This window comes from Acidovorax sp. LjRoot117 (genome assembly GCF_964252695.1).
Taxonomy (GTDB): Bacteria; Pseudomonadota; Gammaproteobacteria; order Burkholderiales; family Burkholderiaceae_C; genus Acidovorax.
Window position 1 is genome coordinate 785982 of the sequence record NZ_CAXUPO020000001.1, and the last position, 57387, is coordinate 843368.

Annotated in this window: 48 protein-coding genes (2 of these 48 running past the window's edge); 18 read left to right on the top strand and 30 right to left on the bottom strand. The window is 67.7% G+C overall.

Going from position 1 to position 57387, the window contains the following annotated elements:
• Window positions 1-240: the 3' end of a MurR/RpiR family transcriptional regulator gene (locus ACSQ3D_RS03740; protein ID WP_056415159.1), read on the top strand. The gene continues 606 nt to the left of window position 1, outside the view; 240 of the gene's 846 nt are visible here — the last part of the coding sequence; its start codon lies off the left edge, out of view; its stop codon occupies window positions 238-240.
• 50 nt (window positions 241-290) lie between these two features.
• On the opposite strand, the gene ACSQ3D_RS03745 is transcribed toward ACSQ3D_RS03740, so the two are convergent.
• The 10 genes from ACSQ3D_RS03745 to ACSQ3D_RS03790 all read right to left on the bottom strand — a co-directional run bounded on the left by ACSQ3D_RS03745 (window position 291) and on the right by ACSQ3D_RS03790 (window position 14074).
• Complete coding sequence (locus tag ACSQ3D_RS03745) at window positions 291-779, bottom strand: type III secretion system chaperone (RefSeq protein WP_436125963.1); 489 nt, start codon at window positions 777-779, stop codon at window positions 291-293.
• Window positions 780-833: 54 nt separating this feature from the next.
• Window positions 834-3296 (bottom strand): hypothetical protein, encoded by a 2463-nt coding sequence (locus ACSQ3D_RS03750; protein WP_436125964.1) that lies wholly within the window; start codon window positions 3294-3296, stop codon window positions 834-836.
• 210 nt (window positions 3297-3506) lie between these two features.
• Window positions 3507-4553, bottom strand: coding sequence for an ABC transporter ATP-binding protein (locus ACSQ3D_RS03755; protein ID WP_436125965.1), 1047 nt, complete (start codon window positions 4551-4553; stop codon window positions 3507-3509).
• Window positions 4550-5551, bottom strand: a complete 1002-nt coding sequence (locus tag ACSQ3D_RS03760) for an ABC transporter ATP-binding protein (protein ID WP_056415147.1) — start codon at window positions 5549-5551, stop codon at window positions 4550-4552. The genes ACSQ3D_RS03755 and ACSQ3D_RS03760 overlap by 4 nt, the downstream gene beginning before the upstream one ends.
• A 125-nt stretch (window positions 5552-5676) precedes the next feature.
• Window positions 5677-6588 carry an ABC transporter permease gene (locus tag ACSQ3D_RS03765; RefSeq protein ID WP_056415145.1) on the bottom strand — a complete coding sequence of 304 codons (912 nt, stop codon included), beginning with the start codon at window positions 6586-6588 and terminating at the stop codon, window positions 5677-5679.
• Between the two features lie 129 nt (window positions 6589-6717).
• Complete coding sequence (locus tag ACSQ3D_RS03770) at window positions 6718-8301, bottom strand: ABC transporter substrate-binding protein (RefSeq protein WP_436125966.1); 1584 nt, start codon at window positions 8299-8301, stop codon at window positions 6718-6720.
• A gap of 84 nt (window positions 8302-8385) precedes the next feature.
• Window positions 8386-9603, bottom strand: a complete 1218-nt coding sequence (locus ACSQ3D_RS03775; protein WP_056415138.1) for a M20 aminoacylase family protein — start codon at window positions 9601-9603, stop codon at window positions 8386-8388.
• 171 nt (window positions 9604-9774) lie between these two features.
• Window positions 9775-10755 (bottom strand): ABC transporter permease, encoded by a 981-nt coding sequence (locus tag ACSQ3D_RS03780; protein ID WP_056415135.1) that lies wholly within the window; start codon window positions 10753-10755, stop codon window positions 9775-9777.
• A 138-nt stretch (window positions 10756-10893) separates the two neighbouring features.
• Window positions 10894-12474: an ABC transporter substrate-binding protein gene (locus ACSQ3D_RS03785; protein WP_056415132.1), complete on the bottom strand. Its 1581-nt coding sequence runs from the start codon at window positions 12472-12474 to the stop codon at window positions 10894-10896.
• Between the two features lie 553 nt (window positions 12475-13027).
• On the bottom strand, window positions 13028-14074 hold the full coding sequence (locus ACSQ3D_RS03790; protein WP_056415129.1) for a porin: 1047 nt from the start codon (window positions 14072-14074) through the stop codon (window positions 13028-13030).
• Between the two features lie 317 nt (window positions 14075-14391).
• On the opposite strand from ACSQ3D_RS03790, the gene coq7 reads away from it, so the two are divergent.
• Window positions 14392-15009 carry a 2-polyprenyl-3-methyl-6-methoxy-1,4-benzoquinone monooxygenase gene (gene coq7 / locus ACSQ3D_RS03795; protein ID WP_056415127.1) on the top strand — a complete coding sequence of 206 codons (618 nt, stop codon included), beginning with the start codon at window positions 14392-14394 and terminating at the stop codon, window positions 15007-15009.
• 141 nt (window positions 15010-15150) lie between these two features.
• Here coq7 and ACSQ3D_RS03800 read toward each other — a convergent pair whose 3' ends face one another.
• On the bottom strand, window positions 15151-15600 hold the full coding sequence (locus ACSQ3D_RS03800; protein ID WP_056415123.1) for an OsmC family protein: 450 nt from the start codon (window positions 15598-15600) through the stop codon (window positions 15151-15153).
• Between the two features lie 371 nt (window positions 15601-15971).
• Here ACSQ3D_RS03800 and ilvA point away from each other — a divergent pair, with 371 nt between their 5' ends.
• The 3 genes from ilvA (at window position 15972) to ACSQ3D_RS03815 (ending at window position 19061) form a co-directional block, all read left to right on the top strand.
• Window positions 15972-17531: a threonine ammonia-lyase, biosynthetic gene (gene ilvA / locus ACSQ3D_RS03805; RefSeq protein ID WP_056416255.1), complete on the top strand. Its 1560-nt coding sequence runs from the start codon at window positions 15972-15974 to the stop codon at window positions 17529-17531.
• A 91-nt stretch (window positions 17532-17622) separates the two neighbouring features.
• Window positions 17623-18429 carry an adenosylcobinamide-GDP ribazoletransferase gene (cobS, locus tag ACSQ3D_RS03810; protein WP_436125967.1) on the top strand — a complete coding sequence of 269 codons (807 nt, stop codon included), beginning with the start codon at window positions 17623-17625 and terminating at the stop codon, window positions 18427-18429.
• On the top strand, window positions 18426-19061 hold the full coding sequence (locus ACSQ3D_RS03815) for a histidine phosphatase family protein (protein WP_436125968.1): 636 nt from the start codon (window positions 18426-18428) through the stop codon (window positions 19059-19061). Before cobS ends, ACSQ3D_RS03815 begins: the two co-directional genes overlap by 4 nt.
• A 68-nt stretch (window positions 19062-19129) precedes the next feature.
• Here ACSQ3D_RS03815 and ACSQ3D_RS03820 read toward each other — a convergent pair whose 3' ends face one another.
• Window positions 19130-19585, bottom strand: coding sequence for a type II secretion system protein N (locus tag ACSQ3D_RS03820; RefSeq protein ID WP_436125969.1), 456 nt, complete (start codon window positions 19583-19585; stop codon window positions 19130-19132).
• Between the two features lie 9 nt (window positions 19586-19594).
• Between ACSQ3D_RS03820 and gspG the strand changes: the two genes are divergently transcribed.
• The 13 genes from gspG to ACSQ3D_RS03885 all read left to right on the top strand — a co-directional run bounded on the left by gspG (window position 19595) and on the right by ACSQ3D_RS03885 (window position 34483).
• Window positions 19595-20086: a type II secretion system major pseudopilin GspG gene (gene gspG, locus ACSQ3D_RS03825; protein ID WP_056415109.1), complete on the top strand. Its 492-nt coding sequence runs from the start codon at window positions 19595-19597 to the stop codon at window positions 20084-20086.
• Between the two features lie 493 nt (window positions 20087-20579).
• Window positions 20580-21014, top strand: coding sequence for a prepilin-type N-terminal cleavage/methylation domain-containing protein (locus ACSQ3D_RS03830; protein WP_436125970.1), 435 nt, complete (start codon window positions 20580-20582; stop codon window positions 21012-21014).
• Complete coding sequence (gene gspI, locus ACSQ3D_RS03835) at window positions 21011-21409, top strand: type II secretion system minor pseudopilin GspI (RefSeq protein WP_436125971.1); 399 nt, start codon at window positions 21011-21013, stop codon at window positions 21407-21409. Before ACSQ3D_RS03830 ends, gspI begins: the two co-directional genes overlap by 4 nt.
• Window positions 21410-21729: 320 nt before the next feature.
• Window positions 21730-22407 carry a type II secretion system protein J gene (locus tag ACSQ3D_RS03840; protein WP_396503596.1) on the top strand — a complete coding sequence of 226 codons (678 nt, stop codon included), beginning with the start codon at window positions 21730-21732 and terminating at the stop codon, window positions 22405-22407.
• Window positions 22404-23480, top strand: coding sequence for a type II secretion system minor pseudopilin GspK (gene gspK / locus ACSQ3D_RS03845; protein ID WP_396503434.1), 1077 nt, complete (start codon window positions 22404-22406; stop codon window positions 23478-23480). The genes ACSQ3D_RS03840 and gspK overlap by 4 nt, the downstream gene beginning before the upstream one ends.
• Before the next feature lie 95 nt (window positions 23481-23575).
• Window positions 23576-24877, top strand: a complete 1302-nt coding sequence (gene gspL / locus ACSQ3D_RS03850; protein ID WP_436125972.1) for a type II secretion system protein GspL — start codon at window positions 23576-23578, stop codon at window positions 24875-24877.
• A complete protein-coding gene (gspM, locus tag ACSQ3D_RS03855; protein WP_056415100.1) occupies window positions 24874-25437 on the top strand; it encodes a type II secretion system protein GspM in 564 nt (187 codons plus the stop codon). The genes gspL and gspM overlap by 4 nt, the downstream gene beginning before the upstream one ends.
• Before the next feature lie 14 nt (window positions 25438-25451).
• Complete coding sequence (gene gspN / locus ACSQ3D_RS03860) at window positions 25452-26261, top strand: type II secretion system protein N (protein WP_056415097.1); 810 nt, start codon at window positions 25452-25454, stop codon at window positions 26259-26261.
• Between the two features lie 4 nt (window positions 26262-26265).
• Complete coding sequence (gene gspD / locus ACSQ3D_RS03865) at window positions 26266-28893, top strand: type II secretion system secretin GspD (RefSeq protein ID WP_436125973.1); 2628 nt, start codon at window positions 26266-26268, stop codon at window positions 28891-28893.
• Window positions 28894-29068: 175 nt separating this feature from the next.
• Entirely contained in the window at window positions 29069-29734 is a 666-nt protein-coding gene (locus tag ACSQ3D_RS03870) for a hypothetical protein (protein WP_436125974.1), read from the top strand.
• Window positions 29707-30246: a hypothetical protein gene (locus tag ACSQ3D_RS03875; protein WP_436125975.1), complete on the top strand. Its 540-nt coding sequence runs from the start codon at window positions 29707-29709 to the stop codon at window positions 30244-30246. The genes ACSQ3D_RS03870 and ACSQ3D_RS03875 overlap by 28 nt, the downstream gene beginning before the upstream one ends.
• Window positions 30247-30403: 157 nt before the next feature.
• Window positions 30404-31792: a GspE/PulE family protein gene (locus ACSQ3D_RS03880; RefSeq protein ID WP_436125976.1), complete on the top strand. Its 1389-nt coding sequence runs from the start codon at window positions 30404-30406 to the stop codon at window positions 31790-31792.
• Between the two features lie 366 nt (window positions 31793-32158).
• Complete coding sequence (locus ACSQ3D_RS03885; RefSeq protein WP_396503430.1) at window positions 32159-34483, top strand: hypothetical protein; 2325 nt, start codon at window positions 32159-32161, stop codon at window positions 34481-34483.
• Window positions 34484-34565: 82 nt separating this feature from the next.
• On the opposite strand, the gene ACSQ3D_RS03890 is transcribed toward ACSQ3D_RS03885, so the two are convergent.
• The 18 genes from ACSQ3D_RS03890 to rsmH all read right to left on the bottom strand — a co-directional run.
• Window positions 34566-36221: a methyl-accepting chemotaxis protein gene (locus ACSQ3D_RS03890; RefSeq protein ID WP_436125977.1), complete on the bottom strand. Its 1656-nt coding sequence runs from the start codon at window positions 36219-36221 to the stop codon at window positions 34566-34568.
• A gap of 288 nt (window positions 36222-36509) precedes the next feature.
• The gene (gene thiC / locus ACSQ3D_RS03895; protein ID WP_436125978.1) at window positions 36510-38411 is read right to left on the bottom strand and encodes a phosphomethylpyrimidine synthase ThiC; all 1902 of its coding nucleotides are present in this window, start codon (window positions 38409-38411) and stop codon (window positions 36510-36512) included.
• Window positions 38412-38783: 372 nt separating this feature from the next.
• Complete coding sequence (locus ACSQ3D_RS03900) at window positions 38784-38960, bottom strand: hypothetical protein (RefSeq protein ID WP_200912413.1); 177 nt, start codon at window positions 38958-38960, stop codon at window positions 38784-38786.
• Between the two features lie 62 nt (window positions 38961-39022).
• The gene (gene lpxC, locus ACSQ3D_RS03905) at window positions 39023-39946 is read right to left on the bottom strand and encodes a UDP-3-O-acyl-N-acetylglucosamine deacetylase (protein ID WP_056415081.1); all 924 of its coding nucleotides are present in this window, start codon (window positions 39944-39946) and stop codon (window positions 39023-39025) included.
• Window positions 39947-40267: 321 nt separating this feature from the next.
• A complete protein-coding gene (gene ftsZ / locus ACSQ3D_RS03910) occupies window positions 40268-41509 on the bottom strand; it encodes a cell division protein FtsZ (RefSeq protein WP_056415078.1) in 1242 nt (413 codons plus the stop codon).
• 175 nt (window positions 41510-41684) lie between these two features.
• A complete protein-coding gene (ftsA, locus tag ACSQ3D_RS03915; protein ID WP_008903721.1) occupies window positions 41685-42914 on the bottom strand; it encodes a cell division protein FtsA in 1230 nt (409 codons plus the stop codon).
• A 98-nt stretch (window positions 42915-43012) separates the two neighbouring features.
• Window positions 43013-43819, bottom strand: a complete 807-nt coding sequence (locus ACSQ3D_RS03920) for a cell division protein FtsQ/DivIB (RefSeq protein WP_056415075.1) — start codon at window positions 43817-43819, stop codon at window positions 43013-43015.
• Complete coding sequence (locus tag ACSQ3D_RS03925) at window positions 43816-44817, bottom strand: D-alanine--D-alanine ligase (protein ID WP_396503425.1); 1002 nt, start codon at window positions 44815-44817, stop codon at window positions 43816-43818. The genes ACSQ3D_RS03920 and ACSQ3D_RS03925 overlap by 4 nt, the downstream gene beginning before the upstream one ends.
• Window positions 44814-46247 carry a UDP-N-acetylmuramate--L-alanine ligase gene (gene murC, locus ACSQ3D_RS03930; RefSeq protein WP_436125979.1) on the bottom strand — a complete coding sequence of 478 codons (1434 nt, stop codon included), beginning with the start codon at window positions 46245-46247 and terminating at the stop codon, window positions 44814-44816. Before murC ends, ACSQ3D_RS03925 begins: the two co-directional genes overlap by 4 nt.
• Window positions 46244-47305: an undecaprenyldiphospho-muramoylpentapeptide beta-N-acetylglucosaminyltransferase gene (murG, locus tag ACSQ3D_RS03935; RefSeq protein WP_436125980.1), complete on the bottom strand. Its 1062-nt coding sequence runs from the start codon at window positions 47303-47305 to the stop codon at window positions 46244-46246. The genes murC and murG overlap by 4 nt, the downstream gene beginning before the upstream one ends.
• Window positions 47302-48573: a putative lipid II flippase FtsW gene (ftsW, locus tag ACSQ3D_RS03940; protein WP_056173133.1), complete on the bottom strand. Its 1272-nt coding sequence runs from the start codon at window positions 48571-48573 to the stop codon at window positions 47302-47304. Before ftsW ends, murG begins: the two co-directional genes overlap by 4 nt.
• The gene (murD, locus tag ACSQ3D_RS03945) at window positions 48570-50549 is read right to left on the bottom strand and encodes a UDP-N-acetylmuramoyl-L-alanine--D-glutamate ligase (protein ID WP_436125981.1); all 1980 of its coding nucleotides are present in this window, start codon (window positions 50547-50549) and stop codon (window positions 48570-48572) included. The genes ftsW and murD overlap by 4 nt, the downstream gene beginning before the upstream one ends.
• Window positions 50546-51724, bottom strand: coding sequence for a phospho-N-acetylmuramoyl-pentapeptide-transferase (mraY, locus tag ACSQ3D_RS03950; protein ID WP_056173130.1), 1179 nt, complete (start codon window positions 51722-51724; stop codon window positions 50546-50548). Before mraY ends, murD begins: the two co-directional genes overlap by 4 nt.
• A 66-nt stretch (window positions 51725-51790) precedes the next feature.
• Window positions 51791-53272 (bottom strand): UDP-N-acetylmuramoyl-tripeptide--D-alanyl-D-alanine ligase, encoded by a 1482-nt coding sequence (locus ACSQ3D_RS03955; protein ID WP_436125982.1) that lies wholly within the window; start codon window positions 53270-53272, stop codon window positions 51791-51793.
• A complete protein-coding gene (locus ACSQ3D_RS03960) occupies window positions 53269-54780 on the bottom strand; it encodes a UDP-N-acetylmuramoyl-L-alanyl-D-glutamate--2,6-diaminopimelate ligase (protein WP_436125983.1) in 1512 nt (503 codons plus the stop codon). The genes ACSQ3D_RS03955 and ACSQ3D_RS03960 overlap by 4 nt, the downstream gene beginning before the upstream one ends.
• Window positions 54777-56522 carry a peptidoglycan D,D-transpeptidase FtsI family protein gene (locus ACSQ3D_RS03965; RefSeq protein WP_056173122.1) on the bottom strand — a complete coding sequence of 582 codons (1746 nt, stop codon included), beginning with the start codon at window positions 56520-56522 and terminating at the stop codon, window positions 54777-54779. Before ACSQ3D_RS03965 ends, ACSQ3D_RS03960 begins: the two co-directional genes overlap by 4 nt.
• The gene (gene ftsL, locus ACSQ3D_RS03970; protein WP_056415053.1) at window positions 56519-56863 is read right to left on the bottom strand and encodes a cell division protein FtsL; all 345 of its coding nucleotides are present in this window, start codon (window positions 56861-56863) and stop codon (window positions 56519-56521) included. Before ftsL ends, ACSQ3D_RS03965 begins: the two co-directional genes overlap by 4 nt.
• Before the next feature lie 122 nt (window positions 56864-56985).
• Window positions 56986-57387, bottom strand: partial view of a 16S rRNA (cytosine(1402)-N(4))-methyltransferase RsmH gene (gene rsmH / locus ACSQ3D_RS03975; RefSeq protein WP_436125984.1) — the final stretch only. 531 nt of this gene lie beyond the right edge of the window; 402 of the gene's 933 nt are visible here — the last part of the coding sequence; its start codon lies off the right edge, out of view; it ends in the stop codon at window positions 56986-56988.

Genomic DNA, 57387 nt, shown 5'->3' on the forward strand with positions numbered 1-57387 from the left:
AACGGCGCCACCACCATCGTCATCACCGCCAGCGGCTCTCCGCTGGCCAGCACCTGCCAGATCCACCTGGCGGCCGACCACCCCGAGGGCTACGACCGCTACAGCCCCATGGTGTCGCGGCTCATGCACCTGCTCATCATCGACGTGCTGGCCACCTGCGTGGCCCTGCGCATCGGCAGCCCGCTGCAGCCCATCCTGCAGCAGATGAAAGACAACCTGCGAGCCAAGCGGTACGCCTGATCCCTGATCCGCGCGCGGCGCAGGCCGTGCCCGGACCCGGGGCCCCTGCCTCAGGCGCGCAGGAAGCCGCCCATCGGCACGCCCATCATCGCGCCGGGGGCCGGGCCTGCGCCCGCCGGCGACGCCGAGGGTCCGGCGCTGGCACCCGACAGCAGCAGCTTCTTCCAGTCCTCGGCCGCCGCCACGAAGCGCTCCACCAGCCGCACGAATGCGGGGCCGCCGGTCTCCTGAACATCGACGGTACGGCACAGCACGACCTCCCGTGTCTGGCAGTCCACGGCCAGCGTGGCGCCGGCGGTTGCGGAGCCAAACAGGTTGGCCTCCAGCAATCGCTGGTACAGCGCCTCGCGCCCCTCGGCCGGCAGCGGCCCGAGCACGCTGTAGACCTGCAGCACGCCGGCGTCATCGTCGCGCTCGAAGTCGATGGCCAGGCGGGTGTCGAACACCAGGCGGGCGCAGCCCTGCGCATCGAAACGCAGGGGTTGCGACAGACCTGCGGTCTGGCCCAGGTCGAGAAGAAGTTGGTCGGCGGTGGACATGGAGGGATCGATTCAACAAAAGGATGGGGGAAACAGCCGGGGGAGCGGCGCCGGTCACACCGCCGCGGGGGCTGCGGTGTCGTAGGTGAAACGCACCGGCTCCTGCACTCTCACGGCCAGGTCGGCGCCGACGTGCAGCGCAAACAGGAACTGCCCGCCGCTGCGCGCAGCATCGAGCTGCACCGGGATGCCCACACCTTCGTGGGCGTTGCGCGGCGCAGGCAGGAACACGTCAGCGCCTTCGACCGCGTAGTTCACCTGCAGCACGATGCCGCCTTCGCCGTCGCTCGACAGCGCGTATTCGATGCGCTCCGGCCCCATCAGCCGGCCGGGGGTGCCGTCGGGCAGGCGCAGCGGGCTCTGCTGCGACATGAGCACCTGCTGCACCCCGGCCAGCACGTTCTGGTTGGCCAGGCGCGACACCTTGAGCCCCAGCGCCTCGTTGCCCCCCGCCAGCTCGCGCAGCTGCGCGGCCGCGGAGCGCACGCTGGCGGCCTTGTCGGGATGGTCCTTGTCGATCATGGGGCGCACGGCGCCGCTCGCATCGGCCACGGTGTAGCTCGCGCGCGTCAGGTCCTTGACGAAACCCTCGCTCACGCCACCCGCCTCATGCTCCCGGTCGTTGCCGGGCGCAGCCAGCATGGCGTCCAGGTTGTCCTGCACGGCTCCTTGCACCGCCGGGCCGCCAGTGCCCGAGCGCACGACCACCGCGTTGTCCCCCACACGCACGGCGCTGAACACGTCGCGCACCACGCCCGCCGGGGCCGGTGCTCCGTCCCAGGCGGGCGCGGGCACCGCGGCCCCCAGCTCGCCCAGCCGCTGGTCGACGCAGTGCTTGAGCATGCCCAGGTCGGTGGCCCGGTCGAACATCTGCCGGCCCAGGCCGCTGTCGTAGCCCTCCATGGCATCCGAGCCGCCCAGCAGCGGCATGGCCGCCGACGCGAGTTCGTCGGACAGCGCTTCGGCGGCCGGGCTGCCCAGCCGGGCGGACAGCGCCTGCAGGGCCGGGGTGTCCAGGTCTTTGATGGCGTGGCCCACCAGCTTTTCGCGGAAGGCCATCACTTCGTCCGCGCCCTCGACCTTCATGCCCAGGCGGATGTGCACGTCGAGGGCCGCATTGGCAGCGGGCTGGGCCATGCCCAGGCCGCGCAGCAAACCTGCGGTGTCGCCCTGCGCGAGCGCCTGCAGCGCGGGCTGCATGGCCTGCGCGCCTGCGTCCATCGCTTCGGAGCGGCGGCGCGTGGCATCGGCCGCGATCTCGGCCTGCCCCGCCTGCACGCCCAGGCCGCGCAGGCCATCGCCCAGGCTGTGCAGCTGTCCGGCACTCAGCTCGGGCAACTGCGACAGGTGGGTCGGGTTCAGGTAGGCCTGCAGATGCCCTTGCAGCTGCGCGACGGGCGCCTCCAGCGCAGCCGGGAAGTGCATGCCGTGGATGTCGCAGTGCGCGCGCAGCTCTGCCAAAGCACTGCCGGTGGCGGCGATGTCGCGCGCCACGGCCTGCGGCGCATGGAGCATGCCGCTCGGGTCGTCTTCGGACGGCAGGCGGCGCGCCAGCAGCGCGGCCGTGCCGTCGGCCACGGCCTTTTCGAGCTTTTCGGCGCGCACGCCGATCGCGCCGCTCACCACGAAGCGCGCGGCCGTCGGGTCTTCGGGGCCGATCTGCGCGGTCGTGTGCATCAGCGCATGCAGCTCCTTGCTGGGCAGCAGGTTGATGACCTGGGCCATGGGCACGACCTGGGCCGGGTCGCCATCGCCCACACGGGCCTCCACGGCCTGCAGCACCAGGGCGCGCTGCATTTCCTTAATTTCCTTGTCGGGCAGGTGGCCGAAGCCCTGGTCGCGCAGCACCTCGCGTGCGGTGTCGTAGACCTGCTGGAAGGCCCGGCCCGTGATGCCGGTGTCCTGCGCCTCCTTGGCGGTCATCGCGATGGCCAGGTCCAGGTCGCCCTGCAGCGCGGCCATGCCCTGGTCGATGGCATGCTGCTCCATGGCCGAGCGCACGGCAGCGAGCACGGGGTCGCCCTTCAAGGCACTGTTCTCCGCCATGACGAGGCCCTTGTGCAGGGCCTGGCGCTCATCCGGGGTCATCTGCTGGAGCTGGGCGGTGGTGCGTTCGCGCACGACGGTGTCCAGGCTGGCGCCGCGGCTGGTCACCGGGGCGGCCACGTCCCGCAGGCCGCCCAGGAGCTTCTGCGCGGCCGCGCCGTCGGCCTGGTGCGTCGATGAATGCGAGATGGCGCCCAGCAGCTGGCCCATGTGCGCGCTGGTGGCCTCCAGGCCCGCGCGGAATTTGGACTCGGTGCGCACGCCATGGGGCGTGACCGCATTGAGCACCCGCGACGCGATGTTCTGTATGCCCCGCCCGATGTCGGAGAGCACGTGGCCCAGGCTGCGCGGCGCCTGGGCAGGTGCCTGCTGCACACTGCGGCCGCCCAGGCTGCCGACCGGGCCTTGCTGAAAATTGTGCTGCAGCGAGATGCCGTGCAGCTGTGCGCCGGCGTTGACGGGGGATGACATGGCGGGAGACGTCCTTTCACGCCGTGAGTAACCAGACCCCGGCGGGCGTTCCATCCCGCGCCACAAATTTCACCGCTTGACAACGGCCGTGCGCAACGCAAGGACGGACATGTGCGCCGCGCAGCGCCCGGTGCGACGCCCTCCCCGCCGCACCACGAAAAAATGGCTCCCTGGGGAGCCCTTGCCATCATCGCAGCGCGGTAGCGCGGGCTAGATGCGCCCTTCTTCCACCGCGTGGCACGCGATGCGGATGCCGCCGATGTTCAGCAGCGCGGGGCGCTCGGCCCGGCAGCGCTCGTTCACATGCGGGCAGCGGGGGTTGAAGGCGCAGCCGGGCGGCGGGTTCAGCGGGTTGGGCACTTCGCCCTGCACCGGTGTGCGCGCCTTGCCGGTGTCGTGCATCTTGGGGATGGCATCGAGCAGCATGCGCGTGTAGGGGTGTCGCGGCGTGTCGAACAGCGTGTGCTTGTCGGCCAGCTCCACCAGGCGGCCCAGGTACATCACGCCGACCTGGTCGCTCACGTGGCGCACCACGGCCAGGTTGTGGCTGATGAACAGGTACGTGAGCTGCCGCTCGCGCTGCAGGTCCTTCATGATGTTGAGCACCTGCGCCTGCACCGACACGTCGAGCGCCGAGGTGGGCTCGTCGCACACCAGGAACTCGGGTTCGGTGGCCAGGGCGCGGGCAATGGAGATGCGCTGGCGCTGGCCGCCGGAGAACTGGTGCGGGTACTTGACCATGTCCAGCGGCGACAGGCCCACGGACTTGAGCAGCTCGCCCACGCGTTGCTTGAGCTCCGCCTTGTCGGTGATGAGCCCGTGCTCCTTGAGCGGCTCGCCGATGATGTCTTCGACCAGCCAGCGGGGGTTCAGGCTGGCGTACGGGTCCTGGAAGATCATCTGGATGCGGCGGCGCATGGCGCGGGCATCGTTGCCCTTGAACGCGGCGTGCGCATCCTGCTTGTCGAACGTGAGGCCGCCGCGCGTGGGCTCGTACAGGCCCACCAGCAGGCGGGCCACGGTGCTCTTGCCGCAGCCGGACTCGCCCACCAGCGCCAGGGTCTTGCCCTTCTCGATCTCGAAGCTCACACCGTCCACCGCATGCAGCAGCGTGCGGGGCTTGCGTTCGATCACGCGGTTGAGCCAGGGTGCCGACACGTCGAAGGTCTTGGCGAGGTCGTGCGCCTGCACGAGGGCGGTGCTTTTCGCCGGTGTCGACGCCGCGGCGGCGTGGGTCGTGGTGGTGGCGGCGCTCATGCGGTCACTCCGGCGGAGGCGGCAGCGGTCGTCGCGGATGCACCGGCGTGCAGCCAGCAGGCAGCGCGGGTGGAGCCTGCCGGCATCAGGTCAGGGCGTTCGGTCATGCAGCGGTCAAAGGTCTTGGGGCAGCGGGGGTTGTAGGCACAGCCCTTGGGGATGGCGTTCAGGCGGGGCATGGCACCGTCGATCTGGTTGAGGCGTTCGCGGTCCTGCTCCATGTCGGGGATGGAGGCCATGAGCCCGCTGGTGTAGGGGTGCGACGGCTTGTTGATCACATCGTGCACCGGGCCGATCTCGGCCACGCGGCCCGCATACAGCACGGCCACGCGGTCGCAGGTCTCGGCGATCACGCCCATGTCGTGGGTGATCAGCATCACGGCGGCGCCGCGCGATTTGCAGATGTTTTTCAGCAGCGTGATGATCTGCGCCTGGATGGACACATCGAGCGCGGTGGTGGGCTCGTCGGCGACGATGAGCTTGGGCTCGGCCGCCAGCGCCAGGGCGATCACCACGCGCTGGCGCATGCCGCCGGAGAACTGGTGCGGGTAGTGGTCGATGCGCTCTGCCGCAGCTGGAATGCCGGTGTCCTGCAGCAGCGCAATGGCGCGCTGGCGGGCCTCGGCGGGCGTCACAGGCAGGTGGGCCAGGATGGTTTCGGTGAGCTGGCGGCCCACGGTGTACAGCGGGTTCAGCGAGGTCAGCGGGTCCTGGAAGATCGCACCGATGCGGCGTCCGCGGATGTGGCGCATCTCTTCATTGCTGAGGTTGTCGATGCGCTGGCCTTCCAGCAGGATCTGGCCCGAGGCGACGCGGCCTGGCGGCTCCAGCAGGCCGATGATGGCCGCGCCCGTGAGCGATTTGCCGGCGCCGGACTCTCCCACCACGCCCAGGATCTCGCCGGGCGCGATGGAAAAGGAGATGTCGTCCAGGGCGCGCAGGGTACCGCGGCGGCCCGGAAATTCGACAACGAGGTTTTTGACTTCGAGAAGACTCATGGGTGTACCGTTTTTATCTTTGGAGGCACGAGGCAGTGGTTTCGCCGCCGGGCCGCCCCAAGGCGAAACGCGCCTCCGTGGGGGGCAGCGACGACACGACAGTACGGAGCGTGGGGGCCATATGCTCAGCGCAGGCGTGGGTTCAAGGCGTCGCGCAGCCAGTCGCCGAGCAGGTTCACCGACAAGGCGATCAGCACCAGCATCGCGCCGGGGAATACGGTGATCCACCATTCGCCCGAGAACAGGTAGTCGTTGCCGATGCGGATCAGCGTGCCCAGCGAGGGCGAGGTGGGCGGCGCGCCCACGCCCAGGAAGGACAGCGTTGCCTCGGTGATGATGGCCGTGGCGACCTGGATGGTGGCCAGCACCAGCACCGGGCCCATCACGTTGGGCAGCACGTGCTTGCGCATGATGCGCAGCGGCGACACGCCCGTTACGCGGGCGGCCTGCACGTATTCCTTGTTGCGCTCGACCAGCGTGGAGCCGCGCACCGTGCGCGCGTACTGCACCCAGCCGGTCAGCGAGATGGAGATGATCAGCACGCCGAAGGCGAGCGACTCGTGCGCATTGGGAAACAAGGCACGGCCCACGCCGGCGATCAGCAGCGCCACCAGGATGGCGGGGAAGGACAGCATCACGTCGCACAGGCGCATGAGCACCGCATCGATCCAGCCACCGCGAAAACCCGCCAGCAGGCCGAAGGCCACGCCCACGACCACCGACAGCACGACGGACGCCAGGCCCACGACGAGCGAGATGCGCGCGCCGTAGATAAGTGCAGACAGGATGTCGCGCCCCTGGTCATCGGTGCCCAGGGGGTATTTCATGGAGCCTTCGGCGCTCCAGGCAGGTGGCAGGCGGGCGTCGCTGAGCTCGAGCGTGGCCAGGTCGAAGGGGTTGTGCGGCGCGACCCATCCGGCAAAGACCGAACAGAACACGCAGATCAGTGCAATCGCGGCAGCCACCATCGCCACCGGCGAGGTGCGAAAGCTGTAGCCGACATCGCTGTCAAACCATCGGGCAAGGGTTGTTTTCATTGTGGGAACCAGTAAACAGGCACCACCGCTGGGCCCGGGTAGCGGCTTCGCGGTGGTGTGGATGGTCAAGAGAACCGGTTGTCGTTCTCTCGATGTTTCGTTCTACGGACGGTCTTTTTTACCAAGCGCTTACTTGTTGATGCTCATCCACTTGAAGTACATGAAGTTGTCGGCCATCTGCACGAGCTTCACGTTCTTGTTCACACCCCAGGCCAGTGCCTGCTGGTGCAGTGGCAGGTGGCCGATGTCGGCGCTGTGCAGGTCGAACGCTTCCTTGATCATGGCGTCGCGCTTGGCCTTGTCGGTCTCGACCAGCACCTTCTTGGTCAGCTCGTCGAGCTTGGGGTTGCAGTAGGCGCCCAGGTTGAACTGGCCCGCACCGCCCTTTTCGTCCGGACAGATCATGAGCGCGTTGAGCGCGTTGTGCGAGTCATAGGTGGTGGGCGTCCAGCCCAGCATGTAGAAGCTGGTGTCGCGGCGCAGCACCTTGGGGAAGTAGGTGCCCTTGGTCTCGGCCTGCAGGTTGATCTTGACGTTGATGCGCGACAGGTTGGCGGCCACGGTCTGGCAGATGCGGCCGTCGTTCACGTAACGGTCGTTCGGGCAGTTCATCGACACTTCAAAACCATTCGGGTAGCCCGCTTCGACCATCAGCTTCTTGGCCGCTTCGACGTCGTACGGCAGGCGCTTGGTCTCGGGCTGGAAGCCGTTGATGCCAGGGCCCACCATCAGCGCGGAGGGGTTCGAGGCGCCGCGCATCACGGTCTTCTTGATGCCTTCGATGTCGATGGCCTGGTAGAAGGCCTGGCGCACGCGCTTGTCCTTGAAGGGGTTCTTGCCCTTGACGTTGGAGTACAGCAGCTCGTCGCGCTTTTGGTCCATGCCCAGGAAGATGGTGCGCAGCTCGGGGCCGGTCACGGCACGCGTGTTGGCGCCGCTGTTGACGCGGTCGATGTCCTGCACCGGCACGGGCTCCATCACGTCCACTTCGCCCGACAGCAGTGCCGCCACGCGGGTGGCATCGTTGGAGATGGGGGTGAACACCACCTCGCTCACGTTGCCCTCGATCTTGCCCCAGTAGGAGCCGTTGCGTACGAACACCGAACGCACATTGGGCTGGCGCTCGCGCAGGCGGAAGGGGCCGGTGCCGTTGGCGCGGAACGAGGCTGCGTTCTCGATGCCCTTGCGGCGGTCCACGGGCATCACGGCCTGGTTGGTCTCGCACCACTTCTTGCTCATGATGAACGAGGTCGTGATCACGTCCGGCAGGATGGGCTGCGGCGCGACGGTTTCGATCTCGACGGTGTGGTCGTCGATCTTGCGCACCTGCTTGATGTCGCTGTTGGTGGCCTTCATGTCGGAGCCTTCGCCCTTCATGCGGCCGAAGCTGAACACCACGTCGTCGGCGGTGAAGGGGGTGCCGTCATGGAACAGCACGCCCTTGCGCAGCTCGAAGCGCCACACGGTGGGCGCGGTCTGCTTCCAGGCCGTGGCCAGTGCGGGCGCGACGCTCAGGTCCTTGTTGCGGCCGACCAGCGGCTCGTACACGTTGCTGGTCACGCTCAGTTGCAGCGATTCGTTGAGCGAGTGCGGATCCATGGACAGCGCGTCACCCTGGTTGGCGATCCGGATGGTCTGCGCGCCGGCAACCATGCTGCCTGCAGCCATCGCAACAAACAATGCAGCCAGGGTGGCTTTCTTCTGGAATTTCATGGAAATCTCCTCGTAGTGGAAAAGGATGCGTAAGGGGTGTACATCCAGGGGGATGGGTTCTGGCGCGGCGCGAAGCGGGTGCTGTCAGGGCGTTGCCAAGGGCATCGACTGCTCGATCAGGCTCGCATGCAATGCGGAGCCCAGCGGCAGGATGTCGTCGTTGAAGTCGTAGCGGCTGTTGTGCAGGGCGCTGCCGCTCGCGCCCGTGCCCTGGCCGATGCGCAGGTAGGCGCCGGGCCGGGTCTGCAGCATGAAGGCGAAGTCCTCTGCGCCCATGCTGGGCTCCAGGTCGCGCACCACATGGTCCGCACCCAGCAGGGATTCGGCCACGTCGCCGGCGAAGACGGCTTCGCTCTCGCTGTTGATGGTGGCGGGGTAGATGCGTTCGTAGTGCACGGTGGCGGTGGCGCCAAAGCCCAGGGCAATGGCGTTGCACAGCTCCTTGAGGCGTTTTTCCACCATCTCCTGCACGACAGGGTCGAAGGTGCGCACGGTGCCCACGAGCGTGGCGGAGCCGGGCAGCACGCTGAAGGCGCCCAGGTCGCCCGCCTGCGCAGCGCAGATGCTGACCACGGCGCTTTCGATGGGGCGCACATTGCGCGAGACGATGCTTTGCGCCGCCGTGATGATGTGGGCCGCCACCAGCAGCACGTCCACCGTCTGGTAGGCATGGGCCCCGTGGCCGCCGCGCCCCGTGATCTCGATGGTGAAGCGGTCGGCCGCGGCCATCATGGGACCGGAGTTGATGCCCACCGTGCCGGGCTTCATCGCCGGCCAGTTGTGCATGGCGTAGATCGACTGCACCGGGAAGCGGTCGAACAGGCCGTCCTCCATCATCACGCGGGCGCCGGCAAAGCCCTCTTCGCCGGGCTGGAACACGAGCACGGCCGTGCCGTCGAAGTTGCGGGTCTCGGCGAGGTAGCGCGCAGCGCCGACCAGCATGGCTGTGTGGCCGTCATGGCCGCAGCCGTGCATCAGGCCCGGCTTGCACGACTTCCAGGAGAAGTCGTTGTGCTCGGCCAGCGGCAACGCATCCATGTCGGCCCGCAGCCCGACCATGCTGCCGCTGGAGATGCTGCGGCCGCGGATCAGGGCGACGATGCCGGTGCGGCCGATGCCATCGTGGATCTCGTCCACGCCGCACACCTTGAGGGCTTCTTTCACCCGCTGGCCGGTGTAGACCTCTTCAAAACCCAGCTCGGGGTGCGCGTGCAGATCGCGGCGCAGAGCGGTCAGCTCGGGATGGAACTGCGCGATGTGCGCAAACGCCCGGCCTCCAGCCTTGTATTTCAGCGACTGCATTTCAAGCGTCCAGGAAGTTCGAGTAACACCCACAGCCGGCGAAACCGGCGCGGCCCAGGCCAGCACTCCCGCGCAAGGGCCGCCCCGCCGCGCAGGCGGCGTGTCCAGCCCTTGCGGTGGGAGCGTCCCCCCTCAGGGAGGATGGCGCGAAGCGACTCAGGGGGGAGTTCATCAGTGCCCCCCTGCCTTGCCCACGCGCAGGCGCGGGTCCACGGCAAAGTACAACAGGTCGACCACGAGGTTGATCACCACGAAGATGAGGGCGATCAGGCACAGGTAGGCGGCCATCACGGGGATGTCGGCGAAGGTCACGGCCTGGATGAACAACAGGCCCATGCCGGGCCACTGGAACACGGTCTCGGTGATGATGGCAAACGCGATCAGGCCGCCCAGTTGCAGGCCGGTGATGGTCATCACGGGCACCAGGGTGTTCTTGAGCGCGTGACCGAAGTGGATGGCCCGGTTGGACAGGCCGCGGGCACGTGCGAACTTGATGTAGTCGGTGCGCAGCACTTCCAGCATCTCGGCGCGTACCAGCCGCATGATCAGCGTGAGCTGGAAGATCGCCAGCGTGATGGCGGGCAGCGTGATGTGGTGCCAGCCCTTGGCCTTGAGCAGGCCCGTGCTCCACCACCCCAACTGCACCACCTCGCCGCGGCCGAAGCTCGGGAACCAGCCCAGCGTGACCGCGAACACCAGGATCAGCAGGATGCCGATGAGAAAGGTCGGCAGCGAGACGCCCAGCAGGGACAGGGTCATGAACAGCTGACTGGTGAACGTGCCGCGCTTGAGCGCCGCATACACACCCATCGGAACGCCGAGGGCGAGCGCCAGGACCGCAGCCACCAGCGCCAGCTCCAGCGTGGCCGGGAAGCGCTCTGCAATGAGGCGGGACACCTTGGCGCCCTGGCGCAGGCTCAGGCCGAACTCGCCCTGCGCCGCGTTCACCAGGAAGTGCCAGAACTGCACGAAGAAGGGCTTGTCCAGGCCCAGGGACGCGCGCAACTCCCGGATCTGGTCAGCGGTGGCATCCTGGCCCAACAGGAACACCACGGGGTCCCCGACATACTGGAACAGCATGAAGGAGATGAAGGCCACCGTGACCATGACAATCACAGCCTGTATCAGGCGGCGCAATATAAAGGCAAGCATCGGGAAGTCGAGTGAGTGTTCGATAGGGACGCCGCAGCCACTTTTGATGGCCGGGGCGCCGGTGGGCAATACGTCGTCAAACTAAACCAAAGAGAGCAAGGGCCTTGGGGCCCTTGCTCTCAGTGTGTCGAGAATAAATCAGTTCACCTTGACCGTACGCATATCCACGCGGTTATCGGCGCGATGGACGAGCTCCACGTTCTTCTTCATGGCCCATGGGATCACCTGGTCATGCAGGGGCAGATGGGACACGGTGTCGTTGGACAGCTGCAGCGCTTCGGTCAGCATGCGGGTGCGCACGGGCGCGTCCGTCTCGGCCTTGATGCGGTCGACCAGATAGTCCATGCGCTGGTTGCTGTAGCGGCCCACGTTGTAGTTGCCGTCGCCGCCCTGGCCCACCGAGCGCGTGAGCGACTGCAGGCTGTACAGCGCGTCGAATGTCGGCACGCCCCAGCCCAGCATGTAGATGCTGGCTTCGTAGCGCTGGATCATCGGGAAGTAGTTCACCAGCGGCAAGGTGCGCAGCTTGGCCTTCACGCCCACGCGCGACCACATCGCGGTCACGGCCTGGCAGATGGCTTCGTCGTTGATGTAGCGGTTGTTGGGGCAGGCGAAGTCCACCTCGAAGCCATCAGGGTAGCCGGCTTCGGCCAGCAGCTTCTTGGAAGCCTCCACGCTGTACGGGAAGCGCTTGCCCACGGCTTCGGTATAGCCCGCCACCTGGGGCGCCACGATGGTGCCCGTAGGCTTGCCCAGGCCGCGCATGATGTTGCGCGAGATGGTGTCCGCGTCGATGGCCTGGTACAGGGCCTTGCGCACGCGCACATCCTTGAGCGGGTTCTTGCCCTTGATGTTGGAGCCCGGCAGTTCTTCGCGGAATTGGTCCATGCCCAGGAAGATCGTTCGGTTCTCGACGCCGTCGATCACCTTGAGGTCGGGGCTGGCGCGCAGGCGTCCCAGATCCTGCGGCGTGGGGTCGAGCACCAGGTCGACTTCACCCGAGATCAGTGCGGCGATCCGCGTCGCATTCGACTTGATCGGCGTGTAGGTGATCTCGGTCACGTTGCCGTCCATCTTGCCCCACCAGTTGGGGTTGCGCTTGAACACCATCTTCACGTCGGGCTGCCACGATTCCAGGGTGTAGGGGCCGGTGCCCATGGCATTGCGGTGGGCAAAGTTCTCGTCCGAGCCCTTGATGTCCTTGGGTTCGACCGACTTGTTCTTTTCAGCCCAGGCCTTGCTCATGATGCGCAGCTCGGTCATCTGGCGCAGCAGCACGGGGTTGGGTGCCGACAGGATCACGTCGAAGGTCTGTGCGTCGACCTTGGCGACCTTGCTGATGCCCTGCACGTAGGGCGTGAAGTTGGAGGTCTTGGCCATCGCACGCTGGATGGAGTAGACCGCGTCGTCGGTGGTCAGGGCCGAGCCATCATGGAACTTGACGCCCTGGCGCAGGGTAAAACGCACCTGCGTGGGGCTCACTTCCTTCCAGGAGGTGGCCAGGATGGGCTCCACTTCAAACGTCTTGCTGTTGTAGTAAACCAGGGTCTCGTACACGTTCGCGTGAATGCCGTTTTGCAGCGCATTGTTCTGGGAATGGATATCCCACGTCGCGATTTCTCCCTGGCTTGCCCATTTGAACGGCTTGGCTTGCAAGGCTGGCGACGCCAGCACGGCTGCAGCTGCGGCCATCGACAAAAGACTGTATTTGAGTTTCATGGAACCCTCTGTATTTAAAAGTTTTACTATGCAGTAAAGGTTGCTCTATAGCCAACGGGAAATCCCTGAATCCCGGGTGTCCCGAAGGGCCTATGGAAGCCGTTTTGAACCTGTAGCGCATGCAAAGTTGGTGCCAGCGAGCGCTCAACACGCCGAGGTGACGATGTGATCGCTGCGAATCCCTCCGATCGGGACCCACCAGCGACAGAAAGCGCTGTCCTGGCAGCCTTTGATGGCCTCGGATGTGCACGGAGTTACCACCGATATGCCACCGAAAAACATCCGGCTACCCGGATTCTGAGTGAGGCCTCACGCGCCCGACATCGGGCGCAGTGAACCAGCACGGTAGACGCCACGCGACCTGCGCCAGCGCCCCATTCGGGGGATTCAGTGCACCCCTTTTCACCCCATTTCTTCAACCCACCCCTGCCAAGACGATGCACATCGAATAATGAACCGTCGTCCGAACGATTCGAACGGACAAAAAAAAGCCACCCGAAGGTGGCTTTTTCTTTGCTTTGATATCTCCACTGGCCATAAGCCAGCGTTGATATTAGAAGCTGTGACGGATACCGAAGTCGTAACCGCTGGAGTTACGACCAGCTGCGGTCACTGCGTTGTTCAGAGCGATGGCGGAGCCATTCTTGTTCTTCACAGCAGCAACGGTAGCGTACACGGCGGTGCGCTTCGACAGGTTGTGGACATAACCCAGAGCGAACTTGTTCGCACGTGGATCTGCACCGGGGACTTCGATTTCGTACGTGGAGTACGACAGGCGGATTTCGCCGGCGCCAACAGGAACCAGACCACCGATCAGGAAGCCCTTACCTTCAGGTCCGTTCTTCACGTCGTCTTGGTTGTAGTGAGCCATGATCTTGGCCATGCCCAGATCGTACTGACCACCCAGGTTCCAGCTCTTGATGTCTGCATTCAGGAACTTGGTTTGCGAGAGAGCCAGGGCCACATTGATGGGGCCGTTAGCGTAACCAACGCGAGCTGCCAGGCCGTTGCCGTCCTTCTTGTTGGCAGCGTTGCTCAGGTTTTCACCCATGTAGTACTGTGCTTGGCCGTAGAAGCCGCCCAGGTTGCCTGGCAGGAAGTAGCCGATGGCGTTCGAAGCGCGGGTGTTGGTTGGGCCACCCAGGTTAGCCGTTTGGGTCACGGTCGTGCCAACGCCGTTCGTGCCGAACGGATCGAACACGGTCAGGTTCCAGAATTGGGGAGTGTAGTCACGACCCAGACGCAGTTCACCGAAGCCGCCGTTCAGGCTGACCGTCGAGCGACGGTTGAAGGTCAGGCCGCCGCCAGTGCTGGTAGCTGCTTGGTTGTTGGTGTTGGTAACGCCGCCGGTGCCGTTGTCGTTGTTCACGCCAGCTTCCAGCCAGAAGGAAGCAGACAGACCGCCACCCAGATCTTCAACGCCACGGAAACCCAGACGGCTGCTGTTGTAGCCGGAGTTCGTCAGTTGCGAACGGTTAGCGACGCTGCCGTTACCGTAAGCGTAGGTTGCATCAACCACGCCGAACAGGGTCACGGAAGATTGAGCCATTGCAGCGCCGGAAGCAGCCAGCACAGCCAGGGCAATCAGGGATTTTTTCATTGCGAGTTACTCCAAGGTTAAACATAGGGCGCCGGTACGGGGGGTCTATGGTGAATGCACACCTGCACAGTCCCGCCGGTTCCCCGGGCCAACCTCCTGGTGGGGAAGTTGCTCTTATTGCACCAGACCCGGCCGGGTTTCGCAAAGGAATTCACCCACAATCGGCCCGAAAGGGGAAATCCGTTGCAGTGTTGCAACATTTAAGTGTGGAGCGGCAAAATGGCCTCTTCGCCTTGCGCCAAGTCCAAAAACAAGGGCCTGCACATGTATCCATATGCAACTTGTGTTTCCATACCCTTGTCAATCCGAAAGCAACCATGGATTCTTTGCTAACCGCTGCGGACCACGCGCTCCGCACGCTTTTTGCCAAACCCCGCGCCAGCGCGCCCACGCCAGCGCAAGGCATGGCCGAGCCCTCGCTGGACCCTGCACAGAAACGGCTGGCAGGCGCCCTGATGCGCGTCAACCATGTGGGCGAGGTGTGCGCCCAGGCTTTGTACACGGCCCAGGCGGCGGTGACGCGCGACGCCGGTCTGCGCGCGCACCTGCTCGAAGCCGCCCGGGAAGAGACGGACCATCTGGCATGGACGCAGCAGCGCCTGGATGCGCTGGGCTCCCGGCCCAGCCTGCTCAACCCCCTGTGGTTCACGGGGGCATTCGCGCTCGGGCTGGTGGCGGCCAAGATCAGCGACCGGGCCAGCCTGGGGTTCGTTGCGGAAACAGAAAAACAGGTGTCCGCACATCTGGCGGGCCATTTGAAGCGGCTGCCGGAGCAAGACCTGCCCTCGCGTGCCGTGGTAGCGCGGATGAAGGACGATGAGGAGCGCCATGCCGCCCAGGCCCGGGCCTCGGGCGCGATGGACCTGCCGCTGCCGGCCCGCGCAGCGATGAGGGTGGCGGCCAAGGTCATGACGACCACCGCACATTACATCTGAGCAGGCCCGGGGCCGGGGCCGCCCCCAGCGCGCACCTGCCACGTGGCCCAGTTGGCAATCGGATAGGACAGAAAGGAACGGGCCTCCAACCCTGGCTGCGTCATCCGCATCGCGGGCGACGCTTCCGTGGCTTCAGTGCCATCAGGCCTCGATCACCTCGAAACCGGTGGTGATCTCCGCCGTCTTGCCCAGCATGATGCTGGCCGAGCAGTATTTGTCGTGGCTCATGGCGATGGCCCGCTCCACGGCGGGTGCCGGGATGCCCTTGCCCGTCACCGTGAAATGCATATGGATCTTGGTGAACACCTTGGGATCGGTCTGTGCGCGCTCGGTGGTCAGCTTGACGCTGCAGCCACGCACGTCGTGGCGGCCGCGCTTCAGGATCAGCACCACGTCGTAGGCCGTGCAGCCGCCCGTGCCCGCCAGCACGGTCTCCATGGGCCGGGGCGCCAGGTTCTGGCCGCCGTTGGCCGGGTTGGCGGCATCGGGCGCGCCGTCCATGGTGAGGACGTGGCCGCTGCCGGTCTCGGCCACGAAGCCCATGCCCGAGCGCGTTCCTGCGCCACCGGTCCAGCTGACTGTGCATTCCATTGATGTTTCTCCTTGATGACGTGGTTTTTTTCGCACGGATTGACCGCGCGGCGGGAATTTGCTGCAGATTTTGCTGCATCGCAACAAGTCTCGCGGTAAACTTCTGGACATGCGCTGCTTTTTTCAGTGATTGCTGAAGATGCAGACGGCACGGCCTGAAGTGCTCCGCTTTCACGGCCTGCCACGCACCGATTGTCTCCTCCATCTCCTCAAAGGATGGATTCAGCCCCTGGCCTCACGGCCCGGGGCTTTTTTTTGCCCGGCTGCTTGTGGCCACGGGCGGCACGCAGCCCAGGTTCCGCCCCCAAAAGCCCACCCTCTATGATGTGGGCCCCGCCAACCGGCGGCGCTCCACTGCCTGCCTGCCCGCCATGACCCAGCACCTGACTCCCGCCGACTACCTCAAGAAGATCCTGACCGCCCGCGTGTACGACGTGGCCGTCGAGTCGGCGCTGGAGCCCGCCAACAACCTGAGCCGGCGCCTTCACAACAAGGTGCTTTTGAAGCGCGAAGACCAGCAGCCGGTGTTCAGCTTCAAGCTGCGCGGTGCCTACAACAAGATGGCGCATCTCACGCCCGAGCAGTTGCAGCGCGGCGTGATCTGCGCGTCGGCCGGCAACCATGCCCAGGGCGTGGCCATGAGCGCCCACAAGCTGGGCACGCGCGCGGTGATCGTCATGCCCACCACGACACCGCAGCTCAAGATCGATGCGGTCCGCACTCTGGGCGGCGATGTGGTGCTGCACGGCGAGAGCTACTCCGACGCCTACGAACACGCGGCCCGCCTGCAGCAGGAGCAGGGCCTCACGTTCGTGCACCCCTTCGACGACCCGGATGTGATCGCAGGCCAGGGCACCATTGCGATGGAAATCCTGCGCCAGTTGCAAAGCCTGGGCAGCAACCAGCTCGACGCCGTGTTCGTGGCCATCGGCGGCGGCGGGCTGGTCTCGGGCGTGGCCAACTACATCAAGGCCGTGCGGCCCGAGATCAAGGTGATCGGCGTGCAGATGAACGACTCGGACGCGATGATCCAGTCCGTCAACGCCCACCAGCGCGTCACGCTGCCCGACGTCGGCCTGTTCTCGGACGGCACGGCCGTCAAGCTCGTGGGTGAAGAGACCTTCCGGGTCGCCAGCGGCCTGGTGGACGAGTTCATCACCGTAGACACGGACGCCGTCTGCGCGGCCATCAAGGACATCTTCGTGGACACGCGCAGCATCGTCGAGCCCGCCGGCGCACTGGCCGTGGCGGCGATCAAGCAGTACGTGGCCGAGCACAAGACCACGGGCGAGACCTACGCCGCCATCCTGTGCGGCGCCAACATGAACTTCGACCGCCTGCGCTTCGTGGCCGAGCGCGCCGAAGTGGGGGAAGAGCGCGAAGCCCTGTTCGCCGTCACCATCCCCGAGGAGCGCGGCAGCTTCCGCCGCTTTTGCGAAGTGGTGGGCGGCCTGCCCGGCGGCCCGCGCAACGTGACCGAGTTCATCTACCGCATCAGCGACGAGTCCCGTGCGCATGTGTTCGTGGGCCTGACCACCAACGGCCGGGGCGAGTCGACGGAGATCGCCGGCAACTTCGGCCGCCACGGCTTCGAGGCGCTGGACCTCACCCACGACGAACTGGCCAAGGAGCATTTGCGCCATCTGGTGGGCGGCCATTCGGCACTGGCGCAGGACGAGCGGCTGATGCGCTTCACCTTCCCCGAGCGCCCCGGCGCGCTGCTCAAGTTCCTGAGCCTGATGCAGCCCACCTGGAACATCAGCCTGTTCCACTACCGCAACCAGGGCGCCGACTATGGCCGCATCCTCGTGGGCATGCAGGTGCCGGCCGAGGACAAGGCCGCGTTCGACGCCTTCCTGGCCACGCTGGGCTACCCGTATGTGGAAGAGACGCTGAACCCGGCCTACCGCCTGTTCCTGCGCTCCAAATAATGCACAAAATGGCCTCTACCGCTTGATAGACAAGCGCTAGAGGCTATAAAAATAGTAGCAAACCCCCACCGCACTCCAGGTCACGCACGCCATGCAAGCCCTGCGCCACTACCTGCTGGCCGTGCAGTTCTTCACCCGCATTCCGGTCACCGGCCGGCTGGCCGACTGGGTGGGCTTCAGCCCCGCCATGTTGCGCGCCAGCGCGGCGCACTTTCCGGGCATCGGCTGGCTGGCGGCGCTGCTGTCGGTGGCCGTCTATGCGGCCCTGCACTGGGCGCTGGCTCCCAGCCCGTGGGCCCCCGCCGTGGCGGCGGTGCTGTGCACGGTGGCCACCGTGCTGATGACGGGCGGCTTCCATGAAGACGGGCTGGCCGATGTGGCCGACGGCCTGGGCGGCAGTGCAGACCGGGAGCGCGCGCTCGACATCATGAAAGACTCGCGCATCGGGGCCTACGGTGCCATGGCGCTGGTGCTGGCCCTGCTCGCCAAGCTCAGCCTGCTGGCGCTGCTGGGCGCCCACGGCCTGCTGGCCGCCACGTCGGCCCTGGTGGGCGCGCATGTGCTGTCGCGCCTGTGGCCGCTGTTCATCGTGCGCAGCCTGCCGCATGTGGGCGACACGGCCCGCTCCAAGAGCAAGCCGCTGGCCGACCAGATCTCGGGTGGCGCACTGGCCGCTGCCGTAGCCTGGTGCCTGGTGCCGCTGGCGCTGGTGGCGTATGCCCAGCCAGCGGTCTATCTGACGGCCTCCATCGCATTGAGTGGCGTGTCGGCGGCCTGGATGGCGCGCTGGTTTGCGCGCCGGCTGCAGGGCTTTACCGGCGACTGCCTGGGCGCCACGCAGCAGGTCAGCGAGATCGGCTTTTACCTGGGCGCAGCGCTGGCCCTGCGCTGGATGTGAAACATCCACAGACCGGCACGGCCGCCGTACGCGGCCCCCGCCTCTGGCTGGTGCGCCACGCCCAGCCGCTGGTGGCACCCGGCACCTGCTACGGGGCGCTGGATGTACCTGCCGACGCCGCAGCGACACACGCCGCGGCAGCACGCCTGGCGGCCGCCCTGCCCGGCCAGGCGCGTGTGCACCACTCCACGCTACAAAGATGTGAGCAGCTGGCGCAGAGCCTGCAGGCGCTGCGACCCGATCTGGCAACACAACCCGATGCACGGCTGGTCGAAATGGATTTTGGCGCCTGGGAAGGCCAGGCCTGGGACGCCATCGCCCGTGCGGAGATCGATGCCTGGACCGCCGACTTCGCCCGCTACCGCCCGGGCGGCGGCGACAACCTGGCCTCCGTGCTGCAGCGCGTGGCCGCGGCGCTGGGCGCCGACGGCAGCCCTGCCGCCAGCCATGTGGACCACGTCCATGCCCCATCCGCGAGCGGCACCGTGCCGGATGTGGTGTGGATCACGCACGCCGGGGTAATCCGCTGCGTGGCCTGGCTGCGCGCCCACGGCAGTGCACTGCCGCGGTCAGACGAATGGCCCGTGGCAGCGCCCGGCTGGGGCGAGTGGGAGACTTTGGGATTGACCTGAGCGGCTGCACCCAGATGCTCGAGGGGAAAGCAGCACACTGGAACGCTTTTACGCGTTCTTGCACCGCGTCAATTCTTGAGCGGCATGTCCAGCGTGAGCGTGGCCGGGCCATCCATCGAGCCGCCCAACTGCGCCTGGCGCGGGCCCAGCGCCTGCAGCACCAGCCCGTCGTCCACCGCGGCCCCCACCCGGAAGGGCTTGGCGGGCTTGCCATCCACCACGATCAGCGCCGCACCGCCGCCGCTGGCGCGGCCCGACAGAACGCCGATCAGCGAGAACCGGCTGGCCAGTGTGGCTACCGGCGCAACGGGCGCGGCCCCCGCCGCCGAAGGCACGGCGCCCAGCAGGCGGGCCAGCGCCTGCGCGTCGGGCGCGACGGCGGCCGGGAGCACCACGGGCGCCGCCGTACCCGCGGCCGGTGCCGACAGGCGCATGCCCCAGAACACCACGCTGGCGCCCGCCGCCGCCCAAAGCGCCAGAGTCCCCAGGCGCACGCCCCATTTGCTGTGTGAATTGGTCACCATGCGGGGATTATGATTCACGCGATCCGACCATCCGAGAGACCGCCAGCAGTGAACACTTCCTTTCCTCTCCTCTTGCGCTCCGCCCGCCGCAGTGTGGCCCGGGGCTTCACCCTCATCGAGCTGATGGTGGTGCTCGTCATCATCGGCGTGCTGGCCGCCCTCATCGTGCCCAATGTGCTCGAACGCGCCGACGATGCGCGCGTCACCGCCGCGCGCACCGACATCACCAACATCATGCAGGCGCTCAAGCTGTACCGCCTGGACAACCAGCGCTACCCCACGGCCGAACAGGGCCTGCAATCGCTGATCATCAAGCCCTCGGCCGGCCCCGTGCCCAACAACTGGAAGCTCTATCTGGAGAAGCTGCCCAACGACCCCTGGGGCCGCCCTTACCAGTACCTCAATCCCGGCATCAAGGGCGAGATCGACGTGATGTCGTTCGGCGCGGACGGCCAGTCCGGCGGCGAAGGCAAGGACGCGGACATCGGCAGCTGGCAGTGAAGATATGGCCCCCACGGTCGCGCACTTGCGTGTCGCTCCCTGCCCCCCGAGGGGGCCCAGCCCGCCTTCGGGCGGCCGGGCGGCGGGCTGATATGGCCCCCACGGTCGCGCACTGCGTGTCGCTCCCTGCCCCCCGAGGGGGCCCAGCCGCCTTCGGGCGGCCGGGCGGCGGGCTGATATGGCCCCCACGGTCGCGCACTGCGTGTCGCTCCCTGCCCCCCGAGGGGGCCCAGCCCGCCTTCGGGCGGCCGGGCGGCGGGCTGATATGGCCCCCACGGTCGCGCACTGCGTGTCGCTCCCTGCCCCCCGAGGGGGCCCAGCCCGCCTTCGGGCGGCCGGGCGGCGGGCTGATATGGCCCCCACGGTCGCGCACTGCGTGTCGCTCCCTGCCCCCAAGGGGGCCGCGTTCCGCCTTGGGGCGGCCCGGCGGCCCTCCCACCGAGCCGATGTTTCCGGCCCCGCTGCGTGATGTGCATCGCTAGGCCCTGACTCCATGTCTCCTCGCTCGCGCGGCTTCACGCTGCTGGAACTGCTGGTCGTCATCAGCATCATCGCCCTGGCCACGGCCGGTGTGGGCATCGCCATGCGCGACAGCGGCCAGACGCTGGTCGAGCGCGAGGCGGCGCGGCTGGCCGCGCTGCTGGAGTCGGCCCGCGCCCAGTCCCGCGGGGGCGGCATACCGGTGGTGTGGCGTGCCAACCCGCGCGGCTTCCAGTTCGAAGGCCTGCCGCCCAGCGCACAGGCCGCCCTGCCCACCCAGTGGCTGGACGCCGGCACTGCCGTGCGCGGCCCTGGCGTGCTGGTGCTGGGCCCGGAGCCCCTGATCGGCCGGCAACAGGTGTTGATTACGCACCAGGCATTTCCGGAGCGCACGCTGAGCGTCGCCACTGACGGCGTGCGGCCCTTCACCGTCGAGACCGTGCAGTGATTGGCGATCCAAGGCAGGTTGCACTGCGCCCGCAGCCAAAGCAACACCAGCAGGGCTTCACGCTGGTCGAGGTGCTCGTCGCGCTGAGCATCGTGGCCATCGCCCTCATGGCGGGCCTGCAGGCCACCACGGCGCTCACGCGCAACGCGCTGCGCCAGTCGGACATCGTGCTGGCCCAGTTGTGCGCCGAGAACGAGCTGGTCAAGGCCCGGCTGTCGCGCCAGATGCCCAGCGTGGGCGACAGCACGCTCACCTGCGAGCAGGCGGGCCGGCAGCTTACCGTGGCCGTGATCGTGCGGCCCACGCCCAACCCGAGCTTTCGGCGGGTGGATGCGCAGGTGCTGGATGGGGAGAACTCCATCCTGCGGGTCTCGACCATCATCGGAAGGTATTGATGCCCCCCCTGAGTCGCTTCGCGCCTTCCCCCCGTGGGGGGGACGCACCCGGTGGCCTGGCGAAGCCAGTTCCACGGGTGCCCTCGCCTTGCGCCGCGCCGGTTGAGACGGTCGCGCGTGGATTCACGGCGGTAGGACTCCCGCCTTACACCGGCGGTGGGGACGAACCCGACGGGATGGCAGAACCATCTTCACGGGTGCACTTGCATCACGCCGCGCCTGCTCCGTGCGGCCTCGCGTGCCATCCACCCCAACCGTTCGGGCTGAGCTTGTCGAAGCCTCGCGCGGCGCTTCGGCCAGCTCGTCGGAAATGGCTCTGTATTTTTCAACGCAGATCTGCCTCGAAGGCCGCACGCGGCTTCACGCTGGTCGAGCTGCTGCTCGCGATCGCGGTGATGAGCCTGCTGGCCATCCTCAGCTGGCGCGGGCTCGATGGCATGGTGCGGGCGCAGGAGATCACGCGGCAGCGGGCCGATGAGATGCTGGTGCTGCAGTCGTCCCTGGGCCAGTGGGGCACGGACCTCGATGCACTGATGCCGATTGCCAACACCACGCCGCTCGACTGGGACGGCCAAGTGCTGCGCCTGACGCGCCGCACCAGCGCCGTGCCCGACGAGGGCGCGCTGGTGGTGGCCTGGACGCTGCGCGGCGCGCAGGGCGCGGGCCAATGGGTGCGCTGGCAATCGCCCCCGGTGCGCACGCGCGCCCAGTGGCAGGAAGCCTGGGCGCTGGCCGCCCAGTGGGCGCGCACCCCTGGCGACGCGGAGCGGCGCTACGAGATGGCGCTGCTGCCGCTGCAGGACTGGCAGATCTTCTACTACCGCGGCGGTGCCTGGTCCAACGCGCAGTCGAGCAGCGGCACGACCACCGCCGAGAGCACCACGGCCGCCATCCCTGACGGCGTGCGCCTGCAGATCACCCTGCCCCCGGGCCAGGCGCTGGTCGGGCAGCTCACGCGCGACTGGGTGAACCCGCTGCTGGGCGGAGGCCGGACATGACCCCCCGCCCGCACAGCCCCACCGACCTGCCGACCGGACGCGCAAGCCCTGCCGCAGCCAGACCCCGGCCGGCGCCGCGGCGTGCGGCAGGAGCGCGCCGGCTGCACCAGGCGCGCGGCGCGGCGCTGCTGCTGGCCATGCTCACCGTCACCCTCGTGGCCACGTTCGCCGCGTCGGCCATGTGGCAGCAGTGGCGGGCGGTGGAGGTCGAGACGGCCGAGCGCGCGCGCGTGCAGTCGGCATGGATCCTCATCGGCTCGCTCGACTTCTCGCGCCTGATCCTGCGCGAGGACGGCCGCTCGGGCGGCGCGGACCACCTGGCCGAGCCCTGGGCCGTGCCGCTGCAGGAGGCGCGCCTGTCCACCTTTCTGGCCGCCGACAAGAACGTGAGCCAGGTCGACGATGCCAGCACCGACACCACAGAGGCGTTCCTCTCGGGCCAGATCACCGACGCGCAGGGGCGGCTGAACCTGTCCAACCTAGTGGTCAACGGCAAGGTGCAGGACGTGGGCCAGCGGCAATTCATGCGGCTGTTCGAGCGGCTGGGCCTGCCGCAGCAGGAACTGAGCGCACTGGTGGACGGCATGCAGCGCGCCCAGGCTGCAGGCAGCGGAGACAGCGGCAATGCCCCGCTGATGCCGCCATCCATCACGCAGTTGGGCTGGCTGGGCCTGTCGCAAAGCACCGTCCTCGCGCTCACGCCCCATGTGTCGTTGTTGCCTCCCAACACTCCCGTCAACATCAACACGGCCGGCATCGACGTGCTGCTGGCGGCCATCGCCGGCCTCGACATGGCCAGCGCCCAGAAGATCCTGCAGGTCCGCGAGTCGCGCCACTTCCGCACGCTGTCCGAGGTGCGCGAACTGCTGGGCGCCACCATCGACATCCCCGAAAGCACGCTGGCCGTGGCCTCGTCGTACTTCGAGGTGCGCGGCCGGCTGCGGCTGGGCGATGCCATGGTGGACGAGCGCTCGCTGGTCCGCAAACAGGGCATCGAGGTCACCACCCTGTGGCGCGAACGCGGGGCCTTCGACCGTGAATCCGGCCCCGGCACGGCCCAGGTGCCGCGATAGAACCTGCGCCCAGACGCAGCGGATTGGAGACACCTGGGCGGCGTTGGCCCGACAGTGTCAAGTCCGCCCTCTAAAATGGCCCGCAAAACCCCTCCATGAGCACCCTCATCCTTTTCCTGCCGCCGGCCCGTCCGGGCCCCGCCACCGAGTACAGCTACACGCTGACGGCGGACGGCCACACTGCCATCCGACACGCCACCGCCCCGGCGGCCCTGCTGCCTGAACCCACGCGCCCCGGCGGCGAGGTGGTGGCCGTGGTGCCCGCGCGCGCGCTGTCGTGGCAACGCGTGCAACTGCCGCCGGGCATCGCGCTCGGTGCCGGCCAGCAGACGCCGCGCCTGCGCTCGGTGCTCGACGGCCTGCTGGAAGACCGCCTTCTGGACGACGCCAGCCAGCTGCATTTCGCGCTGCAGCCCGGCGCGCAGGCGGGCGAGCCTTTGTGGGTGGCCGTGTGCGACCGCGCCTGGCTGCGCGAAAACCTGCAGGCCCTGGAGGCCGCGGGCCGCCGCGTGGCGCGCGTGGTGCCTGAATTCGCGCCCGGCCCCACTGCCAGCGGCCGCCCCGAACTGTGCGCACTGGGCACCCCCGAAGACGCGTGCGTGGTGCTCACCGGCCAGGGCCCCAGCCAAGGCGTGGCCGTTCTGCCCCTGTCGAACATGGCCCTGGCGCTGGCCCGCGCCGGCACCCCCGGCACACCCCCTGCGCCCGGCGACGAGGACGACGCCCTCGTGGTGCGTGCCGAGCCCGCCGTGGCAGCGCTGGCCGAGCGCACCCTGGGGCAGCGCGTGGCACTGCACACCGCCAGCCAGCGCGCGCTGGATGCCGCGCGCAGCGACTGGGACCTGGCCCAATTCGACTTGGCCAGCACCGGCCGCACACGCGCCCTGCGCAAGGCGGGCAGCCTGGCCAGCGCGCTGCTGCATGCACCGCAATGGCGCGCCGCACGCTGGGGCGCCGCGCTGCTGGTGGTGGCGCATCTGGTGGGCCTCAATGCCTGGGCCTGGCAGGAGCGCCAGGCCATGGTGGCCAAGCAGGCCGCCGTGCGCTCCACGCTGACGCAGACCTTCCCCAAGGTGCAGGTGGTGGTCGACGCACCGGTTCAGATGGAGCGCGAACTGGCGCAGCTGCGGCAAGCCGCCGGCAGCGTGTCGACCCGCGACCTGGAGCCCCTCTTGGCCGCCGCGGGCGCAGCACTGCCCGCCGGCCGCCAGCCCACCGCCATCGAATACACCCCGGGCGAGCTGCGCCTGCGCGGCGTGACCCTGGGCCCGGACGAAGAAACCGCGCTGTCTGCCAGCCTGCAGGCCGCGGGCTTCCAGGCCCGGGTGGACGACGGCAGCCTGCTGCTGCGCGCCGCCGAAGGCCGCTTGCCACCGACTGCGAAAGGCGCACCATGAGCACCCGCCCGTCGTCCAGCGCCGCGCTGCGCGCCCGCTGGCAAACCCTGGCCCCACGCGAGCAGACCCTGGTGCTGGCCGCTGGCGGTCTCGTGGCGTTCGCGCTGCTGTGGTGGGTGGCCGTGGCACCGGCCCTGGCCACGCTGCGCGCCGCCCCTGCGCGCCATGCAGAGCTCGACGCACAGCTTCAGCAGATGCAAAGCCTGCGCGCAGAAGCGCAGCAGCTGCAGTCCGCCCCCCGCAACACGCGCGGCGACTCGGTGGGTGCGCTGCGTGCCGCACTGGCGCAGCGCCTGGGCAACACGGCACAGATCAATGTCATCGGCGACCGCGCCACCGTCACACTCAAGGGCGCCCCCGCCGACGCGCTGGGCCAGTGGCTGGCCCAGGCCCGCAGCAATGCGCGCGCAGCGCCCATCGAGGCGCGCCTGGCACGCAGCGCCGCGGCCGCACCCGCAACCCCCAACGGGGCGGCAGCACCCGTGGTGCTGGGCAGCGCCCGCGCCATGCCGCGCTGGGATGGCACGCTGGTGCTGGCCCTGCCGCCAGCCCAACCCTGAACGCAACGAGACCCGTGGCCACTTCCTCCCGACACCGCCCACCCGTGACCCGCACGCCCCGCTCTGCATGGGGCTGGGCGCTGGCGGGCGCCCTGGCCGGCATGCTGCCCGCCGTGGTGGTGTTTGCACCCGCGCACTGGCTGGCCGACAACGTGGCCAACGCCTCCGGCGGGCAGGTGCAGTTGCTGCAGGCGCGCGGAACGGTATGGACCGGCTCGGCACAACTGGTGCTGACCGGCGGCAGCGCCAGCCAGGACCGCGCCGCCCTGCCGGGGCGGCTGGACTGGCGCATACGCCCCAGCTGGGGCGGACTGCATGTGCAGATCCATGCCGACTGCTGCACACCCCAGCCGCTGCAGTTGCAGGCCAGCGCGGGCTTGTCCGGCGCACGGCTGACCGTGATCGACGGCGAAAGCCTGTGGCCCGCGTCCGTGTTGACCGGCCTGGGCACCCCCTGGAACACGCTGCAGCCGCAGGGGCAGCTGGTGCTGCAGACCCGCGGCCTGGCGGCGCGCTGGAGCGCTGGCCGCATGACCCTGGCAGGCCAGGCGCAGCTCGATGCGCGGGCCATGTCCTCGCGACTGTCCACCCTGCGTCCCATGGGCAGCTACAGGCTGGCGGTGCAGGGCGGCGAAGTGCCCACGCTCACGCTGAGCACACTCGACGGCCACCTGCAACTGAGCGGCTCGGGCCAATGGGTGGGCCAGCGCCTGCGCTTCACGGGCGAGGCCAGTGCCGCGCCCGAGCGCGAGGCGGCCCTGGCCAATCTTCTGAACATCATTGGACGGCGCAGCGGCGCGCGCTCCATCATCACCGTGGGTTGACCCTATGACTTCCTTGTTCTCACCCCGCCTTGATTTTGCTCTTAAAGCGATAGCTGCCAGCGTCCTGCTGGCTTGCGCCAGCGGCCAGATCAATGCACAAACCGCCATCGACACCCGCACCGGCAGCGTGCGATCGGGCGAGCCGGTCACGCTGAACTTCGCCAACGCCGAGATCGAAGCCGTGGCGCGCACCATGGCCACCATCACCGGCCGCAACGTGGTCGTGGACCCGCGCGTGAAGGGCCAGCTCAACCTCGTCACCGAGCGCGCCGTGACCCCGGCGGCGGCCTTCCAGCAGTTCCTGGCCGCGCTGCGCCTGCAGGGCTTCACCGTGGTCGAAGCGGCGGGTCTGTACAAGGTGGTGCCCGAGGCCGATGCCAAGCTGCAGGGCGGCAGCGTGAGCGTGGTGCAGGGCAGCTCCGGCAGCGCGCCGGGCGGCGGGCAGATCGTCACGCAGATCTTCAAGCTCAACTTCGAAAACGCGGCCAACCTGGTGCCCGTGCTGCGCCCGCTGATCAGCCCCAACAACACGATCAACGTGAACCCCGGCAACAACTCGCTGGTGATTACCGACTACGCCGACAACCTGCAGCGCCTGGCGCGCATCGTGGCGGCCATGGATGTCTCCAACGCCAGCGACGTGGAAGTGATCCCGCTGCGCAACGCCGTGGCCACCGACCTGGCGCCGCTGGTGGCGCGCCTCATCGACGGCGGCAGTGCCGCCGTGGGCGTGCCGGCCGCTGGCCAGGGGCAGTCGGACACGTCGTTCAAGACCACGCTGATCGCCGAGCCGCGCAGCAACTCGCTGATCCTGCGCGCCGCCAACCCGGCGCGCGTGGCGCAGGTGCGCGCGCTGGTGGACCGGCTGGACCAGGCCCCCGTGCCCGGCAGCAGTGCGTCCACCGGCAACATCCACGTGGTCTACCTCAAGAATGCCGACGCCACCAAGCTTGCGACCACCCTGCGCGCTGCCATGGCGGCGATGGGCACGGGCAACAGTGCGGGGGGTGCCGCAGGCGGCGGCGGTGTCAGCAGCCCCGCCGCGCCCAGCGGCAGCCTGAGCGGCGGCAACAACAGCGGCAGCATGCTGTCCACCGGCACGGGGCTGTCCAACAGCAGTTCGGGCGGACTGGGTGCGGGCAGCAGCGCCATGGGCACCAGCAGCACCAACAACAACCAGCCATCCACCGGCGGCCAGATCCAGGCGGACCCCACCACCAACTCGCTCATCATCACGGCGCCGGAGCCGCTGTACCGCCAGCTGCGCACGGTCATCGACCAGTTGGACGGGCGGCGTGCGCAGGTGCTGGTGGAAAGCCTGATCGTGGAAATCTCGGCCAACAAGCTGGCCGAGTTCGGCATCCAGTGGCAGGGCATTCTGGGCAAGCAAGGCGACGGTACCGTGGGCGTGATCGGCACCAACTCCGGGCAGGCCGGGGCCAACATCCTGGGCATCACCGCGGCCCTGGCTTCGGGCAACGCTGCGAGCATCGCCTCGGCCGCGGGCACCCTCGGTCAGGGACTGAACGTGGCGCTGGCGCCGCGCATCAACGGCCAGTACTACCTGGGGGCACTGGCCAACTTCCTGCAGAACAGCGGGGACGCGAATGTGCTCTCCACCCCCAACCTGATGACGCTGGACAACGAAGAGGCGCGCATCATCATCGGCAACAACGTGCCCTTCGTCACGGGTTCGTACGCCAACACCACGGGCAGCAGCACGGTCAACCCGTTCCAGACCGTCGAGCGCAAGGACGTGGGCCTGATGCTCAAGGTGCGCCCGCAGATCAGCGAAAACGGCACGGTGAAGATGGCGATCTACCAGGAGGTTTCCAAGATCGACACGTCGACCCTCAGCAACGCCAACGGTCCGAGCACCAGCAAACGCTCCATCGAATCGAACGTGGTGGTGGACGACGGCAGCATCATCGTGATCGGCGGCCTGCTGGAAGACAGCTATCAGCAAGGCCAGGACAAGGTGCCGGTGATGGGCGATCTGCCGGTGGTGGGCAACCTGTTCCGCAGCGAAACCCGCTCGCGCAACAAGACCAACCTCATGGTCTTCCTGCGTCCCATCGTGGTGCGCGACAACGCCACCAGCGACGCTTTGATGGTGGACCGCTATGAAGCCATCCGCGCGCTGCAGCAGGCCACGCAGCCCGCTCCAAGCCTGCCCATGAAGACGGTGTCGGGCGCACCCATACTGCCTCCGCTGCCGGAGCGATTCACCGCCCCTGCCCCTGCGCAACCGGCGACCGCTGTGCCCGTGCCCGTCCCCATGCAGCAACTCACCCCCGTGGTGCCGCTGCCTCCGCCAGCACCCACCGGCGCACCGATCAGCAGTGCGCCTGCGCAACCTGTTGCAGCACCGCCCGCGACTCCCCAGGCCGCGGTTTCGCTGTACTACGTCAACATCGGCACCTTCGGCGATGACGCGCAGTCCAAGGCCTCGATGGCCCGCCTGCGCAATTCGGCGCTGCCGCTGGCGCTGCAGTCCGTGGAGACCAACCGCGGCACAGCCACCCGCGTGCGCGTTGGCCCCTACGCGACCGAAGAGGCTGCCCAGGCTGCCGCAGCCACCGTGCGCGGCAAGCTGGCCCTGAACGCCACGGTGGCGGCGCAGCCGCTCTGAGCACCACCGCCGACAGGTACGGATGTGTTGCCACGGTGTGGAGGGCTAGCAACCCATCAGCGCAGCGCCGACGCCACCTGCGCCGGTCTGCATCAGCATGACCATATTGGGCGGGATGTTGGAATCAGACGAATTTCTATCGCTCTACCCAAAAATATTCCCATTCAATCTAACCATGTTTGAACGCCATACCCCTTCACGTGTTCCAGTTCACGTCGCATCCTCTCACCTGGATAGCGTGTTACAAACAGGCGTTGCTCCGAGTCCATCAAGTGTTCGCAATCGCGACTCAGACACTTTTTCAAGTCATGCGAGCTGGATACAGGCAATGAACAAGTCCGCGCCCGCTCACATCGACACCGACGTAGAGCAAAACTCCAAGCAAATCGATCCCATAGAAAATATCGTCCGCCCTAGCGATGCTGTGGTAGCCCACTGGATAGGCTTGGCCTTGGGACCGGGCAAGGGTGAATCCTTTCTCATGACCAGGCGACTGGAATGGTCGAAAAGCAACCCGATCCCGAACATCAACCTTGTCGCCGCTGAACGATTCATGGGTGGCTACGAAGGGTTGTTTAACGAGGCAAGTTTAGGGTTGCAATATTTCGGAAAGCACTTCCGAGACAGTGCGCTTGCAAGTGCCGTACGCGAAAGAGCTCCGCAAAGCGCTTGGAGCAATCAACACTTTGTCATGCTGTTTGGCAGAAATGGCTCACCAGCAAACACGGTCGATTTCACTACGCGCTGGGCCCTATCCGGAATAGGACATCGATACATGAATATCAAGCCTGGCTCTGGATTATCCCCAGTCAAATGCAAAACCAATTCAAGAATTCAGTAAAATTAGCAGCAGTGACACTGCTGCTAATAATTTTCTGCTTGGTCGACGCTCATCTCATCAGAAGCCCTATATTCGGTTTGGTTGCAATCTTTCTTTGCGCACCTGTTTTTCTGTTCAAAGGCATTTTTCACCTCATCAAGAAAGACCTAAATTCAGCCAAAGAATATGGCATTAAAATCGTTTTTTGCGTAGCTCTTTTTGTGGTGTCCATCGTCTATGGGATCCATCACTTTGATCAAGTCGAACGTGATGTGAAACGCATAGGCGAACAGATACGAGAAGCGGCAGCGAATCAAGGATATTTTTCAGCATCACTGCATGAATTTGATGGCTTGGCGACAGACTTGAACCTGAAAAATCAAAAAACCTTCATAGTTAGAGGCGTACCGATTACCTACAGAGTAGACTCCAAAAATAGCAATGCATTTCTGCATTATTGGTATTATGGTTCGCTCGGCCAAATGAGTTTTGACATCAAAAACAACAAGTTCAGCACCGCAGTGCCTGACTGATATTCGCAGAATTCTCAACGTCCAGTATCCATCTGCGCCTAGAATTTTCTGATCGATTTTTTGGATTTCCTTCGCTGAGCCCATTCCATCCTTCGCGCCCCGGCAATCGAACTGGCCCGCGGCAGGGATGAACAGATTGTTTTCAAAAAGACACACCATGCGCCACCCCCTGCCCTACGCCTTTGCCCGCACCGCCCAGTTGCTGCTGGAGGATGACGGCCACCAGCTGGTGCTGTGGCACGGCCCGGCCCCCGACGCGGGTGCGCTGTCTGAAGTGCTGCGCAAGCACGCGGTGCAGCAGCTTCTGCCGCTGGACGCGCCGGGCCTGGCGCAGCGCATCAGCGCGGCGTACTCGCACAGCGAATCGAGCGCCGCCACGGTGGTGAGCGAGGTCGAGAGCGATGCCGACCTCTCGCGCATGATGCAGGAGCTGCCCGCGGTGGAAGACCTGCTGGAATCCGCCGGCGACGCGCCCATCATCCGCATGCTCAACGCCCTGCTCACGCAGGCCGCGCGCGACGGCGCGAGCGACATCCACATCAAGCCGTACGAGCGCCACTCCAGCGTGCGCTTTCGGGTGGACGGCACGCTGCGCGAGGTGGTGCAGCCCAACCGCGCGCTGCACGCCGCGCTGATCTCGCGCCTGAAGATCATGGCGGACCTCGACATCTCCGAAAAGCGCCTGCCGCAGGACGGCCGCATCAGCCTGCGCCTGGGCACGCGGGCCATCGACGTGCGTGTGTCCACCCTGCCCAGCGCCCATGGCGAGCGCGCCGTGCTGCGCCTGTTGGACAAGAGCGAAAGCAAGCTGAGCCTGGAAGCCGTGGGCATGCAGGGCGACACGCTGCACCGCTTCGAAGGCCTGATCTCGCAGCCGCACGGCATCATCCTCGTGACCGGACCCACGGGCTCGGGCAAGACGACCACGCTGTACGCGGGCCTGGGGCGCCTGGACGCCACGCGCAACAACATCATGACGGTGGAAGACCCCATCGAGTACGAGCTGCCGGGCGTGGGCCAGACCCAGGTCAACAGCAAGATCGAACTGACCTTTGCCAAGGCCCTGCGCGCCATCCTGCGGCAGGACCCGGACATCATCATGATCGGCGAAATCCGCGACTTCGAGACCGCGCAGATCGCCATCCAGGCCTCGCTGACGGGCCACCTGGTGCTGGCCACGCTGCACACCAACGACGCGGCCAGCGCGGTGACGCGGCTGACGGACATGGGCGTGGAGCCCTTCCTGCTGTCGTCGTCGCTGCTGGGCGTGCTGGCGCAGCGGCTGGTGCGCAAGTACTGCAGCCACTGCCACGGCAGCGGCTGTGAGCACTGCGGCCAGACGGGCTACACGGGCCGCACCGGTGTGTTCGAGCTGCTGGTGACCAACGACGCGATCCGCGCGCAGATCCACAACCAGGCGTCGGAGGCCGACATCCGCGCCGCGGCGATGGCTGACGGCATGGCGCTGATGCGCGACGATGGCGAACGCCTGATCGCCGCGGGCATCACCAGCCGGGAAGAAGTGCTGCGCGTCACGCGCGACTGAGCGTCCGGCAGACCCGCACCGCCGGGGGTACGGCCGGGCGCGGTGCGGGCGAGGGCTTGCGCGATGCAGCGCATTGCGCCCTCGCCCCGGGTTACTCCCACCACGAAACGCTATATTTTTTGTAGCTTCCAGCGCTTTCTCATAGCGCGGTAGCGGCCAAAACCTTCGGCATCTTCCCCTACGGATCGCCCGGCGCTGCTGTCAGCCCAGTCTGACAGGGCCACTGGCCCGTGACCGCTGGAAGCCGGGCATGCAGCCGCCCAGAATGGAAAGCCTGCAACCCGGCGAGGCGCGGCCTGCGCCCGCCGCGGTATCCGCCCCGCCTCCATTCCCATTGGCCCGCCGATCGCGCCCGCACCCATTCCCATGCACCCACCACCGACCCCGCCCCACCCATGGCAATTCTTCCGCGCCGGGGGCGTGGACCAGGTGATCATCCGATCCGGCGAGGACATCGCCCGACTGCCGGAGCTGGACCAGAAGCTCTGGGTGGCCCTGGCCTGCCCCACGCGCGGCATCGAGTTCGACGAGCGCACGCTGGATCTGATCGACATCGACCACGACGGCCGCATCCGCCCCCCGGAACTGCTGGCCGCCTGTGCCTGGGCCTGCGCGCAGCTGCGCGACCCTGCCGAGCTGACACGGCCCGGCGATACGCTGGACATCGCAGCCATCGACGACAGCACCGAGCCGGGTGCGGCGCTGGCAGGCGCAGCGCGTCGCATCCTCGCCATGGCGGGGAGCCCTGATGCCACCGCCATCTCGCTGGCCGAGGTGGTGGCGCGCAGCGAGCAACTGAGTACCCTGCGGTTCAACGGCGACGGAATCATCACCGTGGAGACGGCGCAGGGCGACGCGCTCGCCCGCACCGCGATCGAGCACATCCTGAAGACCCAGGGCAGCACCCCGCCCGTGGGCGACCCGCCGCTGCCGGGCATCGACCGCGCCCGCGCCGAAGCGTTCTTTGCCGACCTGGACAAGATCGCCGCCTGGGCTGCCAAGGCCCGTGACGCCACCACGGCACTGGCCCTGGGCGAACACACGCTCAGGGCGACCGAGGCCATGAACGCGGTGGCCCACAAGGTGGAAGACTTCTTCGCCCGCAGCCGCCTGGCGGCCTACGACCTGCGCGCGGCCACGGCGCTGAACCCGTCGCTGGAGGAATACACCGCCATGGCGCGCCAGGAGCTCGACCTGTCATCCAGCGCCATCGCCACCCTGCCGCTGGCACCCATCACGCCGCGCGGCCTGCTGCCGCTGACCGAGGGGGTCAACCCCGCCTGGGCGGCTGCGCTGCACACCTTTCGCGACCATGCCGTGGTGCCGCTGCTCGGGCACGACGTGGACACGCTGACGCAGGAGGGCTGGCACACCATCGCGCAGGCGCTGGCGCCCTGCCAGCAATGGCTGCAAGACCGGCCCGCCACCGCGGTGGACACGCTGGGCGACGAGGTGCTGACCGCCCTGCACGCCACGGACGCGCGCCAGCGCGTGATGGACCTGATCGCCGACGACGAGGCCGAGCAGACGCACAACGCGCACACCAAAGACCTGGAAAAGCTGCTGCGCTTCAAGCGCGACCTGCTGGAGCTGCTGAACAACTTCGTGTCGTTCTCCGCGTTCTACCAGCGCCGCGGCGCGATCTTCCAGGCCGGCACGCTGTACCTGGATGCGCGCAGCTGCGACCTCACGGTGCAGGTGGCCGACGCCGCGCAGCACGCCAAGCTGGCGGGCCTGGCCAAGACCTACCTCGCCTACTGCCAATGCACGCGCAAGGGCCAGAAGATGGGCATCGTGGCAGCGTTCACCGCGGGCGATGTGGACTTCCTCTTCGTGGGCCGCAACGGCGTGTTCTACGACCGCAAGGGCCAGGACTGGGATGCCACCATCACCCGCATCGTCGAGAACCCCACCAGCATCGGCCAGGCCTTCCTGTCGCCCTACAAGAAGTTCGTGCGCCTCATCGAAGAGCAGGTGGCCAAACGGGCGGCAGCCGGCGAGGCACGGGCGCAGAAGTCCCTGGGCGCCACGGCCAGCTCGCTGGCCAACACGCCCCTGAAGGCCGCCGGCACGGCGCCTGCGGACGCCGTCACGGCCACCGTGCCCCGCCGTACCGACGTGGGCACGGTGGCCGCCATCGGCGTCGCGCTGGGCAGCATCAGCGCAGTGCTGGTCGGCGTGTTCGCCAAGTTCGTGGACCTGGGGGTGTGGATACCGCTGGCGCTGGCGGGCATCGTGCTGGCCATCTCGGGGCCCAGCATGCTGATCGCCTGGCTCAAGCTGCGCCAGCGCAGCCTGGGGCCGCTGCTGGATGCCAGCGGCTGGGCCATCAACGGGCGCATGCGCATCAACACGCGGCTGGGCAGCTCGCTGTCGCAGACGGCCAAAGTGCCTGCCACTGCGCGCCGCACGCTGCAGGACCCGTTTGCGGAGTCGAAGGCACCGCTGTGGTGGAGCGCGGCGGCGCTCGTGGTGGTGGTGGCGCTGGGGGTGGCTGCGTGGCGCCTGCAGTGGTTCGACCGGTGGACCACTGCGCCTGCGCGGGCTCCGGCAGCGACGGCGCCTGCGCCGGCTTCAGCGGCTTCGTCTGCGGCCACGGTGCCGCCAGCCACGGGCAGCGCTGCCCCCGTGAACCCCGCCACCGCCCTGCCGGCCGCCACCGGTGCGGCTGCGGCGTCCAGCGCCCGCTGATTCTCCTGCGCGGCAGGGCCTGAGCAAAAAGCAAAAGGCCGGTCGCCCGGCCTTCTGCGTGTGGGCTGTGCCCTGTGCAGGGTCAGCGAATCTGCAGCGCGGGCCGGCGCGCTGCCTGGGCCACCGCCGGTGCCGAGGGCTCGCCAGGCGCACCGAAGGCCGGCGAAGACCCCGCGGCGCCTTCCTGCAGCCGGAACTGCCGCACGGCGCTGGTCAGGTGCACGGCCTGCTCGCGCAGGGATTCCGACGCGGCGGTGGACTGCTCCACCAGCGCGGCATTCTGCTGCGTCATTTGGTCGAGTTGGGTGACCGACTGGCTGATCTGGCCGATGTTGTCGCTCTGCTCGGCCGACGAGGCGGTGATTTCCGCAATGATGTCGGACACGCGGCGCACGCTGCTCACGATCTCGGTCATCGTCGCACCGGCCTGGCTCACCAGGCGCGAGCCGTCTTCCACGCGCTCCACCGACGAGCCGATCAGGCCTTTGATCTCCTTGGCCGCTGCAGCGCTGCGCTGGGCCAGGCTGCGCACTTCGCTGGCCACCACGGCAAAACCGCGGCCCTGTTCGCCTGCACGTGCGGCCTCGACCGCAGCGTTGAGCGCCAGGATGTTCGTCTGGAACGCGATGGAGTCGATCACGCCTGTGATGTCCGCGATCTTTCGCGAGCTGGTGGTGATCTGGTCCATGGTGGTCACCACCTGCGACACCACGGCACCGCCGCGTGCGGCCACTTCGGCGGCCGACGATGCGAAGTCGCTGGCCTGGCGCGACGACTGCGCGCTTTGCTGCACGGTGCTGGTCAGCATCTCCATCGACGATGCAGTCTCTTCCAGGTTGGCCGCCGTCTGCTCGGTGCGGTGGCTCAGGTCGTGGTTGCCACTGGCGATCTCGGAGCTGGCGGTGGAGATGTTGCCGGCAGAGTCCTGCACCTGGCGTACCAGGCCGCGCAGTGCGTCCTGCATGCGGCCCATGGCCACCACCAGCTGGCCCACTTCGTCGTGGTTCATCACTACCACGTCGCGCGACAGGTCGCCGCCGGCGATGCGCTCGGCCAGCTCTTGTGCCTGGCCCAGAGACTTGGTGATGGAGCGCACGCTGAAGAACGTGAGCGGAATCAGCACCGCCAGGCCCAGCAGCAGGCCGATGCCGATCAGCGCCGACATGGCCTTGGCACGCGACTCCACGCCCGCGCGGGCCTCGTCCATCTGGGTGCGGGCCGACGTGGCCAGGCTGGAGAACAGCTTGTCGGTGGCCTCCATGTGCACCTTGAAACGGTCGGCGTAGGCGCCACCGCCCGCACCGTCGAGTTGCGCGCGTTCGATCTGCTCGAAGATGGGGGAGATGCCGGTTTCGTACTGCTTGATCTCGGCCAGCGACTTGTCGATGGACTCGACAAACGCTGCATCGCCGGACTGCACCTGGCGCACATCGGCCAGGCTCTTGCGCAGGGCGGCGAGGGTCTTGGCCCAGGTCTCGCGCAGTGCGGAGACTTCGACCGAGTTGTTGAAATTGATGATGATGTCTTTTTCGGTGCGGCGCAGATCACCCAGTGTGGTGCGCAGCTCGGACATGTCGGTCAGCGTCTGCACCCGCTCCGAGAACAGCACCTGCAGCGTGCCGCGCGTGCGGTCCAGTGCCACATAACCCATGGCGCCAATGACGACCAGCAATATCAGCGAAAAAACGGTTCCGAAGTACAGGCGGGTGCGGATCGAAAAACGGCCCAGAGCATTCATGGCTCTTCCTTACATTTTTTAACAGACAACCCAGCATAGCAAATTTGGTGCCACGCCACCACCCGTCCTTCTGGGCCGGGCGTGGGCGCGACTATATGCTGTGCGGGCCTGTCAAAAGCACAGGGTAAGCCCCGGCTTCCCAGGCGCAGCAGGGAAACCCTGGAGCCAGTAGCCGGGCTAATGGGAATGCGATCTACGGGAACACCCCTACTGATACGACGACCAAAAAAAGACGCATGGAGCGTCCTTTTCTGGCGTCCTTCTTCCCTATCGAGCCTGCCCGCGCTGTCAGGCCTTGCCCTGCCCTGGCACCGCGCCTTCGGCCACGATGGGCACATACAGCTGACCGCCCTGGCGCTGGAACTCCACCGCCTTGGTCTCCATGCCGCGGGCCAGCGCTTCCGACTCGGCCATGCCCTTCTGGGCGGCGAATTCGCGCACCTCCTGCGTGATCTTCATCGAGCAGAACTTCGGCCCGCACATGGAGCAGAAATGCGCCACCTTGGCGCTGTCTTTCGGCAGCGTCTCGTCGTGGTATTCCTTGGCGGTGTCGGGGTCCAGGCCCAGGTTGAACTGGTCCTGCCAGCGGAAGTCGAAACGCGCCTGGCTCAGCGCGTCGTCGCGCGCGCGGGCACCCGGGTGGCCCTTGGCCACATCGGCCGCGTGGGCGGCGATCTTGTACGCGATGATCCCTTGCTTCACGTCGTCGCGGTCGGGCAGGCCCAGGTGCTCCTTGGGTGTCACGTAGCACAGCATGGCCGTGCCCATCCAGCCGATCATGGCCGCGCCGATGGCCGATGCGATGTGGTCGTAGCCCGGTGCGATGTCGATGGTCAGCGGGCCCAGGGTGTAGAACGGCGCTTCGTGGCAGGTCTTGAGCTGCTCGGTCATGTTGGCCTGGATCATGTGCATGGGCACGTGGCCGGGGCCTTCGATCATGGTCTGCACGTCGTGCTTCCAGGCCACCTGGGTCAGCTCGCCCAGCGTGTGCAGCTCGGCAAACTGGGCCTCGTCGTTGGCGTCCGATGCGCAGCCGGGGCGCAGGCCGTCGCCCAGGCTGAACGACACGTCGTACGCCTTCATGATGTCGCAGATGTCCTCGAAGTGCTCGTACAGGAAGCTCTCGCGGTGGTGCGCCATGCACCACTTGGCCATGATGGAGCCGCCACGCGAGACGATGCCCGTGCGCCGCTGCGCTGTGAGGTGGATGTACGCCAACCGCACGCCGGAATGGATGGTGAAGTAGTCCACGCCCTGCTCGGCCTGCTCGATCAGCGTGTCGCGGAAGATGGCCCAGGTCAGGTCCTCGGCCACGCCGCCCACCTTCTCCAGCGCCTGGTAGATCGGCACCGTGCCGATGGGCACGGGCGAGTTGCGCACGATCCAGTCGCGCGTGGTGTGGATGTTCTTGCCGGTCGACAAATCCATCACGTTGTCCGCGCCCCAGCGGATCGCCCAGACCAGCTTTTCGACCTCTTCCTCGATGCTGGAGGTGACGGCCGAGTTGCCGATGTTGGCGTTGATCTTGACCTTGAAGTTGCGCCCGATGGCCATGGGCTCGACCTCGGGGTGGTTGATGTTGGCGGGGATGATGGCGCGGCCCCGGGCCACCTCGTCGCGCACGAATTCGGGGGTGATGATCTTGGGGATGCTCGCGCCCATGGGGTTGCCCATCAGCCGCTGCTCGCGGCCTGCGTCCTGCATGTACTGGGCCATCCACTCGCGCTTGCCGTTCTCGCGCAGGGCGACGTATTCCATCTCGGGCGTGACGATGCCCTTCCTCGCGTAGTGCATCTGGGTTACGTTGGCGCCGCTCTTGGCACGCAGCGGCGGGCGCTGCAGCGCGGCCGCTTCGGTGCGCAGCTGGGCCAGGCGCGCCGCGTCTTCGCTCTTGCTGCCGTCGTCCAGCGCCACACGCTGGCGGCCGTCGTACAGCTCGGTGTCGCCGCGCGCGGCGATCCAGCCACCGCGCACGCTGGCCAGGCCCTGGCGCACGTCGATGGTCGCCGTCGGGTCGGTGTAAGGGCCGGAGGTGTCGTACACGCTCACCTGCTCGCCATTGGTGAGCGCAATGTCGCGCACGGGCACGCGGACATCGGGGCGGCTGCCGGTCAGGTAGCTCTTGGTGGAAGCGGGGAAGGGTTCGCGGGTGAGCGCGAGCAGGTGGGCGAACTTGTCGGGGGCATTCATGGCGGGCACATTCCTATCGGTGGGATGGATCTGTGCTCCGCAATAGGCCGGCATGGACCGCACGCACCCTGGCGGGTGCCCGGGCGCACCGCCAAGGCCCGACAGGCCCTCGCTGTGCGCACGTTGCGCGCCAACGCTGCCCGGTGGGCGGGGTGTTGGTACGCAGGTGCGGAAAATTCCGACTGCAGCTCTTCTTACGCTGGTACTAACCAGATCAAGTTCGCGGTTCCGGCGGTAAGGTCCGCCGTCTCAGCACGCCCAGCAGCCTGTTCGACGTTGTCGAAGCAGGCCCCTACGTGCACCCCGGAGCAGGCGCGAGTATAGGCCACCCTGCGGGCCGGGGGAAACCGCGGCGGTACAGGGCAGGAGCTGTCAGGTCACGCGGTCGATCAGCACGACTGCGAAAAACACCACGGCGGCGATCACCGTCCACTTCAGGATGGCAAGCCCGATGCGCTTGTAGTGCGCCTGGCCTGTGCCCACGTAAAAGCCAAAAGAGACAGCCGCTGCCAGAAGCAAGAAGATGGCGAGCCAGCGAACGATGATCATGGGAAGGCGTGCCTTTCAGCAGTGCGCAACAGGGCCGGTCCGCCGGCCAGCGAGACCCGCGGTCACCAGGCGCGCGCCGGCTGCGCGAAGCCGCCAGGGGCCTGGCGCTCGTCCTCGAAGGTCACCACTTCCCACGCGTCGCGCTGCGCCAGCAGCTCGCGCAGCAGCAGGTTGTTCATGCCGTGGCCCGAGCGGAACGCGCTGTACGCCGCCAGCAGCGGCTTGCCGATGAGGTACAGGTCGCCCATGGCATCGAGGATCTTGTGTTTGACGAACTCGTCGTCGTAGCGCAGCCCGTCGCTGTTGAGCACCTTGTAGTCGTCCATCACGATGGCGTTGTCGAGGCCACCACCCAGCGCCAGACCGTTGGAGCGCATCATCTCCACGTCGCGCGTGAAGCCGAAAGTGCGCGCGCGGGCGATGTCTCGGCTGTAGTTGCCGGCGCCCATGTCGAACTCCACGCGCTGGCCGGTGGAGTCCACGGCCGGATGGTCGAAGTCGATCTCGAAGCTGAGCTTGTAGCCGTGGTACGGCGCGAGGCGCGCCCACTTGGTGTTGGCGCCCTCGCCCTCGCGCACCTCCACCGGGCGGGTCACGCGGATGAAGCGCTTGGGGGCGTTCTGCAGTTCCACGCCCGCGCTCTGCAGCAGGAACACGAACGATGCCGACGACCCGTCGAGGATGGGCACCTCTTCGGCCGTGATGTCCACATACAGGTTGTCGATGCCCAGCCCCGCGCAGGCCGACATCAGATGCTCCACCGTGTGCACCTTGGCACTGCCCACCGCGATGGTGGACGCCAGCCGGGTGTCGGTCACGGCCTCGGCGCGGATCGGAATGTCCACCGGCTGCGGCAGGTCCACCCGCCGGAACACGATCCCGGTGTCCGGCTGCGCAGGCCGCAAGGTCAGCTCGACTCTCTGACCACTGTGCAGGCCCACGCCCACGGCGCGGGTGATCGTCTTGAGGGTGCGTTGCTGGAGCATCCGGCGATTTTAGTGGGGCGACCCCGCGAAAACCATCCGCAGCTTCCTATGACCTTGATAGGAAACGGATTGGTTCAATTCAGTTAGTGAGAGCAAGTTGAGTCACTGCGCAATTGGACGTTTAACAGCTACGCCTCTGAACGCTGTGCTTGAGGTGCCTGACGAAAGGACCGCTCACTCGGACAACGGCGGACCAAAACTGGCGCGACCCAGGCCAGAGACACCGCGCAAGGGCCGCCCCGCCGCGCTGGTGTCGTCCCCCTCTCCCGCGCAGCGAGAGAGGGGGTGAAGCGGCGTAGCCGCTCATGGGGGAGTACCGAATCAATCTGCTTGTTTACGCAGGAAAGCCGGGATTTCCAGATCGTCCATGCCACCCGACGACAGCGCGTCCACACGGGCTGCCGCCTGCGTGCGGTTGGTGCGCCACACGCTGGGCACCGACATGCTGCCGTAGTCGGCCTGGGTGCTGCCGGCATGGCCGCCCTGCACGCCCACGGCCGAGCCGATCACGCCGGCGCCGGTCAGCGGCATCTGGTAGGCCACGTTGTCCGTGCCGGTGCGCAGGCCGCCCTGCACCACCGAGATCGGCTGGCGGCGCGCGTTGGGGCGCGACAGGCCGGTGGCGACCACGGTCACGCGGATCTCGTCGCCCAGGCTGTCGTCGTAGGCGGCGCCGTAGATCACGTGCGCATCGGGCGAGGCGTAGGCATTGATGGTGCTCATGGCCAGGCGCGATTCGGACAGCTTGAGGCTGCCCTTCGCGGCCGTCACCAGCACCAGCACGCCCTTGGCGCCCGACAGGTCGATGCCTTCGAGCAGCGGGCAGGCCACGGCCTGTTCGGCAGCGATGCGGGCGCGGTCCGGGCCGCTGGCGGTGGCCGTGCCCATCATGGCCTTGCCGGGCTCGCCCATCACGGTGCGCACGTCTTCAAAGTCGACGTTCACGTGGCCGTATTCGTTGATGATTTCGGCAATGCCGCCCACGGCGTTCTTGAGCACGTCGTTGGCATGGGCAAAGGCTTCGTCCTGGGTGATGTCATCGCCCAGCACTTCCAGCAGCTTCTCGTTGAGCACGACGATCAGCGAGTCGACATTGGCTTCGAGCTCGGCCAGGCCGTTGTCGGCGTTGGTCATGCGGCGTCCGCCTTCCCAGTCGAACGGCTTGGTGACCACGCCCACGGTGAGAATGCCCATTTCCTTGGCCACGCGGGCAATCACGGGTGCAGCACCCGTGCCCGTGCCGCCACCCATGCCGGCGGTGATGAACAGCATGTGTGCGCCATCGATGGCCAGGCGGATGTCGTCCACCGCGGCTTCGGCGGCTTCACGGCCCTTGTCAGGCTTGCTGCCGGCGCCCAGGCCGCTGCCGCCCAGCTGGATGTGGCGGTGGGCCGAGCTGCGGGTCAATGCCTGCGCGTCGGTGTTGGCGCAGACAAACTCCACGCCCTGCACGCTGCGGGCAATCATGTGCTCGACGGCGTTGCTGCCGCCGCCGCCCACGCCGATCACCTTGATCTGGGTGCCCTGGTTGAATTCTTCGGCTTCGATCATTTCGATGGTCATGTTGGAGCTCCTGTTTCTTTCACTGAATTCGTTTGCAATCTCGTGTGCGACTGCCAATGGGTTGTTCGGTATGTCATCGTGCGCAGTGGGGGCGGCGGTCCGGTACATCGTCGCCATCGCCCACGCGGTATTCGGTGCGGGCTGCCTCGCGCCAGCCAGAGAGGAAATTTCATGGTCAGAAATTCCCCACGATGAAGTCCTTGAAGCGGCCAAAGGCCGTCTTCATGGAACCGCTTTTCTGTGCCACCTTGAAGCCGCGCAGGCGTGCCAGACGCGCCTCTTCCAGAAGGCCCATGACGGTAGCAGCTCTGGGCTGTGCCACCATGTCAGACAAAGCGCTGGAATACTTCGGAATGCCACGCCGAACGGGCTTCAAGAAGATGTCTTCACCCAGCTCGATCATCCCGGGCATGACCGAGCTGCCGCCGGTGAGCACGATGCCCGACGACAGCACTTCTTCGTACCCCGACTCGCGCACCACCTGCTGCACGAGCGAGAAGATCTCTTCCACCCGCGGCTCGATCACGCCGGCCAGCGCCTGCTTGCTCAGCATGCGGGGGCTGCGGTCGCCCAGGCCCGGCACTTCCACCTGCGCCTCGGGGTCGGCCAGCAACTGCTTGGCGTAGCCGCTTTCGACCTTGATGTCCTCGGCGTCCTTCGTGGGCGTGCGCAGCGCCATGGCGATGTCGCTGGTGATGAGGTCGCCCGCGATCGGGATCACCGCCGTGTGGCGGATCGCGCCGCCGGTGAAGATCGCCACGTCGGTCGTGCCCGCGCCGATGTCGACCACCACCACGCCCAGCTCGCGCTCGTCGTCGGTCAGCACCGCCTGGCTGCTGGCCAGCGGGTTGAGCATGAGCTGCTCGACCTCCAGGCCGCAGCGGCGCACGCACTTGATGATGTTCTCGGCCGCGCTCTGGGCGCCGGTCACGATGTGGATCTTGGCTTCGAGGCGGATGCCGCTCATGCCGATGGGCTCCTTCACATCCTGCCCGTCGATCACGAACTCCTGCGGCTCCACCAGCAGCAGGCGCTGGTCGCTGCTGATGTTGATGGCCTTGGCCGTCTCCACCACGCGCGCCACGTCGGCCGAGGTGACTTCCTTGTCCTTGACGGCCACCATGCCGCTGGAGTTGAGGCCGCGGATATGGCTGCCGGTGATGCCGGTGTACACACGCTGGATCTTGCAGTCGGCCATCAGCTCGGCCTCTTTCAAGGCCTGCTGGATGCTCTGCACGGTGGCGTCGATGTTGACCACCACGCCGCGCTTGAGGCCATTGCTCGGAGCCACCCCCAGGCCTGCCAGCTTGAGCTCTCCATTGGGCAGCACCTCGGCGACCACGGCCATGACCTTGGCCGTGCCGATATCGAGCCCCACCACAACGTCTTTGTATTCTCTTGCCATATCAGTCTCTGCCCTTCTCTGTTCTGCCTGGCCGCCCCTCGGTCGGCACCACACCCTGGCCCGTACGCTTGCGCGCCTCGATCTGTTGCTGCATGCCGTTACCTCCTGCGCACCGCGGCCGGTGCACCCGTACCATCCGCCGCCACCGTGGTCACGCCGCGCATGCGCAGCGCGTACCCGCCGGTGTGCCGCAGGTCCGCGGACTCCAGCGCATCCACACGGCGGTGGTACTGCGCCGCCACCTGGGTGAGCGTGCGCGTGAACCGCTGGGTGCGCTGCACCACCTCCGCGGGCGTGCCGCCACCGAGTTCGACCACTGCGCCGCTATCGAGCGTCACGCGCCAGCCGCCGCGGCCGGTCAGCTCCAGCGTCTCGACCTCCATCCCCAGCGGCGTGAAGACCGGCGCCAGCAAGCCATGCATCTGCAGCACCTCGGCGGAGCTGCCCGCCGGGCCCAGCAGTCGCGGCAGGCCTTCCTGCTCCACGTCGCCCACGTTGGCCTCGAACACCTCGCCCTGCGTGTTGACCAGCGCCGAGCCGCTCTCGGGCCCCCAGTACGCCACCGCGTCGTGCTCCTGCAGTTGCACATGCAGGCTGCCGGGGTACACGCGCTGCACCTCGGCGCGGCGCACCCAGGGCACTTGCTCGAACGCCTCGCGGGCCGCGCGCAGGTCCACCGTGAAAAAGTTGCCGGCCAGGTGCGGCGCCACATTGGCCCGCAGCGTGACCGCGTTGTTGTGCACCAGGTCGCCCTGCACCACGATGCGCGACACCGCAAAGCCGGGGTAGCGCAGCACCCACCACGTCCCCGCCACCAGCACGCCCGCAGCCAGGCACACGAACAGGGCCGAGGCGGTCCAGTTCATGAGCTTGACGTCCAGCGGTGCCGGCAGGGTGGAGGTCATGGGTGGGCGGCTCCTTGTGCGGCGCGCGCGGGCGTATCCAGCGCCGCGTCGGCCAGGATGCGCAGGCACAGCGCTTCATAGCTGATGCCCGCAGCACGCGCAGACATCGGGACCAGCGAGTGCCCCGTCATGCCGGGCGACGTGTTCATCTCCAGCAGGAAGGGCTTGCGGTCGCTCGCGCGGATCATCAGGTCGGCGCGGCCCCAGCCCCGGCAGCCGAGCGTGCGGTAGGCCTCCAGCACGATGCGCTGGATCTCGCGCTCCTCGGCCTCGGGCAGGCCACTCGGGCACTGGTACTTCACGTCGTCGGTGAAGTATTTGTTCTGGTAGTCGTAGGCGCCATCCGGGGCCGCGATGCGGATCACGGGCAGCACCACGGCATCGGCACCCTGGCCCAGCACGGGGCAGGTCACCTCTTCGCCGTCGATGAATTCTTCGCAGAGCACATCGGGGTCGTAGCGGGCCGACAGCAGCACGGCCTCCTGCATGTCCGAGTAGCCACGCACCTTGGTCACGCCGATCGACGATCCCTCGCGCGGCGGCTTCACGATCAGCGGCAGGCCCAGCTCGTCGGGCACCGTGCGCACCACCTCGCGCTGCTGGCGGTCCGGTGCCAGCCACACGTAGCGCGGCGTGGGCAGGCCCTCGGCCGTCCACACGCGCTTGGTCATGACCTTGTCCATCGCAATGGCCGAGGCCATCACACCCGGCCCGGTGTACGGAATGCCGAGCAGCTCCAGCGCGCCCTGCACCGTGCCGTCCTCGCCGTGGCGGCCATGCAGGGCAATGAAACAGCGGGCGTAGCCGTCGCGCTTGAGATCGCTCAACTGGTTCTGCGCCGGGTCGAACGCATGCGCGTCCACGCCGCTGGAACGCAGCGCCTGCAGCACGCCGCTGCCGGACATGAGGGACACCTCGCGCTCTGCGGAGTCGCCGCCCATCAGCACGGCGACCTTGCCCAGGGCCTTCACATCGATATTGAGTTCAGAAACAGTCATACCGCGCTCCCCTCCAGCGCCTTCAGCTCATTTTTTTGTAGCAAATCGACCACCTTGCCCGGCACGGCCCCGATAGAGCCTGCGCCCATGCACATCACCACATCGCCCGCCCGGGCGTTGTCGGCAATGGCCTGCGGCAGGTCGGACACGTTGTCGACGAACACCGGCTCCACCCGGCCGGCCACCCGCAGCGCACGGGCCAGGGAGCGGCCGTCGGCCGCGACCACGGGTGCCTCGCCGGCGGCGTACACCTCGGTCAGCAGCACGGCGTCGGCGTTGCCGATTACCTTGACGAAATCCTCGAAGCAGTCGCGCGTGCGGCTGTAACGGTGCGGCTGGAAGGCCAGCACCAGGCGCCGCCCGGGGAAGGCGCCGCGCGCAGCCGCCAGCGTGGCCGCCATCTCCACCGGGTGGTGGCCGTAGTCGTCGATCACGGTGAACGTGCCGCCGCCCTTGGCGGGCATGTCGCCGTAGTGCTGAAAGCGCCGGCCCACGCCCTTGAAACCCGCCAGCGCGCGCTGCACGGCTTCGTCGGGGATGTTGAGCTCCACCGCGATCGCGATGGCCGACAGCGCGTTGAGCACGTTGTGCTCGCCCGCGAGGTTGAGCACCACCTCCATGTCGGGCAGCGTGACGCCGTTGCGCCGCTGCACGGTAAAGCGCATCTGCCCGGCCTCGGCGCGCACATCGATGGCGCGCACCTGGGCGTCTTCCGAGAAGCCGTAGCTGGTGATCGGGCAGGTCACGCTGGGCATGATCTCGCGCACGGCGGGGCTGTCCACGCACAGCACCGCGGTGCCGTAGAACGGCATGCGGTGCAGGAAGTCGACGAACGCGCCCTTGAGCCGGCCGAAGTCATGCCCGTAGGTCTCCATGTGGTCGGCGTCGATGTTGGTCACCACGGCCATCACCGGCAGCAGGTTCAGGAACGACGCATCGGACTCATCGGCCTCGACCACGATGTAGTCGCCGCTGCCCAGCTTGGCATTGGCGCCCGCGCTGTTGAGCTTGCCGCCGATGACGAAGGTCGGGTCGAGCCCCGCCTCGGCCAGTACGCTGGTCACGAGGCTGGTGGTCGTCGTCTTGCCGTGCGTGCCCGCGATGGCGATGCCTTGCTTCAAACGCATCAGCTCGGCCAGCATGAGGGCGCGCGGCACGACCGGGATCTTCTTCTCGCGGGCGGCCAGCACCTCGGGGTTGTCGGGCGTCACGGCCGTGGACGTGACCACCGCATCGGCACCGTCGATGTGCGCCGCGGCATGGCCCAGGCAGGTCTTGATGCCCAGGCCCTCCAGGCGCCGCAGCGTGGCGCTGTCGGCCAGGTCGGAGCCCGAGATGCGGTAGCCCAGGTTGAACAGCACCTCGGCGATGCCGCTCATGCCGGCGCCGCCCAGGCCGACGAAGTGGATGTGGCGAATGGCGTGTTTCATGCCAACTCCTCGCAGGCGGTCACCACTTCGCGGGTGGCATTGATTTTTTGCATGTTTTTGGCTTTCACCGCTGTATCTACCAGCGTGGAGCGCTCCATATTCAATAGCATCTGCGACAGGCCTTCGGGCGTCAGGTCGCGCTGCTGGGTGAGCCACCCGCCGCCGGTATTCACGAGGAACTGGGCGTTGGTGGTCTGGTGGTCGTCCACCGCGGAGGGGAAGGGCACGAACAGTGCGGCAGCCCCCACGGCCGCGATCTCGGTCACGGTGCTCGCGCCCGCGCGGCAGACGATGATGTCGGCGTCGGCAAAGGCGCTGGCGGTGTCATCGATGAACGGCGTGCATTCAGCCTCAACGCCGGCTGCGGCGTAGTTGGCGCGCAGCGCGTCGATCTGCGTCGCGCCGCTCTGGTGGATGACCACCGGGCGCTGGTCCGCAGGCATCAGCGCCACGGCCTGCGGAACGATCTCGTTGAGCGCACGGGCGCCCAGGCTGCCGCCCACCACCAGCAGGCGCAAAGGCCCGATGCGCCCGGCAAAGCGCTCGGCGGGTGCGGGCTTGCTGGTGAAGGCGGTGCGCAGCGGGTTGCCCACCCACTGGCCCTTGGGGAACACATTGGGGAAGGCGGTGAACACACGGTCTGCCACACCCGCCAGCACCTTGTTGGCCATGCCGGCCACCGAGTTCTGCTCGTGCAGCACCAGCGGCTTGCCAGCCAGCACGCCCATCATGCCGCCCGGAAAGGTGATGTAGCCGCCCAGGCCCACCACCACGTCGGGCTTGACGCGGCGCACCACCGCCAGTGCCTGGCCGAATGCGCGCAACAGGCGCAGCGGCAGCAATGCCAGCGTGACGATGCCCTTGCCGCGCACGCCCGAAAAATCGATGAGCTCGAGTGCAAAGCCGTGCGTGGGCACGATGCGCGACTCCATGCTGCCCGGCGCGCCCAGCCAGTGCACGCGCCAGCCGCGCGCACGCAGTTCTTCCGCCACGGCCAGGCCCGGGAAGATGTGGCCGCCGGTGCCGCCTGCCATGATGAGGGCGGTCTTCTGCGTCATACGCGCCCCCCTCTCATGAGGAGTTTGTTCTCGTAGTCCACCCGCATCACCACCGCCAGCGCCACGAGGTTCATCAAGATCGCCGACCCGCCAAAACTCATCAGCGGCAGCGTGAGCCCCTTGGTGGGCAGTGCGCCCAGGTTCACGCCCATGTTGATGAAGGCCTGGAAGCCGATCCAGATCGCCACTCCCTGCGCGACGAGGCCGGAGAACACACGGTCGAGGGCGATGGCCTGGCGGCCGATGTGCATGATGCGGCGCGTCATCCACAGAAACAGCACGATGAGGATGACCACGCCCACCAGGCCGAACTCTTCGCCGATCACGGCGAGCAGGAAGTCGGTATGGGCTTCGGGCAGCCAATGCAGCTTCTCGACGCTGCCGCCCAGGCCCACGCCGAAGATCTCGCCGCGCCCGATGGCGATCAGCGAGTGCGAGAGCTGGTAGCCCTTGCCCAATGCGTGCTCTTCGCTGAACGGGTCGAGATAGGCGAACACGCGCTCGCGACGCCAGGGCGAGCTGGCGATCATCACGCCGAAGGCCGACACCAGCACGCCCGCGATCAGGAAGAACATGCGGGCGTTCACGCCGCCCAGGAACAGGATGCCCATGGCGATCACGGCGACCACCATGAAGGCGCCCATGTCGGGCTCGGCCAGCAGCAGCACGCCCACGATGGCCACGGCGGCGCCCATGGGCAGCACGGCGCGGAAGAACCGCTCCTTCACCTCCATCTTGCGGACCATGTAGTCGGCCGCGTAGATGAGGACGGCGAACTTGGCCACCTCCGACGGCTGAAAGCCGATGGGACCGAGCGACAGCCAGCGCCGCGCACCGTTGACCACCTTGCCCACACCCGGGATCAGCACCGCCACCAGCAGCAGCAACGCTGCCACGAAAAGCCAGGGTGCCACGCGCTCCCACAGCGCCATCGGGATCTGGAACGCCAGCAGCGCGGCGACAAAGCCCACCACCAGGTACATCACGTGGCGGGTCAGGAAATGGGTGGAGGCGTAGTTGGCAAAGCGCGGGTTGTCCGGCATGGCGATGGAGGCCGAATACACCATCACCAGCCCCCATGCGAGCAGCGCCACCACCACCCACAGCAGGGCCTGGTCGAAGCCGAGCACGCTCGCGGGCGTGCTGGTGGTGCGGGGGCGGTAGTCGGTGCCGCCCACGCGCACGGGCAGCACGTCCACGGCCTTGCCCGGCAGGCCGCCGAACCAGCCGGTCACGCGCTGCAAAAGGCTGCTGGCGGGTGCGCTCATGCCACACCTCCCATCGCGTCATCGGCCAGCGCGCGCACGGTGTCGCAGAACACCTGTGCCCGGTGCTCGTAACCGCGGAACATGTCAAAGCTGGCGCAGGCGGGCGACATCAGCACGGCGTCGCCTGCGTGTGCGCGCTGCGCGGCCAGCTCCACGGCCTGGGGCAATGTCTCTGCGTCGACCAGGGCCACGCCGCTGTCGGCCAGCGCGGCGCGGATCAGCGGCGCGTCGCGCCCGATCAGCACCACGGCGCGTGCGTAGCGCGACACGGGCGCTGCCAGCGGCGAGAAGTCCTGCCCCTTGCCGTCGCCGCCCAGGATGACGACGATGCGGCGCTCCGCACCCAGGCCGGTCAACGCAGCGACGGTGGCGCCCACGTTCGTGCCCTTGCTGTCGTCAAAGTATTCGACGTCGCGGATGATGGCCACCGGCTCCACGCGGTGCGGCTCACCGCGGTACTCGCGCAGCCCGTACAGCAGGGGCGCGAGCGTGCAGCCCGCGGCCGATGCCAGCGCCAGCGCGGCCAGCGCGTTCACCGCGTTGTGGCGGCCCCGGATGCGCAGCGCGTCGGCCGGCATCAGGCGCTGGATGTGCAGGTCTTCGGCGGCCTCGTTGCGGCCGCGCTTGCGGGTCTCGTCGGCGTCCATGGCGCGCACCAGCCAGGGCATGCCGCTCACGACCTCGATGCCGAAGTCGCCGGGGCGCTGGGGCATGTCGGCGCCGAAGGTGATGTGCTCGCGCACCTGGGGCTTTTGCAGCTTGACCTTGATGGGTGGCGGCAGCATCTGCATCACCGCCGCGTCCTCGCGGTTCAGGATCATCAGGCCCTTCTCGCCGAAGATGCGGGCCTTGGCGGCGGCATACGCGGCCATGTCGCCATGCCAGTCCAGGTGGTCCTGCGAGACGTTGAGCACAGCCGCCGCAGTCGGCTCGAAACCGGTGACGCCATCGAGCTGGAAGCTCGACAGCTCCAGCACCCACACCTCCGGCAGCGTGACCGCGTCGATGTGGCCCGCCAGCGTGTCAAGCAGCGTGGGGCCGATGTTGCCGGCCACGGCCACGGTCTTGTCCGAGCGCTCCACGAGCTGGCCGGTGAGCGAGGTGACGGTGGTCTTGCCGTTGGTGCCGGTGATGGCCAGCACGGCCGGCGCGTAGCCGTGGGACGCCCGCAGCGTGGCCAGCGCCATGGCATACAGGCTCAATTCGCCCCCCACCGGCAGTCCGATGGCGCGAGCAGCTACAAAAACAGGAGCAACCGTGTCGGGGCTCAGGCCGGGCGACCGGTAGACCGCGTGCAGGCCCCGGCCCTCCACCAGGGCCGCGTCGAAGGCGCCGGCCACAAAACGCACCAGGGGCAGCTCGTGCCGCAGCGTGGCGAGTTGCGGCGGCGCTTCGCGCGTGTCGGCCACGGTGACGTCGGCGCCGCAGCGCACGCACCAGCGCGCCATGGCCAGGCCGGAGGCACCCAGGCCCAGGATGAGGATGTTCTGGCCCTGCAGTGGCGTCATGCCCTGGCCGGGCGGGCCCAGGGGTTCGGTGGGCGCATCGACCGGTTCGGCATCGGCGTCGGCATCGTCTTGCGGCGCTGCAGGCTCCGGCTGCGCAGGGGCGTCGGCAGCGGCCACGTCGGCAAAGATCTGTGCGACGAAGTCGGCAGCGGCCTTGGCGGCGGACACGGCCGGGGGCTTTTCGGGGTCCCAGGCTGCGGCGGCGGCGGCCGCCGCGCGGGCGCCGGTAGCGGTGGCAGGGGTCTCTGCCTCGGGCTGGGGTTCGATGGACTCTGGCGATGTCCCTGGGTCGGCCACGGACTGCATAGGCGCACTGCCGGATGTGCCGGATGTACCGGACGCGTCGGGCACCGTCGATGCGCCGTCCGACGGATCGGCAGGCACGGCCCCGCCTGCATCCGTGTCAGGAGGCAGCCTCGCCGCCGAGGGGGCGGCAGTCGCGGGGATAAGGGGATCGTCCGGGTTCATCGCAGTTTCAGGGTCGACAGGCCGACAAGGCACAGCAGCATGGTGATGATCCAGAAGCGCACGACCACCTGCGTTTCCTTCCAGCCGCTCTTTTCGAAGTGGTGGTGCAGCGGCGCCATCTTCAGCAGGCGACGGCCTTCGCCGTAGCGGCGCTTGGTGTACTTGAACCAGGTCACCTGCAGCATCACCGACAGCGCCTCGACCACGAAGATGCCGCCCATGATGGCCAGCACGATTTCCTGCCGCACGATGATGGCGATGGTGCCCAGGGCGCCGCCCAGCGCCAGCGCGCCCACGTCGCCCATGAAGACCTGGGCCGGGTGTGCGTTGAACCACAGGAAGGCCAGGCCCGCACCCGCCATGGCGGCGCAGAAGATCAGCAACTCGCCCGAGCCGGGGATGTGCGGGAAGAACAGGTACTTGGAATAGACGGAGCTGCCGGTGACGTACGCGAACACGCCCAGGGCCGAGCCCACCATCACCACGGGCATGATCGCCAGGCCGTCCAGGCCGTCGGTCAGGTTCACTGCGTTGCTGGAACCCACGATGACCAGGTAGGTCAGGATCACGAAGCCCAGCACGCCCAGCGGGTAGCTCACTTCCTTGAAGAACGGCAGCTGCAGGCCCGCCTTGGGCGGCAGGTCGAGCGAGAAGCCCGACTGCACCCAGCCGACGAACAGCTCCCACACCTTGGCGTTGGAGCTCTCGGAAATGCTGAACACCAGGTACAGCGCGGCCGTGAGGCCGATCACCGACTGCCAGAGGTACTTCTCGCGCGAGCGCATGCCTTCGGGGTCCTTGTTGACCACCTTGCGCCAGTCATCCACCCAGCCGATGGCGCCAAAGCCCAGCGTGACGATGAGCACGATCCAGACGAAGCGGTTGGACAGGTCGAACCACAGCAGGGTCGAGATCGCGATCGACAGCAGGATCAGCACGCCGCCCATGGTGGGCGTGCCGCTCTTGGACAGGTGCGACTGCATGGCGTAGCCGCGGATGGGCTGGCCGATCTTGAGCGAGGTCAGCACACGGATCACCTTGGGCCCCGCCACCAGGCCGATGAGCAGCGCCGTCATGGCCGCCATCACCGCTCGGAAGGTGAGGTACTGGAACACGCGGAAGAAGCCGAACTCGGGCGACAGGCCCTGCAGCCATTGGGACAGCACTAGCAGCATGCGGCACCTCCGGCAGGTTGCCGCACCGCGGGGATGCTGGAGGCGGCCTTGAAGACCCGCACGTTCTTACTGCGTTGCACCATGGTGTCCCTCCAGTACCTGCGCGGGCGGTTGTCGCTCTTGTTGTTGTGGGTCGTCCTGCACTTGTGCGGCAGAGGCGATTGCCTCCACCACCTGTTCCATCTTCATGAATCGAGATCCCTTGACCAGCACACTGCCCACCGTGGGCAGGGCCTGGCGCACTGCATCGAGCAGCGCGCCCCTATCGTTGAAATGACGTGCCTCGCCGCCTTCGCCGTTGCCGTTGCCGAACGACGCGGTGGCGTGCACCGATTGATCGCCCAGCGCGAACAGGCGGGGGATGCCGGCCGTGCGCGCGTGCGCGCCGGCCTCGGCGTGGAACTGCGGCCCCTGGTCGCCCACCTCGCCCATGTCGCCCAGCACCAGCAGTTGCGGGCCGGGCAGCTCGGCCAGCACGTCGATGGCGGCACGCATGGAATCGGGGTTGGCGTTGTAGGTGTCGTCCACCACGGTGACTTCGCGGCCCGCGATGCGCACGCTGAAGGCGCGCGAGCGGCCCTTGACCGGCGTGAAGCTGGCCAGCCCCTGCGCGATGGCGGCCAGGGGCGCGCCTGCCGACAGGGTGCAGGCGGCGGCGGCCAGGGCGTTGCTCACGTTGTGACGCCCGGCGATGTGCAGCTGCGTGGCGACTTCGCCTTGCGGCGTGGCCATCGTGACAGCCCAGGCGCCCTGCTCCCAGGCCGCGCTGCGGCAGGTCACATCGCCGCCGTCGCCAAAGGTGACGGTGCGGCGGCCCTGCGCGAGCGATTGCCACAGGCCGCTGTACGCATCGCCCGCCGGGAACACCGCCACGCCATCGGCAGGCAGGCTGGCAAACACCGAGCCGTTCTCGCGCGCGACGGCCTCCACGGTGTGCATGAACTCCAGGTGCTCGCGCTGGGCATTGTTGACCAGCGCCACCGTGGGCTGCGCCATGGCGGCCAGGAGCGCGATCTCGCCGGGGTGGTTCATCCCCATTTCGATCACGGCGGCGGCGTGGCCGGCGCGCAGGCGCAGCAGCATCAGCGGCACGCCGATGTCGTTGTTGAAATTGCCCTGCGTGGCAAACGCGGCCTCGCCCTTCCAGGCGCGCAGGATGGACGCGATCATCTGCGTCACGGTGGTCTTGCCATTGCTGCCCGTCACGCCGACGAGCGGCAGGCCGAACTGCGCGCGCCAGCCGGTGGCCAGCGCACCGAGCGCAGCCAGGCTGTCGGGCACTTCGATGCCCGCAAGGCCGGCGGCTTCGAGGCCGCCGTGGGCGATGGCCGCGGCAGCGCCACCCGCACGGGCATCGGCCAGGAAGGCATTGGCGTCGTAGCGCTCGCCCTTCAAAGCCACGAACAAATCACCCGCCTGCAGCGTGCGCGTGTCGGTGTGCACGCGGGCCAGCGGCGTGGTGCCGTCGCCCACCAGGCGCGCGGCGGGAATGCGCGGCTGCACGAGGTCGAAGGCCTGCTGCAGGGTCAGCATCGTGGCGGCGCTCATGGGCGGGCCTCCCGGGCCTGCAGCGCAGTGCGTGCATGGGCCTTGTCGGAGAACGGCACGCGCACGCCCGCGGTCTCCTGGGTGTCTTCGTGGCCCTTGCCGGCGATCAGCACCACATCGGCCGGCGCAGCCTCGGCGAGGGCCAGGGCAATCGCGGCGGCGCGGTCGGGCTCGGCGCGCACAGTGCGGCCGGCGATGGTGCCTTGCAGGATCTGGTGCACGATGGTGGCGGGATCTTCGCTGCGCGGGTTGTCGCTGGTCACGACCACATGGTCGGCCTGGTGCTGCGCCACCGCGCCCATCAGCGGGCGCTTGGCCGCGTCGCGGTCGCCGCCGCAGCCGAACACGCACCACAGCTGCCCGCCGCGCTCGGCCGCAATGGGGCGCAGCGCCTGGAGGGCTTTTTCCAGCGCATCGGGCGTGTGCGCGTAGTCCACGGCCACCAGCGGCTGGCCGGGGCTGTGGATCTGCTCCATGCGGCCGGGCACCGGCGAGAGCTGGGCGCAGGCATACAGCGCATGCTCCAGCGGCACGCCCAGCGCCCGCAGACCGGCCAGCACCCCGAGCAGGTTGGAGACGTTGTACAGCCCGATCACGCGCGTTTGCAGCACATGCGTGTGCGCGCCCTCGGCCACGGTGAAACGCAGGCCGCCGTCGCCCATGCCGATGTCGCGTGCAGCCAGCCGTGCGGGGCCGGAGATCGACACGCTCCACAGGTCCAGCATGCGGTCTGCCAGCGATGCGTACAGCTCGGCGCCCCGCAGGTCGTCGATGTTGACCACCGCCGCCTGCAGGCCGGGCCACTCGAAGAGCATGCCCTTGGCCTGCCAGTAGGCGGCCATGCTGGGGTGGTAGTCCAGGTGGTCCTGCGTGAAGTTGGTGAACAGCGCCACGCGGATGCGGCTGCCGGCCATGCGGTGCTCGGCCAGGCCGATGGACGAGGCCTCGATGGCGCACGCCGTGCGGCCCGCGTCGGTGAACTGCTGGAAGGCGTGCTGCAGCCGCACCGGGTCGGGCGTGGTCATGCCGGTGCTGGTAAGCGCAGGCGGCACGCCGATGCCCAATGTGCCCACCAACGCGCATCCGCCATGCGCAATCAGCTCATTTTTTGATAGCACATTCAAGGCCTCGGCCAGCCACCAGGTGGTGCTGGTCTTGCCGTTGGTGCCGGTCACGGCCAGCACGTCCAGGCGCTGCGTGGGGTGGCCGAACCAGTCGGCCGCGATCAGCCCGGTGGCGGCTTTGAGGCCGTGCAGGGCGGCCACCGGCCAGCCGTCGAGCGGGAAGGCCTCGACGCCTTCGTGCTCCACCAGGCAGGCCACAGCACCGCGTGCCAAAGCGTCGCCGATGTGCGCGCGGCCATCGGTGGCGGCGCCGGGCCAGGCGATGAAGCCATCGCCCGCGCGGACCAGCCGGCTGTCGGTCTGCAGCGTGCCGGTGACGCGTTCGCGCAGCCAGGCCGCGGCGTCGTGCACCGAGGCGAGCAGGGGCAGCGTGCTTGCCGTCATAGCGATTCCTCCACCGTATTGGCCACGATCTGGGGCTTGACGGCCATGTCCGGCTGCACGCCCATCATGCGCAGGGTCTGCTGCACCACTTCGCTGAACACGGGCGCGGCCACGGCACCGCCGTAGAACACGCCGTTGCTGGGCTCGTCGATCATCACGGCCACGATGATGCGCGGCTTGTCGATGGGCGCCATGCCGGTGAACCAGGCGCGGTACTTGCCCGATGCGTAGTTCTTGCCGACCTGCTTGCGCGCGGTGCCGGACTTGCCACCCACCGAGTAGCCCAGAGTCTGCGCTTTCTGGCCCGTGCCGCCGGGGCCGGCGGCCATCTGCAGCATCTTGCGCACCTGGTCGGCCGTGCGCTCGGAGAACACGGGCACGCCCAGCGCAGGCTCGGACGTCTTGAACATGGTGGCCGGGATCACGCGGCCGCCGTTGGCGAACACGGTGTACGACCGCGCCATCTGGAACAGGCTGGCCGACAGGCCGTAGCCATAGGACATGGTGGCCTGCTCGACAGGGCGCCAGGTCTTGTAGGGCCGCAGGCGCCCGGTCACGACGCCGGGGAAGTGCAGCTGCGGCTTCTGGCCGAAACCCGCAGCCGAGAAGGTCTCCCACATCTCGCGGGCAGGCATCTGCATGGCGATCTTGGTGGTGCCCACGTTGCTCGACTTCTGGATCACGCCCTCGACCGTGAGCAGGCCGTAGTTGTGCGTGTCCGAGATGGTGGAGCCGGTGATGTTGATGCGGCCTGGGTTGGTGTCCACCGGCGTCTCGGGGCGCACGCGCCCGCTCTCCAGGGCCAGGCCGATGGTGAAGGGCTTCATGGTCGAGCCGGGCTCGAACACGTCGGTGAGCGCGCGGTTGCGCAGCTGCTCGCCGGTCAGGTTCTGGCGCTTGTCGGGCACGTAGCTCGGGTAGTTGGCCAGCGCCAGCAGCTCGCCGGTGTGGGCATCGAGCACCACCACGCTGCCCGCCTTGGCCTTGTGCAGCGCGACCTGGTCGCGCAGCTTCTGGTACGCGAAGAACTGCACCTTGCTGTCGATGGACAGCTGCATGTCCTTGCCGTCGACGGGTTGCACCGTCTCGCCCACGCCCTCGACCACGCGGCCCAGGCGGTCCTTGATCACGCGGCGCGACCCGGCCTTGCCAGCCAGGTCCTTGTCGAAGGCCAACTCCATGCCTTCCTGCCCGTGGTCTTCCACATTGGTGAAGCCCACCACGTGGGCGGCGGCTTCGCCTTCGGGGTACTGGCGCTTGTATTCCTTGCGCTGGTAGATGCCCTTGATGTCGAGCGCTGCGATCTCGCGGCCCACATCCCAGTCAAGCTGGCGCTTGATCCAGACGAAGGTCTTGTCTTCGTCGGCCAGCTTCTTTTGCAGCTCGGCCAGCGGCATGTCGAGCAGCTTGGCCAGCTGCTTGAGCTTGGCACGCGTCTCGGGCTTGTCCTGTTCCACGTCTTCGGGGATGGCCCAGATGCTGGCCGCCGGCACGCTGGACGCGAGGATCAGGCCGTTGCGGTCCAGGATCTTGCCGCGGTTGGCCGGCAGTTCCAGCGTACGCGCGAAACGCACTTCGCCCTGGCGCTGAAAGAACGCGTTGCCGAACACCTGCACATAGGCGGCGCGCCCGGCGAGCGCCAGAAAGCCCAGGGCGATCATGGCCACGATGAACTTGCTGCGCCAGACGGGCGTCTTGCTGGCCAGCAGGGGGCTGGCGGTGTAGACCACGCTGCGGCTCATGGCTGCGCTCCTTGCACCGGTGCGGGTGCGCCACCCGGCGCAGCGGCCGCTGCTGCTGCTGCGGCAGCCGCCAGACCCTGGGGGTCGGACACGTACTGCGTGATGGCCGGCGTGGCCGTGCGCATGTTGAGCTGCGCCCGCGCGATTTTCTCGACGCGCAGCGGCGTGGCCTGGGCGCGCTTTTCGACCTGCAGGCGCTGGTGCTCGGTCTCCAGGCGGCGGGCCTCGACCGTGGCGCGGTCGAGCTCGGTGAACAGGCGGCGCGACTCGTACTGGGTATGCACCAGGTAGATCGCGCTCGCCAGCACTGCCAGCAGCAGGACGATGTTCAAGCGTGTCATGTCAGTAGCTGCACCGTATGCATGCAGCGGCCGTGGCAGCAGCAGCCGCAAGTTGGCCCGGCAGCGAGCACACCGCCTTTGGCAAGGCCGACATCACGCAAAGACACAGGGGGCGGCTCATGTCATGCCACCTCGGTGCGCTCGGCCACGCGCATGATCGCGCTGCGCGAGCGCGGGTTGCCGGCCACCTCGGCGGCGCTGGGCTTGATGCGGTCCAGCGCCACGAGCTTCATGGCCTGCGGCGCGGCAAACGGCGCGCGGCGGTCGTACACCTCTTTGGAGTGCTTGGCGATGAACTGCTTGACGATGCGGTCTTCCAGCGAGTGAAAGCTGATCACCACCAGGCGCCCGCCCGGCTGCAGCACCGACAGCGTGGCTTCTAGCGCCTGTTGCAGTTCTTCAAGCTCAGCGTTGATGAAAATCCGAAGAGCCTGAAATGTGCGCGTTGCAGGGTTCTGGCCCGGCTCGCGGGTTTTGACCGTGCCAGCCACGAGATCGGCCAGTTCGGCGGTGGTTGCAAGAGG

Bases quoted from the DNA above. Each gene is read 5' to 3' on its own strand.
- ilvA (WP_056416255.1), top strand. From the start codon at position 15,972: ATGACCCAGCACCTGACTCCCGCCGACTACCTCAAGAAGATCCTGACC.
- ACSQ3D_RS03900 (WP_200912413.1), bottom strand. From the start codon at position 38,960: ATGATCATCGTTCGCTGGCTCGCCATCTTCTTGCTTCTGGCAGCGGCT.
- ACSQ3D_RS03880 (WP_436125976.1), top strand. From the start codon at position 30,404: ATGCGCCACCCCCTGCCCTACGCCTTTGCCCGCACCGCCCAGTTGCTG.
- ACSQ3D_RS03920 (WP_056415075.1), bottom strand. From the start codon at position 43,819: ATGACCTCCACCCTGCCGGCACCGCTGGACGTCAAGCTCATGAACTGG.
- ftsZ (WP_056415078.1), bottom strand. From the start codon at position 41,509: ATGACCATCGAAATGATCGAAGCCGAAGAATTCAACCAGGGCACCCAG.
- gspM (WP_056415100.1), top strand. From the start codon at position 24,874: ATGAGCACCCGCCCGTCGTCCAGCGCCGCGCTGCGCGCCCGCTGGCAA.
- ACSQ3D_RS03960 (WP_436125983.1), bottom strand. From the start codon at position 54,780: ATGACGGCAAGCACGCTGCCCCTGCTCGCCTCGGTGCACGACGCCGCG.
- ftsW (WP_056173133.1), bottom strand. From the start codon at position 48,573: ATGAGCGCACCCGCCAGCAGCCTTTTGCAGCGCGTGACCGGCTGGTTC.
- thiC (WP_436125978.1), bottom strand. From the start codon at position 38,411: ATGAATGCCCCCGACAAGTTCGCCCACCTGCTCGCGCTCACCCGCGAA.
- gspD (WP_436125973.1), top strand. From the start codon at position 26,266: ATGACTTCCTTGTTCTCACCCCGCCTTGATTTTGCTCTTAAAGCGATA.
- mraY (WP_056173130.1), bottom strand. From the start codon at position 51,724: ATGCTGCTAGTGCTGTCCCAATGGCTGCAGGGCCTGTCGCCCGAGTTC.
- ACSQ3D_RS03800 (WP_056415123.1), bottom strand. From the start codon at position 15,600: ATGGAATGCACAGTCAGCTGGACCGGTGGCGCAGGAACGCGCTCGGGC.
- ACSQ3D_RS03955 (WP_436125982.1), bottom strand. From the start codon at position 53,272: ATGAGCGCCGCCACGATGCTGACCCTGCAGCAGGCCTTCGACCTCGTG.
- ACSQ3D_RS03830 (WP_436125970.1), top strand. From the start codon at position 20,580: ATGTCTCCTCGCTCGCGCGGCTTCACGCTGCTGGAACTGCTGGTCGTC.
- ACSQ3D_RS03775 (WP_056415138.1), bottom strand. From the start codon at position 9,603: ATGCAGTCGCTGAAATACAAGGCTGGAGGCCGGGCGTTTGCGCACATC.
- cobS (WP_436125967.1), top strand. From the start codon at position 17,623: ATGCAAGCCCTGCGCCACTACCTGCTGGCCGTGCAGTTCTTCACCCGC.
- ACSQ3D_RS03965 (WP_056173122.1), bottom strand. From the start codon at position 56,522: ATGAGCCGCAGCGTGGTCTACACCGCCAGCCCCCTGCTGGCCAGCAAG.
- murG (WP_436125980.1), bottom strand. From the start codon at position 47,305: ATGACGCAGAAGACCGCCCTCATCATGGCAGGCGGCACCGGCGGCCAC.
- ACSQ3D_RS03745 (WP_436125963.1), bottom strand. From the start codon at position 779: ATGTCCACCGCCGACCAACTTCTTCTCGACCTGGGCCAGACCGCAGGT.
- ACSQ3D_RS03790 (WP_056415129.1), bottom strand. From the start codon at position 14,074: ATGAAAAAATCCCTGATTGCCCTGGCTGTGCTGGCTGCTTCCGGCGCT.
- murC (WP_436125979.1), bottom strand. From the start codon at position 46,247: ATGAAACACGCCATTCGCCACATCCACTTCGTCGGCCTGGGCGGCGCC.
- gspL (WP_436125972.1), top strand. From the start codon at position 23,576: ATGAGCACCCTCATCCTTTTCCTGCCGCCGGCCCGTCCGGGCCCCGCC.
- ACSQ3D_RS03925 (WP_396503425.1), bottom strand. From the start codon at position 44,817: ATGACTGTTTCTGAACTCAATATCGATGTGAAGGCCCTGGGCAAGGTC.
- ACSQ3D_RS03755 (WP_436125965.1), bottom strand. From the start codon at position 4,553: ATGAGCGCCGCCACCACCACGACCCACGCCGCCGCGGCGTCGACACCG.
- ACSQ3D_RS03750 (WP_436125964.1), bottom strand. From the start codon at position 3,296: ATGTCATCCCCCGTCAACGCCGGCGCACAGCTGCACGGCATCTCGCTG.
- ACSQ3D_RS03780 (WP_056415135.1), bottom strand. From the start codon at position 10,755: ATGCTTGCCTTTATATTGCGCCGCCTGATACAGGCTGTGATTGTCATG.
- gspK (WP_396503434.1), top strand. From the start codon at position 22,404: ATGACCCCCCGCCCGCACAGCCCCACCGACCTGCCGACCGGACGCGCA.
- ACSQ3D_RS03885 (WP_396503430.1), top strand. From the start codon at position 32,159: ATGCACCCACCACCGACCCCGCCCCACCCATGGCAATTCTTCCGCGCC.
- coq7 (WP_056415127.1), top strand. From the start codon at position 14,392: ATGGATTCTTTGCTAACCGCTGCGGACCACGCGCTCCGCACGCTTTTT.
- murD (WP_436125981.1), bottom strand. From the start codon at position 50,549: ATGAACCCGGACGATCCCCTTATCCCCGCGACTGCCGCCCCCTCGGCG.
- ACSQ3D_RS03785 (WP_056415132.1), bottom strand. From the start codon at position 12,474: ATGAAACTCAAATACAGTCTTTTGTCGATGGCCGCAGCTGCAGCCGTG.
- ftsL (WP_056415053.1), bottom strand. From the start codon at position 56,863: ATGACACGCTTGAACATCGTCCTGCTGCTGGCAGTGCTGGCGAGCGCG.
- ACSQ3D_RS03765 (WP_056415145.1), bottom strand. From the start codon at position 6,588: ATGAAAACAACCCTTGCCCGATGGTTTGACAGCGATGTCGGCTACAGC.
- ACSQ3D_RS03870 (WP_436125974.1), top strand. From the start codon at position 29,069: ATGTTTGAACGCCATACCCCTTCACGTGTTCCAGTTCACGTCGCATCC.
- ACSQ3D_RS03890 (WP_436125977.1), bottom strand. From the start codon at position 36,221: ATGAATGCTCTGGGCCGTTTTTCGATCCGCACCCGCCTGTACTTCGGA.
- ACSQ3D_RS03760 (WP_056415147.1), bottom strand. From the start codon at position 5,551: ATGAGTCTTCTCGAAGTCAAAAACCTCGTTGTCGAATTTCCGGGCCGC.
- ACSQ3D_RS03875 (WP_436125975.1), top strand. From the start codon at position 29,707: ATGCAAAACCAATTCAAGAATTCAGTAAAATTAGCAGCAGTGACACTG.
- gspG (WP_056415109.1), top strand. From the start codon at position 19,595: ATGATTCACGCGATCCGACCATCCGAGAGACCGCCAGCAGTGAACACT.
- ACSQ3D_RS03770 (WP_436125966.1), bottom strand. From the start codon at position 8,301: ATGAAATTCCAGAAGAAAGCCACCCTGGCTGCATTGTTTGTTGCGATG.
- ftsA (WP_008903721.1), bottom strand. From the start codon at position 42,914: ATGGCAAGAGAATACAAAGACGTTGTGGTGGGGCTCGATATCGGCACG.
- lpxC (WP_056415081.1), bottom strand. From the start codon at position 39,946: ATGCTCCAGCAACGCACCCTCAAGACGATCACCCGCGCCGTGGGCGTG.
- ACSQ3D_RS03820 (WP_436125969.1), bottom strand. From the start codon at position 19,585: ATGGTGACCAATTCACACAGCAAATGGGGCGTGCGCCTGGGGACTCTG.